General features: G+C 50.7%; 56 protein-coding genes and 1 pseudogene (1 of these 57 cut by a window edge). 40 read left to right on the top strand and 17 right to left on the bottom strand.

Annotated features, from left to right (window positions below):
* The 4 genes from rsxB to cysD all read right to left on the bottom strand — a co-directional run.
* Positions 1-378, bottom strand: partial view of an electron transport complex subunit RsxB gene (rsxB, locus tag BMY09_RS17365; protein WP_091360766.1) — the 5' portion only. 222 nt of this gene lie to the left of the window's left edge; only the first 378 of its 600 coding nucleotides appear in the window; its start codon is at positions 376-378; its stop codon lies off the left edge, out of view.
* Positions 379-387: 9 nt separating this feature from the next.
* Positions 388-969, bottom strand: a complete 582-nt coding sequence (rsxA, locus tag BMY09_RS17360) for an electron transport complex subunit RsxA (protein ID WP_091360765.1) — start codon at positions 967-969, stop codon at positions 388-390.
* A gap of 244 nt (positions 970-1,213) precedes the next feature.
* The gene (gene cysN, locus BMY09_RS17355; RefSeq protein ID WP_091360763.1) at positions 1,214-2,926 is read right to left on the bottom strand and encodes a sulfate adenylyltransferase subunit CysN; all 1,713 of its coding nucleotides are present in this window, start codon (positions 2,924-2,926) and stop codon (positions 1,214-1,216) included.
* 106 nt (positions 2,927-3,032) lie between these two features.
* Positions 3,033-3,950, bottom strand: a complete 918-nt coding sequence (gene cysD, locus BMY09_RS17350) for a sulfate adenylyltransferase subunit CysD (RefSeq protein ID WP_091360761.1) — start codon at positions 3,948-3,950, stop codon at positions 3,033-3,035.
* A 368-nt stretch (positions 3,951-4,318) separates the two neighbouring features.
* On the opposite strand from cysD, the gene BMY09_RS17345 reads away from it, so the two are divergent.
* The 7 genes from BMY09_RS17345 to BMY09_RS17315 all read left to right on the top strand — a co-directional run bounded on the left by BMY09_RS17345 (position 4,319) and on the right by BMY09_RS17315 (position 11,893).
* Positions 4,319-5,104: a sulfite exporter TauE/SafE family protein gene (locus BMY09_RS17345; RefSeq protein ID WP_091360861.1), complete on the top strand. Its 786-nt coding sequence runs from the start codon at positions 4,319-4,321 to the stop codon at positions 5,102-5,104.
* Positions 5,105-5,187: 83 nt separating this feature from the next.
* Complete coding sequence (locus BMY09_RS17340) at positions 5,188-6,849, top strand: nitrite/sulfite reductase (RefSeq protein ID WP_091360759.1); 1,662 nt, start codon at positions 5,188-5,190, stop codon at positions 6,847-6,849.
* A complete protein-coding gene (locus BMY09_RS17335; protein WP_091360757.1) occupies positions 6,833-7,312 on the top strand; it encodes a DUF934 domain-containing protein in 480 nt (159 codons plus the stop codon). The genes BMY09_RS17340 and BMY09_RS17335 overlap by 17 nt, the downstream gene beginning before the upstream one ends.
* 19 nt (positions 7,313-7,331) lie before the next feature.
* The gene (locus BMY09_RS17330) at positions 7,332-8,096 is read left to right on the top strand and encodes a phosphoadenylyl-sulfate reductase (RefSeq protein ID WP_091360755.1); all 765 of its coding nucleotides are present in this window, start codon (positions 7,332-7,334) and stop codon (positions 8,094-8,096) included.
* A gap of 142 nt (positions 8,097-8,238) precedes the next feature.
* Positions 8,239-9,663, top strand: coding sequence for a siroheme synthase CysG (gene cysG / locus BMY09_RS17325; RefSeq protein ID WP_091360753.1), 1,425 nt, complete (start codon positions 8,239-8,241; stop codon positions 9,661-9,663).
* Positions 9,664-9,838: 175 nt separating this feature from the next.
* A complete protein-coding gene (locus BMY09_RS17320) occupies positions 9,839-10,747 on the top strand; it encodes an HDOD domain-containing protein (protein WP_091360751.1) in 909 nt (302 codons plus the stop codon).
* A 213-nt stretch (positions 10,748-10,960) separates the two neighbouring features.
* Positions 10,961-11,893 (top strand): HDOD domain-containing protein, encoded by a 933-nt coding sequence (locus tag BMY09_RS17315; protein WP_091360749.1) that lies wholly within the window; start codon positions 10,961-10,963, stop codon positions 11,891-11,893.
* A 164-nt stretch (positions 11,894-12,057) separates the two neighbouring features.
* On the opposite strand, the gene BMY09_RS22080 is transcribed toward BMY09_RS17315, so the two are convergent.
* Positions 12,058-12,489, bottom strand: coding sequence for a hypothetical protein (locus BMY09_RS22080; protein WP_139203214.1), 432 nt, complete (start codon positions 12,487-12,489; stop codon positions 12,058-12,060).
* A gap of 348 nt (positions 12,490-12,837) precedes the next feature.
* Between BMY09_RS22080 and BMY09_RS17305 the strand changes: the two genes are divergently transcribed.
* Positions 12,838-13,686, top strand: a complete 849-nt coding sequence (locus BMY09_RS17305) for an alpha/beta fold hydrolase (RefSeq protein WP_091360745.1) — start codon at positions 12,838-12,840, stop codon at positions 13,684-13,686.
* Positions 13,686-13,961: a GIY-YIG nuclease family protein gene (locus BMY09_RS17300; RefSeq protein WP_091360743.1), complete on the top strand. Its 276-nt coding sequence runs from the start codon at positions 13,686-13,688 to the stop codon at positions 13,959-13,961. The genes BMY09_RS17305 and BMY09_RS17300 overlap by 1 nt, the downstream gene beginning before the upstream one ends.
* Positions 13,962-13,984: 23 nt before the next feature.
* Here BMY09_RS17300 and BMY09_RS17295 read toward each other — a convergent pair whose 3' ends face one another.
* A complete protein-coding gene (locus BMY09_RS17295) occupies positions 13,985-15,352 on the bottom strand; it encodes a Do family serine endopeptidase (protein ID WP_091360742.1) in 1,368 nt (455 codons plus the stop codon).
* Between the two features lie 69 nt (positions 15,353-15,421).
* Positions 15,422-15,901 carry an Hsp20 family protein gene (locus BMY09_RS17290; protein ID WP_091360740.1) on the bottom strand — a complete coding sequence of 160 codons (480 nt, stop codon included), beginning with the start codon at positions 15,899-15,901 and terminating at the stop codon, positions 15,422-15,424.
* A gap of 224 nt (positions 15,902-16,125) precedes the next feature.
* Between BMY09_RS17290 and pyrC the strand changes: the two genes are divergently transcribed.
* The 4 genes from pyrC (at position 16,126) to BMY09_RS17270 (ending at position 19,558) form a co-directional block, all read left to right on the top strand.
* Positions 16,126-17,160 (top strand): dihydroorotase, encoded by a 1,035-nt coding sequence (gene pyrC, locus BMY09_RS17285; RefSeq protein ID WP_091360738.1) that lies wholly within the window; start codon positions 16,126-16,128, stop codon positions 17,158-17,160.
* A 68-nt stretch (positions 17,161-17,228) separates the two neighbouring features.
* On the top strand, positions 17,229-18,242 hold the full coding sequence (ansA, locus tag BMY09_RS17280) for an asparaginase (RefSeq protein WP_091360736.1): 1,014 nt from the start codon (positions 17,229-17,231) through the stop codon (positions 18,240-18,242).
* A gap of 456 nt (positions 18,243-18,698) precedes the next feature.
* Positions 18,699-19,205: a hypothetical protein gene (locus tag BMY09_RS17275; RefSeq protein WP_091360735.1), complete on the top strand. Its 507-nt coding sequence runs from the start codon at positions 18,699-18,701 to the stop codon at positions 19,203-19,205.
* Positions 19,206-19,216: 11 nt separating this feature from the next.
* A complete protein-coding gene (locus BMY09_RS17270; protein ID WP_205213943.1) occupies positions 19,217-19,558 on the top strand; it encodes a hypothetical protein in 342 nt (113 codons plus the stop codon).
* A 14-nt stretch (positions 19,559-19,572) separates the two neighbouring features.
* Here the strand turns inward: BMY09_RS17270 and BMY09_RS17265 are convergent, their stop codons facing one another.
* Positions 19,573-20,898 carry a GGDEF domain-containing protein gene (locus tag BMY09_RS17265; protein WP_091360732.1) on the bottom strand — a complete coding sequence of 442 codons (1,326 nt, stop codon included), beginning with the start codon at positions 20,896-20,898 and terminating at the stop codon, positions 19,573-19,575.
* A 301-nt stretch (positions 20,899-21,199) separates the two neighbouring features.
* On the opposite strand from BMY09_RS17265, the gene BMY09_RS17260 reads away from it, so the two are divergent.
* From BMY09_RS17260 to BMY09_RS17250, 3 genes are read left to right on the top strand one after another with little or no spacing between them, the layout of a single operon-like run.
* Positions 21,200-21,823 carry a methylthioribulose 1-phosphate dehydratase gene (locus BMY09_RS17260; protein WP_091360730.1) on the top strand — a complete coding sequence of 208 codons (624 nt, stop codon included), beginning with the start codon at positions 21,200-21,202 and terminating at the stop codon, positions 21,821-21,823.
* Positions 21,824-21,859: 36 nt separating this feature from the next.
* Positions 21,860-22,546, top strand: coding sequence for an acireductone synthase (mtnC, locus tag BMY09_RS17255; RefSeq protein WP_091360729.1), 687 nt, complete (start codon positions 21,860-21,862; stop codon positions 22,544-22,546).
* 14 nt (positions 22,547-22,560) lie between these two features.
* Positions 22,561-23,103 carry a 1,2-dihydroxy-3-keto-5-methylthiopentene dioxygenase gene (locus BMY09_RS17250; protein ID WP_091360727.1) on the top strand — a complete coding sequence of 181 codons (543 nt, stop codon included), beginning with the start codon at positions 22,561-22,563 and terminating at the stop codon, positions 23,101-23,103.
* An 85-nt stretch (positions 23,104-23,188) separates the two neighbouring features.
* On the opposite strand, the gene mtnA is transcribed toward BMY09_RS17250, so the two are convergent.
* Positions 23,189-24,208: an S-methyl-5-thioribose-1-phosphate isomerase gene (gene mtnA / locus BMY09_RS17245; protein ID WP_091360726.1), complete on the bottom strand. Its 1,020-nt coding sequence runs from the start codon at positions 24,206-24,208 to the stop codon at positions 23,189-23,191.
* 187 nt (positions 24,209-24,395) lie between these two features.
* Between mtnA and mtnK the strand changes: the two genes are divergently transcribed.
* On the top strand, positions 24,396-25,601 hold the full coding sequence (gene mtnK / locus BMY09_RS17240; protein WP_091360724.1) for an S-methyl-5-thioribose kinase: 1,206 nt from the start codon (positions 24,396-24,398) through the stop codon (positions 25,599-25,601).
* A gap of 77 nt (positions 25,602-25,678) precedes the next feature.
* Here mtnK and BMY09_RS17235 read toward each other — a convergent pair whose 3' ends face one another.
* The gene (locus BMY09_RS17235; RefSeq protein WP_091360722.1) at positions 25,679-26,284 is read right to left on the bottom strand and encodes a Yip1 family protein; all 606 of its coding nucleotides are present in this window, start codon (positions 26,282-26,284) and stop codon (positions 25,679-25,681) included.
* A 167-nt stretch (positions 26,285-26,451) separates the two neighbouring features.
* Here BMY09_RS17235 and BMY09_RS17230 point away from each other — a divergent pair, with 167 nt between their 5' ends.
* Positions 26,452-27,144, top strand: a complete 693-nt coding sequence (locus BMY09_RS17230) for an aspartate/glutamate racemase family protein (RefSeq protein ID WP_091360721.1) — start codon at positions 26,452-26,454, stop codon at positions 27,142-27,144.
* Between the two features lie 14 nt (positions 27,145-27,158).
* On the opposite strand, the gene BMY09_RS17225 is transcribed toward BMY09_RS17230, so the two are convergent.
* Both BMY09_RS17225 and pbpG read right to left on the bottom strand, forming a co-directional pair.
* Complete coding sequence (locus BMY09_RS17225) at positions 27,159-28,154, bottom strand: diguanylate cyclase (protein ID WP_175483581.1); 996 nt, start codon at positions 28,152-28,154, stop codon at positions 27,159-27,161.
* Between the two features lie 91 nt (positions 28,155-28,245).
* On the bottom strand, positions 28,246-29,289 hold the full coding sequence (gene pbpG / locus BMY09_RS17220) for a D-alanyl-D-alanine endopeptidase (protein WP_245756620.1): 1,044 nt from the start codon (positions 29,287-29,289) through the stop codon (positions 28,246-28,248).
* A 253-nt stretch (positions 29,290-29,542) separates the two neighbouring features.
* Between pbpG and BMY09_RS17215 the strand changes: the two genes are divergently transcribed.
* From BMY09_RS17215 to BMY09_RS17190, 6 genes are all read left to right on the top strand, one after another.
* Positions 29,543-30,481, top strand: a complete 939-nt coding sequence (locus BMY09_RS17215) for a nucleoside recognition domain-containing protein (RefSeq protein WP_091360717.1) — start codon at positions 29,543-29,545, stop codon at positions 30,479-30,481.
* A gap of 96 nt (positions 30,482-30,577) precedes the next feature.
* The gene (locus BMY09_RS17210) at positions 30,578-31,726 is read left to right on the top strand and encodes a pyridoxal phosphate-dependent aminotransferase (protein WP_091360715.1); all 1,149 of its coding nucleotides are present in this window, start codon (positions 30,578-30,580) and stop codon (positions 31,724-31,726) included.
* Positions 31,714-32,496 carry an amidohydrolase gene (locus tag BMY09_RS17205; protein WP_091360713.1) on the top strand — a complete coding sequence of 261 codons (783 nt, stop codon included), beginning with the start codon at positions 31,714-31,716 and terminating at the stop codon, positions 32,494-32,496. The genes BMY09_RS17210 and BMY09_RS17205 overlap by 13 nt, the downstream gene beginning before the upstream one ends.
* Before the next feature lie 181 nt (positions 32,497-32,677).
* Positions 32,678-33,892, top strand: a complete 1,215-nt coding sequence (locus BMY09_RS17200; protein ID WP_091360711.1) for a multidrug effflux MFS transporter — start codon at positions 32,678-32,680, stop codon at positions 33,890-33,892.
* Between the two features lie 209 nt (positions 33,893-34,101).
* The gene (locus tag BMY09_RS17195; RefSeq protein ID WP_091360710.1) at positions 34,102-34,623 is read left to right on the top strand and encodes a hypothetical protein; all 522 of its coding nucleotides are present in this window, start codon (positions 34,102-34,104) and stop codon (positions 34,621-34,623) included.
* Between the two features lie 271 nt (positions 34,624-34,894).
* Entirely contained in the window at positions 34,895-35,359 is a 465-nt protein-coding gene (locus tag BMY09_RS17190; protein ID WP_091360708.1) for a MarR family winged helix-turn-helix transcriptional regulator, read from the top strand.
* 93 nt (positions 35,360-35,452) lie between these two features.
* Here the strand turns inward: BMY09_RS17190 and BMY09_RS17185 are convergent, their stop codons facing one another.
* The 4 genes from BMY09_RS17185 to BMY09_RS17170 all read right to left on the bottom strand — a co-directional run bounded on the left by BMY09_RS17185 (position 35,453) and on the right by BMY09_RS17170 (position 39,286).
* Positions 35,453-36,325, bottom strand: a complete 873-nt coding sequence (locus BMY09_RS17185; RefSeq protein ID WP_091360707.1) for an amidohydrolase family protein — start codon at positions 36,323-36,325, stop codon at positions 35,453-35,455.
* A gap of 92 nt (positions 36,326-36,417) precedes the next feature.
* Positions 36,418-37,737, bottom strand: a complete 1,320-nt coding sequence (locus tag BMY09_RS17180) for a TRAP transporter large permease (RefSeq protein WP_091360705.1) — start codon at positions 37,735-37,737, stop codon at positions 36,418-36,420.
* Positions 37,734-38,234, bottom strand: a complete 501-nt coding sequence (locus BMY09_RS17175; RefSeq protein WP_091360703.1) for a TRAP transporter small permease — start codon at positions 38,232-38,234, stop codon at positions 37,734-37,736. Before BMY09_RS17175 ends, BMY09_RS17180 begins: the two co-directional genes overlap by 4 nt.
* A gap of 11 nt (positions 38,235-38,245) precedes the next feature.
* Positions 38,246-39,286: a TRAP transporter substrate-binding protein gene (locus tag BMY09_RS17170; RefSeq protein WP_091360701.1), complete on the bottom strand. Its 1,041-nt coding sequence runs from the start codon at positions 39,284-39,286 to the stop codon at positions 38,246-38,248.
* 360 nt (positions 39,287-39,646) lie between these two features.
* On the opposite strand from BMY09_RS17170, the gene BMY09_RS17165 reads away from it, so the two are divergent.
* From BMY09_RS17165 to BMY09_RS17145, 5 genes are all read left to right on the top strand, one after another.
* Positions 39,647-40,408 (top strand): crotonase/enoyl-CoA hydratase family protein, encoded by a 762-nt coding sequence (locus BMY09_RS17165; RefSeq protein ID WP_091360700.1) that lies wholly within the window; start codon positions 39,647-39,649, stop codon positions 40,406-40,408.
* Positions 40,409-40,528: 120 nt separating this feature from the next.
* Positions 40,529-41,296, top strand: coding sequence for a 3-hydroxyacyl-CoA dehydrogenase (locus tag BMY09_RS17160; RefSeq protein WP_091360698.1), 768 nt, complete (start codon positions 40,529-40,531; stop codon positions 41,294-41,296).
* Positions 41,297-41,305: 9 nt separating this feature from the next.
* A complete protein-coding gene (locus BMY09_RS17155; RefSeq protein ID WP_091360697.1) occupies positions 41,306-43,081 on the top strand; it encodes an acyl-CoA dehydrogenase in 1,776 nt (591 codons plus the stop codon).
* Positions 43,082-43,135: 54 nt separating this feature from the next.
* Complete coding sequence (locus tag BMY09_RS17150; protein WP_091360695.1) at positions 43,136-44,992, top strand: feruloyl-CoA synthase; 1,857 nt, start codon at positions 43,136-43,138, stop codon at positions 44,990-44,992.
* Positions 44,993-45,302: 310 nt separating this feature from the next.
* Positions 45,303-46,058, top strand: coding sequence for an AraC family transcriptional regulator (locus BMY09_RS17145; protein WP_091360692.1), 756 nt, complete (start codon positions 45,303-45,305; stop codon positions 46,056-46,058).
* Positions 46,059-46,249: 191 nt separating this feature from the next.
* Here the strand turns inward: BMY09_RS17145 and BMY09_RS17140 are convergent, their stop codons facing one another.
* On the bottom strand, positions 46,250-47,296 hold the full coding sequence (locus BMY09_RS17140) for a hypothetical protein (RefSeq protein ID WP_091360690.1): 1,047 nt from the start codon (positions 47,294-47,296) through the stop codon (positions 46,250-46,252).
* A gap of 824 nt (positions 47,297-48,120) precedes the next feature.
* Between BMY09_RS17140 and BMY09_RS17135 the strand changes: the two genes are divergently transcribed.
* The 11 genes and pseudogenes from BMY09_RS17135 to BMY09_RS17085 form a co-directional block, all read left to right on the top strand.
* Complete coding sequence (locus BMY09_RS17135) at positions 48,121-48,939, top strand: alpha/beta fold hydrolase (RefSeq protein ID WP_091360689.1); 819 nt, start codon at positions 48,121-48,123, stop codon at positions 48,937-48,939.
* A 76-nt stretch (positions 48,940-49,015) separates the two neighbouring features.
* Complete coding sequence (locus BMY09_RS17130) at positions 49,016-49,258, top strand: hypothetical protein (RefSeq protein WP_217647464.1); 243 nt, start codon at positions 49,016-49,018, stop codon at positions 49,256-49,258.
* 5 nt (positions 49,259-49,263) lie between these two features.
* A complete protein-coding gene (locus BMY09_RS17125) occupies positions 49,264-50,106 on the top strand; it encodes a DODA-type extradiol aromatic ring-opening family dioxygenase (RefSeq protein ID WP_091360685.1) in 843 nt (280 codons plus the stop codon).
* 5 nt (positions 50,107-50,111) lie between these two features.
* Positions 50,112-50,450 carry a non-heme iron oxygenase ferredoxin subunit gene (locus BMY09_RS17120; RefSeq protein ID WP_091360683.1) on the top strand — a complete coding sequence of 113 codons (339 nt, stop codon included), beginning with the start codon at positions 50,112-50,114 and terminating at the stop codon, positions 50,448-50,450.
* Positions 50,451-50,461: 11 nt separating this feature from the next.
* Complete coding sequence (locus tag BMY09_RS17115) at positions 50,462-51,811, top strand: aromatic ring-hydroxylating oxygenase subunit alpha (protein ID WP_091360681.1); 1,350 nt, start codon at positions 50,462-50,464, stop codon at positions 51,809-51,811.
* On the top strand, positions 51,808-52,347 hold the full coding sequence (locus BMY09_RS17110) for a 3-phenylpropionate/cinnamic acid dioxygenase subunit beta (protein WP_091360679.1): 540 nt from the start codon (positions 51,808-51,810) through the stop codon (positions 52,345-52,347). Before BMY09_RS17115 ends, BMY09_RS17110 begins: the two co-directional genes overlap by 4 nt.
* Positions 52,348-52,354: 7 nt before the next feature.
* Positions 52,355-53,137 carry a 3-(cis-5,6-dihydroxycyclohexa-1,3-dien-1-yl)propanoate dehydrogenase gene (hcaB, locus tag BMY09_RS17105; protein WP_091360677.1) on the top strand — a complete coding sequence of 261 codons (783 nt, stop codon included), beginning with the start codon at positions 52,355-52,357 and terminating at the stop codon, positions 53,135-53,137.
* Complete coding sequence (locus BMY09_RS17100; RefSeq protein WP_091360676.1) at positions 53,134-54,090, top strand: NAD(P)H-dependent flavin oxidoreductase; 957 nt, start codon at positions 53,134-53,136, stop codon at positions 54,088-54,090. Before hcaB ends, BMY09_RS17100 begins: the two co-directional genes overlap by 4 nt.
* Positions 54,087-54,869: a 2-keto-4-pentenoate hydratase gene (locus tag BMY09_RS17095; protein ID WP_091360674.1), complete on the top strand. Its 783-nt coding sequence runs from the start codon at positions 54,087-54,089 to the stop codon at positions 54,867-54,869. Before BMY09_RS17100 ends, BMY09_RS17095 begins: the two co-directional genes overlap by 4 nt.
* Positions 54,870-54,905: 36 nt before the next feature.
* Positions 54,906-56,735, top strand: coding sequence for a feruloyl-CoA synthase (locus tag BMY09_RS17090; protein ID WP_091360672.1), 1,830 nt, complete (start codon positions 54,906-54,908; stop codon positions 56,733-56,735).
* 15 nt (positions 56,736-56,750) lie between these two features.
* Positions 56,751-57,058: pseudogene (locus BMY09_RS17085) on the top strand (acetaldehyde dehydrogenase (acetylating)); the annotation flags it as partial.

Genomic DNA, 57,058 nt, shown 5'->3' with positions numbered 1-57,058 from the left:
GCAGGCCTGAATACACTTGGTACAACCGATACACTCATCTTCGCGGATGTAGGCGACCTTTTTGATCTGTTCTTCGCCGTGTTCAGCGTCCAGTGGAATAGCCTCTACATCCAGCAGATCGGCCAGCGCTTCGATAGTGCCCTGACCACCGGGAGGGCATTTGTTAATGGCCTCATCATTATTGACGATCGCTTCAGCATAGGGGCGGCAACCCGGATGCCCGCACTGACCACACTGGGTCTGCGGCAGCAGAGAATCGACCTGGTCAACCAGAGGGTTGCCTTCGACTTTAAAGCGGATTGAGGAGTAGCCCAGCAGAATACCGAATACCAGGCCCAGTCCTAACAATACCAGCACGGCAATTAATACAGCGCTCACGGTAACTCCTTAAAACTGAACCAGGCCGGTAAAACCGAGGAAGGCGAGTGACATCAGGCCCGCAGTCACCATGCCGATGGCGGTACCCTGGAATGGACCCGGCACATCAGCCACAGTGATGCGCTCCCGCATAGCGGAAAACAGAATCAGTGCCAGGGAAAAACCCACCGCGGCACCAAACCCATAAGCGATCGACTCGATAAAGCCGTTCATCTTTTTGATATTTAACAGTGCCACACCCAGAACGGCACAGTTGGTGGTGATCAGGGGGAGAAAGATCCCCAGTAGTTTGTAGAGCAGCGGGCTGGTTTTTCGCACCACCATCTCGGTAAACTGCACTACCACCGCAATCACCAGAATAAAGGAGATGGTTTTGAGGTAGGTCAGATCCAGCGGCGCCAGCAGGTAGGTGTATACGAGATAACTGCAAATCGATGAAAGGGTTAGCACAAAGGTGGTGGCCAGTGACATCCCCATCGCTGTTTCCAGTTTATTGGACACGCCCATAAAGGGGCACAGTCCGAGAAACTGAACCAGTACGAAGTTATTTACCAGAACAGTGCTGATAATTATTAGCAGATAATCAGTCATAAGATTTGTTACATCATCACCGGTATCAGAATACCGGAACTGCCTTAAAATTAGAAAGTTCTAAAGTTTACCGATTTTGGAGGCTTTCCGGTATAGCTTTATGGTTGATGTGCCTCAATTTTTCTGCACCTGCGTCATAAAAACCGGACGGTCTGGCCGAAACCTCCAGCCCGTCCTGGTTGAATGACTGTCCGGGCCTGAACAGAAAAAGGCCCGGAACATCTGAAATCTGAATCAGCGCGGGTCAGATAGCGCCGTTTTCCCGCAACAGTTCCAGAATAGCATTAGCCTGTGCAGAGATGGCTTGTGCCGTTGCGTTCAGGCTGAGGTCCGCTGCCGCACCATCCAGATCGACAGTCAGAGTTCCTTCAGGCAGGGCCGATGTAACATCGGTCAGCACCAGCAGCCCGTTGTTGTTGAACAGACTGGCTATCCGACCCGCATCTTCAGCGGTTTCCCTGTTCAGTACGGCGACGGCACGTCCCTGATTGAACAGTTGACGCTCGGTGGTGTACAGCAGTGTGTTTCGCTGCTCCTGAGAACCACCCTGAATCACCAGGGTAATCGCTTTCTGGCCGAAGCGGCGCTCTCGGTCCTGTTTGCTGATGGCGCTGCTGGTGGTGACCAGATGATCGCTGACTGCACTGTTATCAACATCGTCAGCTGCAATCATGCCCGCGGCAACCGTGATATTGGTCAGACGGTCAATGATGATAAATGATCCGGTGGTGTGGTGAGCGCGGTAATTATCAGTCACTACCGGGCGTTCAAGGGTTATTTCACAACGGCCAATCTCATTCAGTTTCAGCGTAGCTGCTGGGTGCTGTTGCTGCGTATTAACATCAACACAGTGACGGATGCTGCTGATCCCCCCCGCAACAGTCTGGGTTGCCATCTTGATATCATATTGACGGCCAGGCATCAGCTCCTGCTCGGCCATCCACACAACCATGGCATCGAAGCGGTTGCTGACGCGGACATTATCGCTGCTGTGTACGATCATATCGCCACGGCTGATATCGATCTCATCTTCCAGTGTCAGGGTCACCGCCATCGGTGGAAAGGCTTCCTGCAATTCACCCTCAAAAGAGACAATCGATTTTACCCGGCTGCTCTTGCCCGATGGCAGCACAGTAATGGCATCGCCGGGGCGGACAACACCGGAACCCAGGGTGCCGCAGTAACCACGGAAATCCAGGTTAGGGCGGTTAACATACTGAACCGGAAAGCGCAGCTGATCGAAGTTCTGGTCATTGGCGATCTCAATCGTTTCCAGATACTGCATCAGAGGCGCTTCATTATACCAGGGCATATGTTCGCTCAGGTTAACAACGTTATCGCCTTTCAAAGCGGATAATGGTACGAAGTGGATATCTTTCAGATCCAGGTCCTGGGCGAACTTAAGGTAGTCCTGCTTAATCTCTTCATAGCGGGCTTCGCTGTAGTCCACCAGGTCCATCTTATTGATTGCGACGATGGTATGTTTGATGCCCAGCAGAGAGACGATGAAGCTGTGCCGCTTAGTCTGAACCTGCACACCATGGCGGGCATCGATCAGAATGATGGCCAGATCGCAGGTCGACGCACCGGTAGCCATGTTGCGGGTGTACTGCTCATGCCCAGGGGTGTCAGCGATGATAAACTTACGTTTGTCGGTCGAGAAGTAGCGGTAGGCCACATCGATAGTGATGCCCTGTTCGCGTTCGGCCTGTAAACCATCGACCAACAGTGCCAGATCCAGCTCTTCTCCGGCATTGCCGACTTTGGCATTATCTGAGTGCAGTGCTGCCAGTTGATCTTCATAGATCATTTTAGAATCGTGCAGCAGACGACCGATCAGGGTCGATTTACCATCATCTACGCTACCGCAGGTGAGAAAGCGCAGCAGCTCTTTGTTTTCATGTTGTGCCAGATAAGCTTCGATATCGCTGGCGATCAGATCGGACTGATGACTCATGATTGTATTCCGTATTCTTAAATTCTGTACAGTGCAGTCACTGATAGTCTGGAAAGACAGTAACCGCTACAACTGAATGAATGGGTTAGCGTCTGTGGCAACAGTGTCAGAAGTAACCTTCCATCTTCTTCTGCTCCATCGATCCCGCGCTGTCATTATCGATTACCCGGCCCTGACGCTCCGATGTGGTGGTCAGCAGCATCTCCTGAATGATCTCGGGCAGAGTCTGGGCTGATGATTCAACGGCTCCAGTCAGCGGGTAGCAGCCGAGGGTACGGAAACGCACCATCTTCATCTCAGGCACTTCACCCTCTTCCAGTGGCAGACGTTCGTCATCCACCATGATCTCAACGCCATCGCGGACCACTATTGGGCGTTCAGCGGCAAAGTAGAGCGGTACAATCGGGATGCTCTCCAAGTAGATATACTGCCAGATATCCAGCTCGGTCCAGTTGGAGAGAGGGAATACACGGATGCTTTCACCTTTATCGATGCGGGTGTTGAAGGTGTTCCACAGTTCTGGCCGCTGACTTTTCGGATCCCAGCGGTGGTTTTTGTCACGGAAGGAGAACACCCGCTCTTTGGCGCGGGACTTCTCCTCATCGCGGCGGGCACCACCAAAGGCAGCATCGAATTTGTATTTGTTCAGCGCCTGCTTCAGGCCCTGAGTTTTCATGATGTCAGTGTGCTTTTTCGAGCCATGGGTAAAGGGGCTGATGCCCATATCAACGCCTTCCTGGTTGACATGTACAATCAGATCCATACCGGCTTCTTCTGCCATCTTGTCACGAAAGCTGATCATCTCTTTGAATTTCCAGGTGGTGTCAACATGCATCAGCGGAAAAGGAGGCTTGCCCGGATAGAACGCTTTGCGGGCCAGATGCAACATTACGGCGGAATCTTTACCGACGGAGTAAAGCATGACCGGGTTTTCGAACTCCGATGCTACTTCGCGAATAATGTGAATGCTTTCTGCTTCCAGCTGACGCAGATGTGTCAGTCTGTGTTCCGGCAATTGGCTCATAGTGATTAACTCTTTCCACATAGCTGATAAATGTTATGACAGCGTGGCTTTGCCTCCGTCTTTCAGAGTCGGTTGGCATAAAACGCACGCTACCTAATTATTGGCGGCCATTATGGCAGATCTATCTTTAAAATCAAAAAGAATATGTTGGAATGTTTTAATAGCTTTTTGGAATATGTGAGATGGGTTTGGTCATATCTGTGCCGGGTGTCCGTTGAGAACTCTTCTTAGATCAAAAAAGAATTAACAAATTAATAATTATTATTTTGCGTTATAAGAGGTGGCCGCTATTATAGCTCATTCTGATTTTGCGGTGATCCGTCTGAAATATGATGGTTCTGTTTATTCGATGGCAGCTGAGAACGTTGATGGAAATAGCATACAGCTTTGCCGGCCTGGTGGTTGGTTTTATTGTCGGTCTGACCGGAATAGGGGGCGGTGCTCTGATGACACCTATTCTGATTGTGGGCTTTGGCATCCCTCCGGTCACGGCGGTGAGTACAGATCTGCTGTATGCGGCGATAACCAAGTTCGGTGGCAGCATCTCCTATGCCCGCAAGAAACTGGTTGAGTGGCGGGTGGTGTTTTTCCTGCTGGGTGGTAGTATCCCCGGTGCATTAATGACCCTGCACTATCTTGATGGGCTTGGTGGTCTGGAAAAAGTTGAGCACCTGATGAACATCACGCTGGGTGTGTCGTTGGTGCTGACCTCAGTGGCGGTGTTTTTTCGTGCCAGGATCCGTGCGTCGGTAGTGAAACTCGAAGGCACCCGGTTTGAAAAGCATGGGCGTCGCTACCGCCCCTATGTGACGCTGATGATGGGTGTCGTTCTCGGTGGCCTGGTGACACTTTCCTCCGTGGGGGCGGGTGCGCTGGGCACCGCGTTACTGATTTTGCTCTATCCGCGGATGAGTATGCAGACGCTGGTGGGAACCGATCTGGTGCATGCCGTGGTTCTGACCGGTATCGCCGGAGCGGGCCACTACACCATGGGGAATGTCGATCTCTGGTTGCTGCTCTGTCTGGTGATTGGTTCGCTGCCGGGGGTATTTCTGGGGAGTCACTTTGGCAGTAAATTGTCTCCCCGGGTGATCCAGCCAATTATGGGAACCCTGTTACTGGCGATCGGCATGCGTTTTGTACTGGCCGGTTGAGCCGTGGTTTGCAGACGTAATACTGAATTTCTGAATTTTAATTTTTAAAAGGGTGAGGGCCGGTTAGCCGGCGTTAATATACGATGTATCAATATAATGAACAGGATCAGAATCTGATCAATGCGCGGGTCGAGCAATATCGCGATCAGACCCGCCGTTTTCTGGCAGGTGAAATTCCCGATGAGGAGTTCCGTGGCCTGCGTCTGATGAATGGCCTTTACATTCAGCGTCAGGCTCCGATGCTGCGTATTGCCGTGCCGTATGGTCTGATGAACTCTGTTCAGGTGCGCAAGCTGGCTGATATCACCCGTAAATATGATAAAAACTACGCCCACTTTACCACCCGCACCAATGTTCAGCTGAACTGGCCGAAGCTGGAAGAGGTGCCTGATATTCTGGCAGAACTGGCGGAAGTGCAGATGCACGCGATTCAGACCAGTGGTAACTGTCTGCGAAATACCACTACGGACCATTTCGCCGGGGTTATTCCGGATGAGATAGAAGATCCACGGCCATGGTGTGAGATGATTCGGCAGTGGACCACCCTGCATCCTGAGTTTGCTTATCTGCCCCGTAAATTCAAAATTGCGGTGACCGGCGGTCCGGAAGATCGTGCAGCTTCCCGGGTGCATGATATCGGTTTGCATCTGGTGAAGAACGCTGCCGGAGAGACGGGTTTTGAAGTGCTGGTGGGTGGCGGCCTGGGTCGTACACCGGTCATCGGTAAAGTGATCCGTGAATTCCTGCCACAGCAGGATCTGCTGACCTATCTTGAAGCAATTTTGCGGGTCTATAACCTCAATGGTCGTCGTGATAACAAATACAAAGCGCGTGTCAAGATACTGGTTAATGCGCTGGGTATCGATGAGTTCAGAAAGCTGGTTGATGCAGAGTGGGAGATCATTCGTCGCACCGAGCTGGCTCTGACCGATGACTATATCGCTAAGATTAAGGGGTACTTTGAGCCCCATCCATATGCAGCTGATGCGGTAGATGGCCTCTCGGTGCTGGAAAATCAGCTGGAAGACAATGCTGATTTCCGTGCCTGGTATGAGCGTAACACCCGGGAGCATAAGGTTACTGGTTACCGTGCGGTTGTTATTTCGCTGAAGCCCCATCTTAAGCCACCAGGCGATATTACCGATGTGCAGCTGGATGCGGTGGCTGATCTTGCTGATACCTATAACTTTGGAGAGATCCGCAGTACACACGATCAGAACCTGGTGTTTGCTCATGTTGCTGCCGGTGATCTTTACACCCTGTGGCAGTCGCTACGTGATCTGAATCTGGCCCGTCCGAATATCGGTACCCTGACCGACATGATCGTGTGCCCGGGGTTTGATTTCTGCTCCCTGGCAAATGCCCATACACTGGGGGTCGCTGAGCAGATCAACGAAAAGTTTGATGATCTGGATTACCTCTACGATATCGGTGATATCAAACTGAACATGTCTGGCTGCATTAACGCCTGCGCCCACCACCATGTTGCCCATATCGGTATTCTGGGGGTTGATAAAGGTGGTGAAGATTTTTACCAGATCACTCTGGGCGGTTCATCCCGGGAAGATGCCACTCTGGGTAAGATCATTGGTAAAGCGGTGCCTCAGGCTGAAGTGGCCGATACGGTTGAGAAGATTCTGCAGGTGTATGTAGAAAACCGCTTTGAAGATGAACGTTTTATCGAGACCGTACGCCGCATCGGTCTTGATCCGTTTAAGGAGAGAGTTTATGCCACTGTTAATTAATCGTGCCGTTACCGAAGACAGTTGGTTGCTGGTTGACGAAGCTGATTTTTCCGCGCATCTCAATGAAGATATTGTTGTGCCCTATGAGCTGTTTGCTGAACATAGCGAAGCATTGTTGAGCGCTGAGGGTAAACTTGGTGTGCGTATCAACGGCGATCAGGATCTGAATCTGTTGCTTCAGAATCTTGATAAGCTCTCTCTGATAGCAATTGAGTTTCCGGCCTTTACTGATGGTCGGGGTTTTAGTTTTGCCCGAATCCTGCGTCGTTCAGGGTTTATCGGACAGTTGCGCGCTGAAGGTGATGTCACCCGTGACCGCCTGGAATATATGGAACGCTGTGGCTTTGATGCGTTTGCGATTCCTGCTGACCGTTACAGCGATGATATTACCAGCGCCTTTGGTGAGATCCCGGTCCACTATCAGGGCTGCGCTGATGATGAACGACCCATTTTTCGTCAGTAACTGATCAGGGACCATAGTGATGAGCGAACCAATAACCACTGAACTCGAAGCGAAGATAGCCCATACGATCTCTGTACTGCAGCAGGCCGCTGCGGAGTATGCAGAAGGAAAGGTTGTATTTGCCAACAGTCTGGGGGCGGAAGACGTAGTGATTACCGACCTGATCAGCAAACATACACCGCAGATCGGCATGTTTGTGCTGGATACTGGTCGTTTACCCGAAGAAACATTAAAGCTACTGACCGATGTTCAGGCTTTGTATCGCAATCTGACGGTTGAGGTGTACTACCCTGAGGCGGCGGATGTCGAGCAGTATGTGCGGAAAAATGGTGTCAATGCCTTCTATGAAAGTCAGGAGATGCGCAAGGGGTGCTGTTTTGTACGTAAGATTAAGCCCCTGAAACGGGCTTTGGCTGCACGGGATGCCTGGATTACCGGTCTGCGCCGGGAGCAGTCAGTTACCCGCGATGAGATTGGTTTTAAAGAGTTTGATGAGGGTAACGGCATCGATAAGTTCAATCCCCTGGCGGACTGGACTGAAAAAGAGGTGTGGGCCTATATCCACGCCCATAAAGTGCCCTACAATGAGCTGCATGATCAGCACTATCCCAGTATTGGTTGTGCCCCCTGTACCCGCGCCATTGCTGTCGGCGAGGATGTCAGGGCTGGGCGCTGGTGGTGGGAAAACCCGGAAACCCGGGAATGTGGTTTGCATCCGGCAACTCCCGCCGCAGACCAGGAGCAGGCCAAACCGGTCAATGTGATGGACTTCCTGCCAAAATAGATCTCTCACTGAGATAACCCAAGAGCCCGCTACCAGCGGGCTCTTTTCTGCTATCTTTTCAACAGAGCGTCTTTAAAATAGGGGCTATGTTGAACGCTGCTTTTTCACCGGTTAACCCAGCCGCTTTTCAGAGGATGACACATTGGATTACCTGCCATTATTTTTTAAGCTGAATGATCGGACGGCCCTGCTGGTCGGCGGCGGACAGGTTGCCCTGCGTAAAGCAACCTTGCTGACCCGTGCGGGTGCGCGGGTTATTGTGGTGGCGCATCAGGTGGAACCTGAACTTGTCGAGCTGATCGAGCTGCACAACGGGCAGGTGATTATTGGCGAATACCATCCCGCCCTGCTGGATGAGGCTTATCTGGTGATTGCTGCCACCGATGATGATCAGCTCAACGAAAGGGTTCATTTAGATGCGGTTGCGCGCCATATTCCTGTGAATGTTGTTGATAATCAGCCTCTGTGCACCTTCATTTTTCCGGCTATTGTTGACCGTTCCCCGATCGTGATCGGTATCTCCTCCGGGGGGGAGTCGCCGGTGCTGGCCCGGTTACTCCGGGCTAAACTGGAAACCTGGATTCCACAGGGCTACAGTCGGCTGGGGAGGCTGGTGGGACAGTTCCGGCAACAGGTTAAAGCGACGTTTAGCAGTGTAGAACGCCGCCGTATTTTCTGGGAGAAGGTGTTGCAGGGGCAGATTGCTGAGAAAGTATTTGCCGGGCGGGATCGTGAAGCCCGTGCACTGTTGGAAACTGCGCTGGAGACCGCCGATCCTGAGCATCAGGTGGGAGAGGTCTATCTGGTGGGGGGCGGTCCCGGTGATCCGGAACTACTGACTTTCAAGGCGCTCAGGCTGATGCAGCAAGCAGATGTCGTGCTCTATGATCAGTTGGTTTCACCTGCCATTGTTGATCTGTGTCGCCGCGATGCAGATCGTATCTTTGTTGGAAAACGCCGTGATAATCATACTCTGCCGCAGGCCGGTATTAATGAACTGCTGGTAAAACATGCGCTTCAGGGACGCAGGGTGTTGCGGCTTAAGGGCGGTGATCCATTCATCTTCGGCCGGGGAGGGGAGGAGCTGGAAACGTTGAAACAGCATAATATCCCCTTTCAGGTGGTGCCCGGTATTACCGCTGCCAGTGCCTGTTCAACCTATGCGGGTATTCCACTGACTCACCGCAATTACGCTCAGTCAGTTAAGCTGGTGACCGGACAGCTGAAAAACCGCACTTCAGATCTTAATTTCGATGAGCTGGTTCATCCAAATCAAACCATCGTTTTCTATATGGGGTTACATACCCTGAGCGCACTGTGTGAACAACTCATTTCCCACGGCAAATCTGCAGAGACACCCGCCGCGATAGTCTCAAATGGTACCCGGGCTGATCAGCAGGTGCTGACCGGTACATTAGAGAGCCTGCCTGAACTCCAGAACCAGGCTCAGCTACCGGCTCCCGCACTGATTATAGTCGGTGAAGTGGTGCAGTTGCATGAAAATCTGGCCTGGTTTGGCGAAGAGGTTCTGCATAATCATGGTTTGATTTTGCCGGATGCTCACTAATGGCGGGTTGGCCGATCCGATAGTGTGAAGTCCGGTCGGTGTCAGACTGTAATTTCTGACTGAGTGGCCGATAACCTGAGTGTATAATTAACAACAAATATAATAACTTATACTGTGAGCCTGTGGCGGGTGAGCGTATCAGTACCTGCTATTGACGAACCCGAAGGTGATAACGATGGATGAGGATCGTAAACGGATATTTACACTCGATTTTGTAAAAGACCGAATTGATAATCTGCCTCTGATACCCTTTGTGGTTGAGCAACTGAGTACGCTGAGTCATGATGCTATCGATTTCTATTCCAAGGTGGCAGAGCTTGCCGAACAGGATCCGCCACTGGCGGCAAAGGTGCTTTCTGCTGCGCACAGGGTTCCCTGTGGTCCTTTGAAGCCGGTTTATAATATTGAGAAAGCGCTCGAGCGGATGGGGGTTTTCAATACACTGGCGCTGATGCAGGAGTTGACGGCAGTACCGGTATTTGAACCGACCAGCCCTGGACATAAAATTGGTTGGCGGCACTCCCTTGAGACGGCCCGGTTCAGCCGCTTTCTGGCACAGAATACCCCGGGCTTCAATGTTAGTAGCGATCTGGCCTATATGGCAGGTTTACTCCATGATATAGGCCGCTTTGTGCTGCTGCAGATCGCCGTTAAAGCGGTTGAAGTGGTGGATACAAAGGGTTGGAACTCTCCGGAAGAGCTTTCCGATGTAGAGCAGCAAACTTATGGATTTACCCATGCCGAAGTGGGTTATCTGGCCGCGCAGCACTGGAACCTTCCCCGCACCCTCACCAGTATGTTACGGCTGCATCATGATTATGATCTGTGGCGCTATGATTCCGTCTCGGTGCCCTTTAAGCAACTGTTGACGATTGTTCAGTTTGCTGATTTTCTCAGTGTTTTTTTGATAAAAAATCCGGAATGGCCGGCCTGGTCCTCCACTCAGCTAAAAGGGGCTATCTGCGGATTCTGTATACATAAAAACTGGCCAGAGGTCGACTTCCCTGTCGATAAACTGGTGGCGCAGCTGCCGGCAATCTCTGAACAGTGTCAGGCGGTGCTGCTCAAAGCAGGCACCGCCTGAGAGTGTATCCTTATTAAGACTTTTTCCTATTTTTGCGGCGAAGTGAATGGTTTAAGCTAGTCTTTATATACTGTTAACTCATTTCGATTGTTACGCTTGTCAGTTGTCAATCACTCCTCAATCGCTTCTGGTGAGCATGGTTGAGTGAGTCATTGTTGTTACTCCTGGAGAACGAAACGCTTTACAGCCAGTCTCAGTAGAAGGGGGGAGCAAATGAACAAGAATAGCGCCCAGTATCAAAAGTTAATCAATCTTGATTTTGTTAATGATGAGATTGAATACCTGCCAATAGCCCCTTCGGTTATTGATGAACTGAAGCAGTTGAGTTGTGACTCAGTTGATTTTTATATCAAAGTTGCGGCGTTAGCAGAGCAATACCCGCCCCTGGCTGCCAGGGTGCTTTCATACGCGCACGCCATGCCACAGGGTCAGGATAAGCCGGTCTATAATCTTGAGCACGCACTGGAGCGGATTGGTGTTTTCAAAACCCTGGAGCTGATGAAAACGCTTGTTAAAATTCCGTTTCTTGAGGTCACCCGACCTGGAATTACGATGTGTTGGCGTCACTCAGTCGAAACCGCCCGGATGTGCCAGTTTCTGGCTGAACATACCACTGATTTTAACGTTAATCCTGAACTGGCTTACATCAGCGGCTTAATTCATGATTTAGGCCGGTTCATTATGTTACAGATAGCTGCGGATACGGTTGAATTAATTGATCAGACGGGGTGGGACTCACCTGATGAGCTGAATGACCTGGAAGATCAGCAATTTGGCTTCAACCATACTGAGCTGGGCTGTCTTGTCGCCCGGCAATGGCGCTTGCCGGATTCGCTTACCAAGACATTGTTATTGCACCATCAAAGTGACTTCTGGCAGTGTGATGAGCTTTCCTTACCTGTCAGGCAACTGCTGACGCTACTGCAGTTTGCCGATTTTCTCAGTGTCATGACGCTCAAAAATCCAGAGTGGCAAGCCTGGTCCCACACTCTGCTCAGGGGGAATATTTCAGAACATTGTATTAAGAGTGACTGGCCTGAAATCGATTTTCCCATCGACAAACTGGCGGCTGAGCTCCCCAGAATTACCGAACAGTGTGAAGCGGTGTTGTCCATGCCCGAGCTGACAGAATCCCTGACAGAGTAGTGATAGCCCCGATAGATAATATCCACCGCCAGTGTTAACGGGGTATAGAGGGTAACGGGTATCCACAGAACCCGGCGCTTTAAATTGCTGCTGCAGAATCCCGGGGGCATGGCCGGGCATTGATGACTTTCAGAGTCCGCCAGTAGATGAGATCAGGTATGTATTCAGTCGAACTGGCCTCTGCTATATCGTTGCAACGCTGAGGTGATATTCTTTATCCTTGAAGGGTTGCAAAAGTCAGGAACTTTACGGCTTTGCACGCTATGGAAGCCGATACCGTTCAGTTCGTGAGTGATCGCTTTCTCGCCAAACCGATGCATCAGTCGCTGGATCATATCCTGTTTGTTATAGCGGATATTACAGGTGACGGCCGCACCGAGGCGGGACCAGACGGTTTGCAACTGCTCATCGTAACCCAGAGCATCGCTGCCGGTGAATCCATGCTGATAATGATAGAGGTATACGATGGGATCAATATTCCACTGGGTCATCCCGCCGCTACCGGAATATTCCTCGTGTGCCGGTTTAACCGGGTTGGAGCATCCTGCCAGAAGCATGGCTGATACTACAATAGTACCGAAAGTTGTGTGGCTCATCAGGGGTCCGGAGTTCAGTTTTATTGGATAATTTATCAGGTTTTTTCACAGTGTATCGGCCAGCACCCCGGAGGGGAACTCAGTTTCTTTTACCTGATTGTGGTCGCGTCACTACTAATAACCTGTTTCAACCTGTTCAGATCGGCATACAGCCGGTTCAGGGTGATCAGAATCAGATAAATTGCTGACAGTGGTTCACTGTTTTTATGATAGCTGTTGTTATTACCTGTTCTGGGCAGTAAGCCCTCTTTTTAAGCAGAGTATTGCTTTTGTTATGGGTACAACTTCTTTATATTAGAACGCACTTTTTAGCGCCGGTAGCGGTTCATTTTAGCACAAGGAAACACCATGCCCAGTTTTACAGTCAATGACCGGGAATTGCATTATCTCGATCAGGGAAGCGGATTTCCTCTGCTTCTGGGGCACAGTTTTCTTTGGGATAGCCGAGTCTGGGCCCGTCAGTTGCAATCGCTGTCAGAACATTTCCGCTGTATAGTGCCGGATCTCTGGTCCCATGGTCAATCACAGGTGGTGAGTGAAAGCGGCCTCAGTATCGAAAGCCTCGCTGAAGACCACCATCAACTGATGCAGCATCTTAATATCGATCGTTATAGTGTGTTGGGGATGTCGACCGCCGGGCTCTGGGGAGCGAAGCTGGCGATGAAATACCCGGATGCAGTTGCCAGTCTGGTGCTGATTGGATCGAGTCTGAGCGATGAAACGGTTACTAAAAAGCAGCAGTATCTGCAGCTGATTGATACGGTTGAGACGCAGGTGGAGCTCACACCTGAACTGCTGGATAGCATTGTGCAGATCTATTTCAGTGAAGAGGCTCAGGTGCTTTACCCTGCGGTGGTGGAAACGTTTCGCTTTGATCTGATGTTTCTTGAACCTGAACAGATTCGTGGTTTAGTCAGTCTGGGACGGGTTCTGTTTCAGCGTCAGTCGATGCTTGAAGACGTTGCAGCGATAGGCTGTCCGACATTGATCATTACGGGTGAAAATGATTCCGCCTATCCGGTATCTGATGCTCAGGCTCAGCATGATCTTATACCGGGCAGTCAACTGGCCCTGATTGAAAATGCCGGTCATATGCCGACGCTGGAGCAGCCCGATCAGGTTAATCTGATCTTGCTGAATTTTCTCGCCTCAATGGACGGGGTTGATCTGGATATGAGTAAGCTGGATTATCTCTGATGTCAGCCCCATCCTCCTGTTGGTATGTGTATATTCTGCGTTGTGCCGATGGTTCACTTTATACCGGCGTGACAACCGACACCGACCGCCGGATTAAGGAGCATAACCTGAGTGACCGCTTGGGGGCCAGGTATACCCGGGCCCGTCGTCCGGTCAGTCTGGCCTACAGGGAACCCTGCGAAAACCGTTCAGTAGCGTGCAAAAGGGAAGCACAGATCAAAGCGCTGTCCCGTTCTGCCAAGCTTAAACTGCTCCAGTCTGCGGTTGGTCAGTAGGCCGCCTGCAGCATCGGGTTTACTTAACGGATCACCAGAAACAGCGATACATTATCCCTGATGATTTTCAGCAGGACTGATGAGCGGTCATGACTCAGCGCCCGACGCAGGGTTTCAATATCGTGCAGTGCGATCCGGTTAGCACTGACTAAAATATCGTCCGGACGAAGACCATTGTAGGCTGCGGGGGAGTTGGGCTTCACTGCGGATACCACGACACCGCCTTCGGGATTGTTTTCAAACTGGGCGCCTTCCAGCAGCGGATGGAGACTTTTTCCGCTGTAGGACAGGTCTTCCCGGGCGACCACTTTGACGCCGATCTTCAGTGTTTTGTTCTGCCGCAGAATGTCCAGCCTGAGCATATCCCCGATTGCGGACATCGATATCTGGCTGCGGAAATGGGCAGATGACCCGGTTTTGGTGCCGTTGATCCGGGTTATGATGTCCCCCGGTTCGACACCGGCAGCAGCGGCAGGTGAGTGCTCATCTACCTGAGTGATCAGGACCCCCTGTTGACCATTTTTGAGATTAAACGCTTCCGATAGTTGCGGTGTAATATCCTGAACGGCAAGACCAATATCGCCGCGCTTTACCTCGCCATAGGCGAGTAACTGTCGCATACTGGCGTTGACCATATTGGCCGGAATTGCGAAGCCGATGCCGACATTGCCTCCTGCGGGAGCGATAATGGCGGTATTGATCCCCACCAGCTCTCCCCTCAGGTTGACCAGCGCTCCGCCAGAGTTGCCCGGATTGATTGATGCGTCGGTCTGAATAAAGTTTTCATACCCTTCGATACCCAGGCCGCTGCGACCAATGGCACTGACAATGCCGGTTGTGACGGTCTGTCCCAGCCCGAAAGGGTTGCCGATAGCGACTACGAAATCGCCGACCCGTACCGCAGATGAATCGGCAATACTCACCTCTGAGAGGTGTTCTGCCTCAATTCTCAACATGGCGATATCCAGTTCCGGGTCGGTACCGATGACCTCAGCGGCAAAACTTCGGCCATCAATCAGACTCACCTGCACCTCATCCGCACCTTTGATTACATGGTAATTGGTGATCACAACGCCTTCACTGGCATTGACGATGACTCCGGAACCGGCACTTTGTTGCTGCCTTTCCGGCTGCTGATACTGTTTAAACTGAGCATCCGGGAAATTAAAAAAACGGCGGAAAAAGGGATCGTTCAGTAGTGGATTGTAACGGTTCACCTGGGTGGAGTAGGTGGCGATATTGACAACTGCCGGATTGATCTTTTCCAGCATCGGCGCAAGGGATGGCAGCGGACCCTGGTCAGGCAGGCTTACCGGCAGGCCGGCTGATGCAGTCTGGCTGCAGATCAGGCAGCTTAGTAACAGGATGATCGCAGTTAACTGATTTGCCATGGAGAATATCCGTTGGTTGTGATCATGAATGGCTCAGCTTTCCGGTAGAAAGCTGAGCCGGGTTATCTGTCAGTGTGCCTGGTCTATCGTTTCAGGCTGATGATTCAGCGATTGCGGCGGAGCATCACTGGTATCACTGATCGGTATCTCTTTTGGCTTCATCGCCTCGGGAATCTCCTTAACCAGAGAGATTTTCAACAGACCATTTTCCATTTCTGCGCCGCTCACCTCAATATGCTCGGCAAGGTCAAATTTTCGCTCGAAGGTGCGGTGTGCTATCCCCTGGTAGAGATATTTTCGGTTCTCGTCTTCGGGTTTTGATCCTTTAATGATCAACAGATCACGATCAACTGTGATATCAATATCTGATTTTTCAAAGCCCGCTACCGCCAGCGAGATAACGTATCTGTTCTCGTCAAGCGCCTCAATATTGTATGGCGGATAGCCGGATGACACGGTGTTGCTGCTCAGAGCGCTATCCAGAAGTGAGGCGAGCCGGTCAAAGCCGATGCTGTTGCGATAGAGAGGAGTAAGATCAATTGTGTTCATAAGATATCCTCCGTCAGAAGCGATATAAAATAAATCAACATAGTGTCCGGACGGCCCTCCATGAGAAGCGACCCTCCGGTATTGTTTAAAATTGGGATCAGCAGGAAAATTTTCAAGTCTTTTTAAGCGGATGACCGCGAAAACCTGCTGCTTGCTTTTCGCCCTGCGTCTGCACCGCTATAATACGCCGACTCAATACTCTCAGCGTTTAGGATTCCCGCTCTATGACAACCCTGACCATCCGTACCCCCGATGACTGGCACCTGCATTTCCGTGATGGCGATATGCTGGCGGAAACCGTTCCGGCCACAGCCCGCTGTTTTCAGCGCGCCATTGTGATGCCAAACCTGGTGCCGCCGGTGGTGAATGCACAGATGGCGCAGGCCTACAGGACCCGCATCGAAGCAGCCCGTCCATCAGGTTCAACATTTGAACCGCTGATGACCCTGTATCTGACTAACGCGACCTCCGGTGAGGATATTATTCAGGCGAAAGCAGCGGGAGTAGTTGCTGCCAAGCTCTATCCGGCGGGCGCGACGACCAACTCGGCAGCAGCGGTGACCGATCTGGAGGCTATGTATCCGGTGTTTGAGGTGATGGCTGAGCAGGGGATGCCCCTGTTGGTGCATGGTGAGGTCACCGATCACCATATTGATATTTTTGATCGGGAAAAAGAGTTTATTGATCAGAAGATGAGTAAAATCGTGGCGCGTTTCCCGCAGTTGAAAGTGGTTTTTGAGCATATTACCACTGCTGATGCGGCGCACTTTGTGCTAGACGCGTCTGACAATGTCGCAGCCACCATTACCCCGCAACATCTGTTGTTAAACCGTAATGACCTGCTGGTGGGAGGGGTGCGTCCCCATAATTTCTGCCTGCCGGTACTGAAACGCAATACCCATCAGGCGGTTCTGCGGCAAATGGTGCAGTCAGGTTCACCCAAATTCTTCCTCGGAACGGATTCTGCACCCCACGCCAAAGAGGCGAAAGAGAACGCCTGTGGCTGTGCCGGGTGTTACAGTGCCTGGAGTGCTATTGAACTCTATGCTCATGTGTTTGAAGAGCTGGGAGTACTGGAGAAGCTGGAAGGGTTTGCCAGTAACTTTGGTGCCGATTTCTACGGCTTGCCGCGCAATGAGGGTACCATCACCCTGATACGTGAAGAGTGGACTCTGCCGGAAGAGATTACCCTGCCGGATGGTCGCCCAATCGTGCCATTCTTTGCCGGCCAGAAGGTCCGTTGGAAGTTGCAGGCATAAGCAAGCAGTCGAGGCCCGGAGCTATCCGGGCTTTTTTATATCATCCCGGCAGTGTCATAATTAACGCTATGAAACGAAACATATTGATTATCTATGCGGGCGGCACTATCGGAATGCAGGCCTCTGAAAAGGGTTATGTACCGGTGGCCGGCTTTGAACAGCGCTTGCGGGCACAGCTGCGCCGCACCACCGGCGCATCTGAGTTACCGGCGTTTGAGGTGCTGGAGTTGGAACAGCTGATCGACAGCGCCAACCTGCAACCGCACCACTGGACCGAGCTTGGCGGTATCATTACCGCGCACTGGCAGCAGTACGATGGTTTTTTATTGCTGCACGGCACAGATACCATGGCATATACCGCATCGATGTTGTCGTTTATGTTGCAGGGCATGGACAAGCCGGTGATCGTCACCGGGTCGCAGATTCCCCTGGCACAGTTGCGTAACGATGCGCTGGATAATCTGCTGTCATCGCTGATGTTTGCCGCAGGCGATGCTATTCCAGAGGTTTGTATCTGCTTTAATGGACGCCTGCTGCGAGGCAATCGCGCCAGCAAGCTGAAAAGCAGCGCGTTAGATGCCTTTGACTCGCCAAACTTCGGCTGGCTGGGACAGGCGGGCATCGATATCGAACTGCATACCGAGCTGCTGCTACAGAGCGGCACGGCTGATTTTAAAATTCCCGACTTTAATCCGGACGCGGTGGTGATATTGCCGGTCTATCCGGGTATCTCCGCACGTATAGCCCGGGATCTGCTGAGCAACCCGGCGGTTAAAGGTGTCGTTCTGCACACTTACGGAGCGGGTAATCCACCAGATGCCAACGGCGAGTTGATGGCCGAGTTAGACAATGCCGTCCGGCGAGGCGTCACCATCGTCAATATTACTCAGTGCCTGCAGGGCCAGGTCAGTCAGGGCGCTTATGCGACCGGGGCAACACTGAACCGGATCGGTGTCATTCCCGGCAGGGATCTGACCCTGGAAGCTGCTTTTACCAAACTGCACTTTCTGCTGGCCACTCAGCCTGCAGATCGGGTTAAAGGGTTGATGATTCAGAGCCTCTGTGGCGAGATGGCGCAGTAGGTTCACAGTTTTCCCAGGCCCTTTAATACTCACTCAGTACACTGATTTTATGCTGATGGGGTAGTGATACCGCTCTGGTTTATCCATATCGGTAGTGGTCTGGCTCTCTTCCGGAGTATATCGCTCCAGCAAAACATCTGTTTAGTTTTTCGTCACATCTGATGGCATTGCCCCTGTGCTTGGCTACACTCAAAGGGGTTGCCATGGGCTATCTCCATCCGCTTTCTGCTCCTTATCCATGGCGTGCCGCTCTTTTGTGACATGTGAGAAGCCGCTGAATTAAGGCTGGCGTCAGGACAGGTGAGATCCGACAGAGTACTCCCATGAATATCAGTACCTGGATCTGTCCGGTTGATTAACGAGCGGCCCGGGTTCGTGCATACCTGTGTCCTCACAACCCATGAATGGATATGCCCGGCATTGTGGCGTATCTGAGTATTACAGGAGGTATTGAAGATGATGAGAGTGAATGCTGATAACCGGCTGATGCTGGGTTGCGTACTGCTGATCCTGTTGCTGACAGGGTGTGCTGCACAGTTAGCCCCAAAATATGACTCTGCTCTGTTTAAAGGTGTTACCCAGACCAATGTCAACATTATGGAGCTGTTTGCCGCGGTTGCCGAGGGCACAAACAGCGCAGATTGCGATAAGCGTGCAAAGACGTTTAACCGCATCATTGGTTCCGTCGATGCTCTGGCTATTCAGGCCAGTGCACGCCCTGTGCCGGACAGCTCGGTTGCTGAAAAAGTCAACGCGTTTCTTGAGTCTAAAGGCGTTGCTGCCATGAGTGGTGGGAAAGCCCCCAGCTCATACTCTCTTGAGCATGTCTCCAGGGTGTTGACGAAGATGAAGCAGGTTGATTGCGCTTCGGGGCTGAAGCCCGGGGCAGTGGCAGCATTCAAAAATGATGTGGTGGTGTCAATGGATCAGGTCATTACCTATGAATCCTTTCTTGAAAGATAGGGGAGATGATAATGTCTATAAATACTGATCAACTGGTTGAAGATATGAAGAGTGCCGCCTCACAGGTGATTAATCAGGATGTGACGGTGTTGCGCGGGTTTTCTGAACGACAGCTAAAAGCACTGGCCAAACAGGCTCAGTTAATTGCCGCTGGCGTTATTTCCGGAGATATTGATGCCGACCTGCAGGATTTCTTTCTCGATTCCCTCGAGGATATGGCACTCAATTTTGCTAAAACCCTGCGCGGGTTACTGATGGTGACCATCGAGAAAGTCTGGAATGCGGTTGTCGGTGTTTTATGGAATGCGATCGGTTCAGCAACCGGCCTGGACCTGTCGACACCCCCGGGTTGAGGCGATATCGCTGATTAGTCTGTGGTGAGATCGTTGGCCGGGCTGTTTCCAATCGCGTAACTGGCTTTACCGCTGTTTTTGACACGGTACATGGCCTTATCGGCAACTTTGATAAGTTGTTCCAGAGTCTTGCCATGTTCGGGAAAGAGGGCGATACCAATACTGGCACTGACGCGCACCTGAGTGGGGATGGCTGCAGAGTCTTTCAGGCTGATCTTCCCTTCCAGGCGATGGATAATCTTTTCTGCTACCGTCGTGACACTGTTTTCATCGTGTATATCATCCACCAGAATGATAAATTCATCGCCGCCGATACGGGCGATCTGATCGGCATCCCGTAATACTCCGGATAATCGCTGGGCTATCTCCCGCAACACCTGGTCGCCGGTATCGTGGCCCCAGCTATCATTGATGGCTTTAAAACCATCGAGATCGATAAACATCACTGCCAGCTGTTGTCTGCTTCGTTCCGCTCTGGCCAGATAGTTGGGCGCATGCTGCATCAGAAAATTAAGCGAGGGCAGGCCGCTCACCGCATCGTAATGGGCCATTTTTCGAAGCTCTTCCTGGGCTTCATGGGCTTCATTGAGCGCTTCATACAGTGGTGTCACATCATATTCCGCCATCAGAATCAAAAAATCGCCGCTCAGGGGGTGACGGGTAATACGAATATCGAGAGTGTGCTGACGTAAGCCTGCACTGGTATGCATCAGATGGGTCCAGCGTCCCCCTTTTTCACTGATCGCTTGCTGCAGCAGGGATTCACCCTCTGCAGGGGTGGCGAAACGGGCACTGAAGGCTGACCGCTGGTCAGATATCTGTTTAGGATCGATGTGGTTATAGGCTTCCGTGGCGGCTGGGTTTTCGATCACGATCTCCCCCTCAAAGGTGAAACTGGTGACCATCACGGTGGTATAGCGCATCGCCTCAACCAGCAGCAGGTTTTCCGGTGTTTCTCCCAGATTAACCTCTTCGTTGATATAGGCAATAATCGCCCGGTGACGCTCAGGACCGACCAGCACGGCGCGGTGTTTCATATAAAGTGTTTTGGGTTTGCCGTCAGGATAGGTGGTCCAGGGGTCAATCGTCAGGCCATTTTTGGCTGCCAGCTCAAAGGTCTGAACGGTCCGGTCCCGGGCGCCCTGGGTGTCACCGGACAGATCCTTGTTGATCAGTTCATCCAGTTGACTGAGTCCCCAGAATTTCAGGGCGGGCTGGTTGCCCCACCACCATCCGTGCTTATCCAGATCAAAGATCCAGACGACATCGGGTATCAGCTCATAAAGCTCCAGTTCGTCATGGCTTTTTATATGGATAAGGTGCTTGTAATCGTCTTTCATCAGTTGTTTCGGTCTGCCTCTCTGAAACGCTTGGGTTAGCAAATGCCTGAGTAATAAAACTGGAGGGAACGCCCGATAAGTGTTGAGCCTAAACAGGCGAACGTTAAGCGCTTTACCAAGTCTGATTATGGCACTGTTCAGTTGATTGCGTAGGGTGGGCTGATGATTTTTATACCCGAAATAGTAACTGTTGTTACCATGGTTCAGCGCTAATCAGGGAATAAGAGAGGTTGAGAACGGACTTCGTCAGCGGCGTAAAATCGAGTACACTAGGCTGCAATTTTACAGCGGATATTGATTCATGCGAACAGCAATTCCTTCAGCTATTGTTTCATCAGCACTCATCGAGGCAGGCCGCTGGATCGACGCTCAGGGCTGGTGTCCTGCGACCGGTGGTAATTTCTCTGCGAGGCTATCTGATGATCAGGCGCTGGTGACCGCGTCAGGACGGCATAAAGGGCGGTTGACGGATGAAGATCTGCTCACGGTGGATCTCGATGGTCAGCCGCTTGAAAGCAAACTTAAGCCCTCGGCAGAAACGCTGCTGCATACCCGGTTGTATCAGCTCAATTCCGCCATCGGCGCGGTGCTGCATACCCACTCGGTCGCCTCTACGGTGCTGTCACGATTAGAGAGAGACGACTGGCTTACTCTTTGTGGTTATGAGATGCAAAAATCACTGTCCGGAAATCAGAGCCATGAAGCGACGATACAGCTGGCGGTGTTTGATAATACCCAGGATATGCAGGCGCTGGCAGAGCAGTTAGCCCTGCGCTGGCAGCAAGCGCCACTGAACTGGGGATTTCTGGTACGGGGTCATGGCCTTTATGCCTGGGGACACGATGTGAATGAGGCCCGACGTCACCTGGAGGGACTGGAGTTCCTGTTTGCCTGTGAGCTGGAGATGCGCCGCCTGCGTCCCTAAAAAAGTGCTGAATCAAGAGTGTATAAAGGGTAACTCATGACGATTAAAGCGATTCTGACCGATATTGAAGGCACCACAACTGATATCAATTTTGTTCATAAGGTGCTGTTTCCCTATGCCTATGATCATCTGGCAGGTTATCTTCGTGGCCATGAACAGGATGAGATTGTACAGTCAGTCCTGGAGGATGCCCGGGCGGAACTGGGCCAGCCAGAGGCAGATCTGGAAACACTGATCCGCGCATTTCTTGGCTGGATAGAGCAGGATAAAAAAGTAACTGCGTTGAAAACCCTGCAGGGACTGATCTGGGTCGCCGGCTATGAACAGCAGGATTTTACCGGCCACCTGTATGATGATGCTTATGAGTATCTGCAAAAGTGGCAGCAGCAGGGGCTGAAGCTGTATGTCTTTTCATCGGGTTCGGTTAAAGCGCAGAAGCTGTTATTCGGTTACAGTGATTTTGGTGATCTGACGCCGTTGTTCGGTGGTTACTATGATACAACCACCGGTCATAAGCGCGAAGCGACCGCCTATCGGGCAATCGCCGCCGATATCGGTTTGCCTGCGGCTGAGATTCTTTTTCTGTCTGATATCAAAGAAGAGCTGGATGCGGCGCGCGAAGCGGGAATGGCAACAACGCTGTTAGCCCGGGATCAGCTTCCGGCACAGAGCGATCATACGGTGGTTCAGACTTTTCAGCAGATAACGCTGACGAATATTTAACTGAGGACTAAGCAGTGAGTGAATTAACAATATACTCTGATGATAATGCCCAACCAGTATACTCCAGCACGGATGGTGCAGAGATCGGTACTAAACTGGCTGACATCGGTGTCCGTTTTGAGCGCTGGGAAGCGGGGCAGGCGATCGATGCCAACAGTAGTGCTGCGGATATCCTCGCGGCTTACGATGCTGAAATTCAGCGTCTGAAAGATGAACAGGGTTATATCACTGTTGATACCATCAGTCTGGCCAGCGACAACCCGGCTAAGGATGAACTGCGGCAGAAGTTTCTCAGCGAACATACCCACAGCGAAGATGAAGTGCGTTTCTTTGTCCGTGGGGAGGGGATGTTCTACCTCCATGTTGCCGAAAAAGTGTATAAGGTTCTCTGCTGCAAAGATGACCTGATCTCCGTACCCGCCAATACCACCCACTGGTTTGATATGGGGCCGCAACCGGACTTTACCGCGATCCGCCTGTTCAATAACCCTGAAGGTTGGGTAGCCAACTATACCGGTAGTACCATTGCTGATCAGTTTCCTAAGTTTGAGGCCTGAGGCGTCAGTTGGACTATCAGCCTCTCTGAATTTCACATCTCGGTGCTTTATCCTGAGACGAAGTGCCTGATTTCAGGCTCTTCTCTCACAGCGTCTTCAATACCCCAGCGGCGATCTGTTCCTGGCTGTAAACCCCGGTATCTAGAATCCAGCCGGTGACCAGCGCTGCGGGGGTAACATCGAAGGCTGGGTTATAGACCGGGGTATTATCCGGGGCCCAGTTCACCTCGCCAAAACTGCCACTGACACCCTGTACTTCAGCCGGGCTGCGTTGTTCTATGGGAATCGCTTTACCATCGGGGCATTCGGGATCAACGGTGGTGTAGGGGGCAACCACATAGAACGGTACCTTATGGTGGTGGGCGATCACTGCCAGTGAGTAGGTGCCTACTTTGTTGGCAAAATCACCGTTAGCAGCGATCCGGTCAGATCCGACCAGCACCACATCGACTTTACCCTGGGCCATCAGCGTGGCTGCCATATTATCGCAAATCAGGGTGTGGGGAACGCCCAGGCGGGCCATCTCCCAGGCGGTCAGGCGCCCCCCCTGCAGCAGGGGACGGGTTTCATCCACCCAGACATGCAGCTGCTTGCCTTGTTGTTTCACCTCACCGATAACGCCGATAGCGGTGCCCACGCCAGCCGTGGCCAGGCTTCCGGTGTTACAATGGGTGAGAATATTGGCGCCGTCGAAAATCAGCTCTGCCCCAAAGCCTGCCATGCGGTTGCACAGATCAACGTCCTCTTCGAAGAGCTGCTCGGCACACCGGCTTAAGCCAGCCGGGCCTTCGTTTTCAAGTGTCGCCAGCATCCGGTCGATGCAGTTCATCAGGTTAACCGCAGTCGGTCGTGCTGCCCGCAGCCGCTCAGCCTGAGTATGCAGCTCATCTGCAGTCAGCCCCTGTTCTGACAAGTACGCCAGTAGCAGACTGGCACCAATGCCAATCAGTGGAGCACCACGAATCTGCAACTTTTTAATCATCGCAATCATGGCATCGCTGCTATCACAGGGAAGCCACTGCTCTTGGTGAGGTAACTGGTGCTGATCCAGCACGTAAAGAGCTCCGTGTTGATATTTGATACTGGTTGCGAGCAGGTCTTTCATGGAAGCTCCATCAGGAAGGTTTTCAGGCCGCCTAAGTTATCAGGAACCGAGGGCTCAGAAAAGGGGTAGGCAGAGCAGAGCAGATTTGCCACAATGCAGTCAATCCCAGCAGAGATGTGCTTTTGATACGTTCTCCCAGGACGCTCTTTTCTCGCTTTCTTTAATCGCTTTGGAATTGATAATAACAATGAGCTTCAGAAAATTTTCCTCAGATACCGATGTGATCGCTTTTGCCCGTCAACACAGCGATCTGTTTACCTCCGAAGAGTCTTTACAGGTGGAAGAGATCGGTGATGGCAATATTAATTTTGTCTACCGGGTGACCGGTGCAGCCAACAGTCTGATTATCAAACAGGCGCTGCCCTATATCCGTATTATTGGTGAGGGCTGGCCTCTGTCTCAGGACCGGGTACGGATCGAGGCGGAAGCGTTGCAGCTGGAGGCGAACCACTGTCCTGACTTAGTGCCGCAGGTATATCACTATGATGCTGAGCAGTGTGCCATTGTGATGGAGGATATCAGCGCTTTTGAAAATCTGCGTATAGCCATGGTAGAGCGAAAACAGTTGCCCTTGCTGGCGGAGCATCTGGGACGTTTTCTGGCGGATACCCTGTTTTATACCTCAGATCTTTATCTGGATACCTATGAGAAAAAATCTCTGGTACAGCGGTTTATTAACCCGGATCTGTGCAAAATTTCGGAAGAGTTATTCTTCTGGGATCCGTATTGTGATCATGAGCGTAACAGCATCAATGCCTCTCTCCGAACTGATGCGGAAAAACTGTGGCAGGATAGTGCATTAAAACTGGAAGTGGCCCGTCTGAAGATCAAGTTTCTTAATCAGGCTGAAGCGCTGTTGCACGGTGATCTGCACGCCGGATCGGTCTTCGCTAATGAACATGGCACGAAAATTATTGACCCTGAGTTTGCCTATGTTGGTCCGGCAGGCTTCGATATTGGTACTGTTATCGGTAACTATCTGTTGAATGTTGCCGGGCAGGCAAATCAGCGGGGGGAGTACGCAGAACGCAGCGACTACCAGCAGTGGTTGCTGGCAGGGATCAACACTCTGTGGCATACCTTCGAACAGCGCTTCCGGCAGCATATGTCAGTGGAAACCCGTGATCCCAGCCTGCAACTGGGAGAATATGCAGACTGGTATATCAGCGAGCTGTTGGCTGACTCTCTGGGATATGCCGGAACCGAGATGATTCGCAGAACCATCGGTCTGGCACATGTTATGGATATTGAGTCGATTGAGGATACTGAACGTCGTGCCGACTCTGAACGTCTGGCGTTGACCCTGGGGCAGATACTGATTAAAGAGCGTACGACATTGAGCAGTATTGCTGAGGTTATCGATAGAGTACGCGGTGAGCTTTACTGCCGTTAAGCGCCGCCTGATAACGTTAAGAGCCTGCTCTGATGTCAGTCAGTGCAGGCTTTTCAGGTTCTGGCCGGTGTGAACAATCATTGCACGTAGACCAGCGGCGTTGTTGTGCTCCAGAGAAATACGGTGGCCGACCTTAAACCCACCAGTAATACCAACCCCACCGTCAGAATAGAGATGCAGAACAGAAAGCCCCGTTCTTCAGGAATCTTCATAATGATCGGGACACCGGTAAACAGTAACCAGGTGCTATAGACCAGAGCCACCAATCCCACCGCAACGCAAAACCACAACATGGGATAGAGTCCGGCAAATCCAGCCAGTAACAGGGGGGTGGCCGTATAGAGCGTCAGATTCATACAGCGCTCCAGTGATGCATGACCGCCGTAGGTTTTTTCCATCCAGTGCATGGTAAAGCCCATTAAGCAGAGGGCGAAGCAGGTTGCCAGATAGAATGCGATGGCTGAGTTAAGTGCGCTGATCAGGCTCAGCTTTATCGCATCTCCCCCAGGGGTCAGACTCCAGCCGAGCTGAGTAGTACCGATAAACAGTGAAACGGCGGGTATCAATGCCAGCAATGCCAGAATCACAAGCACCTCTCCAGTGCCCCTGAGTTTTTCATCCCGTAAATGCTGCATTGCCAGGTGGGGATGATAGAAGATTTCAGACATCGATTTTATGGTCATGAGAATCACCTGCTATGTTGTGGGTGGTGCCAGATTATTACGTGTCTGAATAAAGGGTAGATCAATATCGTCAATCTGTACTGCTGTACCTGAGTAAAAACTGTATCTGGTGCCCTGCTCTGATAATTTTATATTCTCTGTAAACGACATGAGTATGGAGAGTAAGCATGAAAACAATCGGTCTGTTAGGCGGAATGAGCTGGGAGTCCACCACCAGTTATTACAAGGCAATCAACTGTGGTATCAAGGAGCAGTTAGGTGGATTACACTCCGCTAAAATGGCATTGTTCAGCGTTGATTTTGCGGAGGTTGAAACGCTGCAGCAGCAGGGTGACTGGCATCAGGCCGGGGTGATACTCGAACAGGCGGCGCGGGCGGTAGAGGCCGCCGGAGCAGATTTCTTTATGATTGGCACCAATACCATGCATAAAGTCGCGCAACAGGTGGAGGCGGCGGTGTCGATTCCATTGCTGCACATCGCCGATACCACGGCAGAGCAGTTAAAAGCAGACGGTATAGAAACGGTTGGTCTTTTGGGTACCCGCTTCACCATGGAGCAGGATTTTTATAAAGGCCGCCTGACCGCGCAACATGGTATCCGGGTGTTAGTGCCCGATGCGGCTGATCAGGCAAGTGTGCATCGCATCATTTATGATGAGCTGTGTCAGGGCCAGATCAATGACGACTCGCGTCAGGTGTACTTGAAGATAATCGCCTCGCTGGCGGAGCAGGGGGCACAGGCGGTGATTCTCGGATGTACGGAAATCGCGTTGCTGATACGCCAGTCAGACACCTCAGTACCAGTGTACGATACCACGGCTATTCACGCTGCCGCAGCGGTAGACTTAGCCCTGTCCTGAGGTGGTTAATTAGCCTAATCGGTTCCGGGCGCCACCCGTTTACAGTGCTGGCGAATCAGTTCAGTGATCTCCTTATTGAGATGTTCATAGGATGTCTGCCCGACCACTGCCTGGCTATCGACGGTCACTGTACAGTTTCTGCCACTCTCCTTGGCTGCATACATGGCGATATCAGCGCGTTTGACAGAACCTTTGATATCGCAATGGCGGCACAGTTGAGTGACACCGAAAGAGGCGGTGACAGAGTGCAGGTGACTGTGATGGCTGATACTGCTGTTTGCCAGTTGCTTGCGGATACGATCTACTACAAGCCCCGCCTGCTCCAAGCGCATATCCGGAAAGATAAACAGAAACTCTTCACCGCCATAGCGTGATACGGTGTCATGACGGCGTATAGCATCGTTGAATATTTTCGCTGTGTGACTTAGCAGCAGGTCTCCCACATCATGCCCCCAGAGATCATTCACCTGTTTAAACTGGTCGATATCGGCCATGGCAACACAGCAGTAGTAGTCATCGGCCCGTTGCATCCGGCTATATTCATTGGCCAGTACCGAGTCTACAGATCGACGGTTCATCAGCCGGGTAGTGGGATCAAACTGCTGCTTATTCAGGACTGAAAATTCAAACAGCATCATCACCATATCGAAGAACTCTTTTTGCAACTGCATGAATTTCTCAAACGCTGCAATATCAACCTCTGCGTGGTGGTTCAGCTGATAAATCAGGGTGCGGGCAGCATCGTGTAATTGCCTGTGATACTGCTCAATTCTCAGAAAAGAGCCTTGTTGAAACAGCTCATCCTGAAAGATTTTTGTCAGCCAGCGACCAAAGTGGCAGTGAAGGTGGGCATCCACCGCAATAAACTGGTTTTCCTCTAACGGTTGCCGGGCCACCAGCGCAGTGGTAATTCTCTGCATCCAGTGGCGGTGCGCTTCCAGCGATTGCTTGATATCGGCAGCGAGCTGTTCGAAATCATCATGGTGCAAACTTTCAAGTAGGTTATTCATCACGTTATCAGTCCCTGATCTGCTTGTATTGGCATGCTGGCGGCCAGTGTTAACGGGGAGCTGATCATCTGCTTTTTTCATTAGGGTGAGCCTAATGCAGTGCCAGTTGTTCAGGTATAAGCTGCTGCAGTACCTGATGCTGATAGTGTTTTGCAGAACTACTGATTTTTCCGCTTTTGCCCGTTGTGAGCCAGCGTTTAATCCGACCGGCATCTCCAACCGGTGTGCGTTTACCGTACGAGTTTAGCATGACCATTACGGTTTCTCTGCCATTAACCCGGGTCATCATGACCAGACAGCGGCCGGCTTCATTCAGATAGCCGGTTTTGGTAACGTCAATATCCCAGCTTTTGCGGTGAACCAGTACATTGGTATTGCCATAGCGCAGAGAATATCGCGGTTCACTAAAGCGGGCCGTGTAGCTTCTGGTTTTGCTATATTCGGATATCTTTGGGTAGCTGGCGGCAGCCCGCACCATAATGGCAAGGTCCGAAGCGGTTGAGACATTCGCTTCTGACAGTCCGGTTGAATCGACAAAGTGGCTATGGGTCATACCCAGTTGTCGGGCTTTACGATTCATCGCGTTAACAAACGCTTTGATACCGCCGGGATAGCTGTGTCCAAGCGCCGAGGCGGCCAGATTTTCAGAGGACATCAGGGCGATGCGTATAACATCTTTGCGGGGCAGCTCAGAGCCAATGCGGATTCGGCTATAGTAGTTATGGTTGGCCCGTTTTTGTGTTTCAGTGAACGTTATCTTCTCTGACAGGGAGAGCCCTGCGTCCAGCGTCACCATCGCCGTCATCAGTTTGGTGATGGAGGCGATCGGCAGCACCAGTTCAGCATGTTTTTTATACAGAGGGGCGCCGGTTTTGTTATCAACAACAGCGGCACTGACTGAGGCCAGCTCTATTTTTTCCGGATCGAGGTTAAGTAGACGTTGAGTCGTACTGGAAACCGCTCTGGCCTGGACTGCTACAGCCGACTGGGCCGAAACCGGTAGCGGCTGGAACGACAGAAAAACAGTGCAAATCAGTAAACACAATCGCTGTATCAGACGATTAGCCAACCACTGCGCTATTTTGGCTTCAGCGTTACGATTGTGGGACAGAGGTGTTGCTGAGATCGTTTTCAAAACAGAGCCGTAATTTTAGATTGCTATTTCAACAGTTGATTGGCCTGAGGTCCCTGTCAACATAGCCGTATAGTTGCAGACTCTATCATAGCTGGATCGCATTATCGTTGGTTTCGTTACTCATTTTATGTTTTTATGGCGGCAGATCGGGTCAGGCCAGTAAGAAGAAATATGCGCAGAAACATGATGAGTTAGAATACAGTTCCGACAGAGTAAAATGAACAGCGCTATTTCTGGAGCGAGCAAAATTTAAATGGAACAGATTATTACACTGATTCTCGATTCTGGCCGAACGGCTATGGATATGGTGTTGTATGTGTTGCTGCCGGTGATGGTGGTGATGTTGGCACTGATGAAACTGCTGGAAAGTAAAGGCGTACTCGGCTGGATCTCAAACAGACTGTCGCCGCTGGTGAAACCGTTTGGGGTACCAGGGCTGGGGATCTTTGCGATGCTGCAGATTCTGTTTGTCAGCTTCAATGCGCCGGTTGCGACTCTGGCTATTATGGATCGGGACGGTACCGCGCGGCGGGCAATTGCGGCCACTCTGGCAATCGTGCTGACCCTGTCTCAGGCCAATGTGGTCTTTCCAATGGCCGTGGTGGGGCTGGATGTGCCGGTGATTATGATAACCTCGCTGATTGGCGGGCTTATTGCGGCAGCTGCAACCTATTATCTATTCGCCCGTGATCCGAGCCTTGATGATGATTACAGCCACACTGAGCATCTGGCGCCTGAGTTGCATGAAAAAAAGAATGTGATTCAGATTTTGTCTGATGGCGGTCAGGAGGGGGTGAGGATTGTGCTCGCCTCTATACCGTTACTGATTCTGGCGCTCTGTTTCGTTAATCTATTGAAAATTACCGGCTCGATTGAGTTGCTGACGGCGCTGCTTGCTCCGGTACTGGCGCTGGTTGATCTGCCCGAATCTACCGTGTTGCCGATCGTGACTAAGTTTATTGCTGGCGGCACCGCAATGATGGGGGTGACCATTGATCTGATCAATCAGGGGGCGATGACCGCAACCGATCTGAACAGGATAGCCGGGTTTATTATCCATCCGTTTGATGTGGCCGGAGTCGCGATTCTGATGGCCGCCGGTAAGCGGGTCGCATCGATTGCCAGGGCTGCTGTGCTTGGGGCTATCGTTGGTATTCTGGTGCGGGGTGTGCTGCACCTGTTGATTTTCTGAGCAGACAGTGGGTTCAGCTTGACCCCCGGCCAGAGCAGACTTAGAGTTGACCCTATTGCTGTAATTCACAGCGCGCCTTAAAGGAACAACACACTGATGCAATACCCACCGACCAAACTACCCAAAGTTGGTACCACCATCTTTACTGAGATGTCGCAGCTGGCCGCAGAGCATGGAGCGATTAACTTGTCGCAGGGTTTCCCCGACTTTGATGGCCCGCTGGCGTTGTTGGATAGGGTAACCTATTACCTCGAGAATGGTCTCAATCAGTATGCCCCTATGGCGGGAGTGATGGCGTTACGCAATGCGATTGCGTTGAAAGTTGAGAAACTCTATGGCTGCACCGTTAACCCGGAAACGGAGGTGACGGTCACCTCCGGAGCCACAGAAGCGCTGTTTGCTGCGATCGGCGCTGTGGTGTGCCCGGGGGATGAAGTAATCGTCTTTGATCCGGCTTATGACAGCTATGAACCCGCCATTGAACTGAATGGTGGCACGGCTGTGCATCTGCCGTTGCGTGCCCCGGATTTTGCCATTGACTGGTCGCAGGTTAAGCAGGCGATTAATGACAAAACCCGCATGATTATTCTTAACAGCCCCCATAATCCAACTGGTTCTGTGTTGTCATCTTCAGACCTGGATCAGCTGCAGGCACTGGTAAAAGGTAGTGATATCCTGTTGCTCAGTGATGAGGTCTACGAACATATCTGCTTCAACGGCCCGCATCAGAGTCTGCTGCGCAGACCGGCACTGGCGGAGCGAGCCTTTGTGGTTTCATCTTTTGGTAAAACTTATCACACGACCGGTTGGAAGGTGGGCTACTGTGTTGCGCCGGCGGCGCTGACCACTGAGTTTCGCAAATTGCATCAATACCTGACATTTTGTACTGTGCATCCGATTCAACTGGCGCTGGCCGATTTTATTAATGATTACCCTGAACACTATCTTGAATTACCCGGGTTCTACCAGCAGAAGCGGGATCTGTTCTGCCAACTGATGACACCCGGTCGATTCCGTTTTACCCCGGCAAACGGCACCTATTTTCAGTTGATGGACTATTCTGATATTCAACCGGAGATGGATGATCTGACCTTTGCCCGCTGGCTCACCACCGAGGTGGGGGTTGCCGCGATTCCGGTATCGGTTTTTTACCAGTCACCGCCGGAGCAACGGTTAGTACGTTTCTGCTTTGCTAAAAGTGATGACACGCTGAGAGAGGCAGCGGAAAAACTATGCAGGATCTGACAATAACGCTGATTCAGCCCGATATGCAGTGGCAGAATCCCGCTGAAAATCGTGCTATGTATGAACAACTGATGGACCAGCACGCTGAGGGTACCGACCTGGTGTTGCTTCCGGAGATGTTTTCCACCGGATTTACTATGGACAGCCGGACCGCTGCTGAACCGATGGGCGGGGAGACCTGCCAGTGGTTGCAGCAGCAAGCCCTACAGCGGGGAATTGCGATAACTGGCAGTCTGGCCATCGAAGCGGGTAACGGTTATGTCAACAGGATGATCTTTACCTTTCCGGATGGTAGCCAGACATTCTACGACAAACGACACCTGTTCCGTATGGCGGGTGAACATGAGCGTTATCAGCCTGGCGAAAAGCGGGTGATCGTTGACTATAAAGGCTGGAGAATTTTGCTGCAGGTCTGCTATGACCTGCGTTTTCCGGTGTTTTCCCGCAACTGTAATGATTATGACCTGGCCCTCTATGTGGCCAACTGGCCATCCCCCCGCCGGCAACCCTGGCGGAAGCTGCTGCAGGCCCGTGCGATCGAAAATCTCTGTTATGTGGCCGGAGTTAACCGGGTAGGAGCGGATGCCAATGGCCACGATTACAGCGGCGATAGTCTGCTGGTGGATTTCCGGGGGGAGCTGTTGATTGATCGGGAGCCCGGAACGCCTTTCTGCGAAAGCTTCTGTTTATCCGCTGCGGAACTATCTGATTTTAAACAGAAGTTTCCGGCCTGGATGGATGCGGATAGTTTTACTATTCAGGATGGTTAGAAGCCAGTCCCCGGATCGCGCTTGATGCCGGTGCAGTGATTGTGGCCGGAGGCGTCCGCTGGAAAAGTCACCGATAATCCACTATTTCTGGCAACAGTGTAGCGCTCTGTTGTGTATTATATAGCCCTCAAGATACAGCTCCGCGGCCGTAGGCGCCGATATTTAGTTAAGGATATCTCAATTGCACCACCAGAAGGATAAGGCGATCCCATTTGCCGAGTTTGTAACCCTGATTGCGCTGCTGATCTCTCTGGCGGCACTCTCAATAGACGCGATGCTGCCGGCATTGGGGATTATTGGTAATGATCTGAATGTTGCCGATCCCAATGATAACCAACTGGTTATCGTGACTTTTTTTGTCGGTATGGCTGTCGGGCAGTTTCTCTATGGGCCGTTATCGGACTCATTTGGCCGCAAATCAGTGATTTTATTTGGCCTGGTGATCTTTGCTGCCGGAACGCTGTTATCGGTCACCGCGGATAGTTTTCAGCAGATGTTGCTGGGTCGGGTGCTGCAGGGCTTTGGTCTGGCCGGACCCCGGGTTGTGTCGGTCGCGCTGGTCAGGGATCTGTACGCCGGTAGGGCAATGGCGCGGGTGATGTCGTTTGTTATGACGGTGTTTATTCTGGTGCCGATGATGGCGCCAGCCCTGGGACAACTGGTTTTGTATTATGCCGATTGGCGAATGATCTTTATCGGTTTGTTGTCCGCCGCTATCGTGTTGAGTGTGTGGCTAATGATACGGATGCCGGAAACGCTGGCAGAGGTAAATCGTCGCTCATTTGCTGCAGGGATTTTATGGCGTGGCTTTAAAGAGGTGGTCAGCCATCGCGTCGCGATGGGGTTTACCCTGGTAACAGGACTGGTGTTTGGTGCCTTTATTGGTTATCTCAATCTGTCGCAGCCGGTATTGCAGGATCAGTATGCACTGGGAACACAGTTTCCTCTCTACTTTGGTTGCCTGGCGGGCGCCATCGGTCTGGCTTCGCTGATGAATGCCCGCCTCGTAGGACGCTATGGTATGTGGCGGCTGATTATTCTCTCGCTGATCAGTATTACTCTGCTATCACTGATCTACCTGCCTGTGGTGATATTTTACACCGGGCATCCGCCTTTGCAGACCCTGGTGATCTACCTTTTTCTGGTGTTCTTCGCTGTCGGACTCCTGTTCGGCAACCTCAATTCGATGGCGATGGAACCTCTGGGGCATCTGGCGGGTATCGGCGCAGGCCTGGTGAGTGCTTTATCGACCCTGCTGAGTATTGTGTTCAGTCTGATCATTGGTCAGCTCTACAACCAGACTATCTACCCATTGGTCGGTGGTTTTCTGGTGTTGATCAGTATTGCGCTGCTGATCTGTTATTGCCTGCATCGATATGCCGACGTGGGCCACTAGCCCGGAATATCTGGAGTCCTTGTTGATGTACCCTTCGCTGGCAGTGGGATGATGTGAACTATAAATAGATCGGTTTCATTTTAATCCAAAGCCCGTTACTCTGATGGGCTTTTTTGTATCAGCCACAGATCTACCGATCACGGTTGGGGATCAGCAAGTTGAACTATACTTGATACATTCATAGCGGCCGACAGGCCGGGAGGTATGAAATGAGACGTTTAACTTTTCTGACGCCGGATCTGGCTCATGCTGAACTTGTGGTTGAGGAGTTACGGCAACTGGGGATCGGTGATGAAGCGATGCATCTGGTTGCCAGCGATCACTCAATATTGCAAAAAGCCCATCTGCACGAAGCCACCGACATGGAAACGTCGGAAGTGGAAAATGATTTTAACTGGGGCATCGTTGCTGGCGGCGTAATAGGGCTGGTAGCCGGTATATTTGCCTACGGCTCCACTATTTTTGGGTTTGAATTTGGCAGTATTGCCCTGTTAGTCATTACGATCTTCTGTTCTTTCTGTGGCGGGCTGGTTGGTAAAGCGATTGGGGAGAGCACACCAAACTCCGATCTTGAAAAATACCGCCATGCGATCGAGGCAGGGCAGATTCTGATGATCGTCGATGTTGCCGTGGAGTTGCTGCCGGATGTCTATAAGAAGGTTCGTATGCATTGCCCCAAAGCACTGATAGAGAGCAGCCATGTTTTTCACGATCATCCGCTTGCGGCGTAAAGGATCTGATCAACAAACGCTATGGATAGCTGGGGTGACCCAGGCGGATGAGGTGTCGTTGAAACAGCAGGAGGCCTGATTCAGGTTTTGGATTGCTGATCTCATCTTTCGCACACAGAGATCAAGCCATAAAAATGAACCGGGTGCCTGCATGCTGCACAGAGAGATCAGGGGTGTGTAAAATATTGTCGATAGCGTGGATGAGTGTCATTAAAGATGATAATCCTTTATAATTGCTGTAATTAAAATTGTTAAGAATGTAAATAATTTAATGGCTAATCTAAATTCATCGGAAGATATCGATTACGGAATCCTTGATACTCTTGTTGGTTATAAACTGCGAAGAGCTCAGGTGAATATTTTTAATGACTTTTCTGAGCACTGTTCCCGGTTTGGCATTACGCCGGGTTTATTTGGCGTTCTGTCTATCGTCGAGCGAAATCCGGGGTTAACCCAGACCGCTATAGCGAATGCGCTGGGCAATGACCGTTCGGCTATGGTCAGTGTGGTTGATCGTCTTGAAAGCATGAATATTGTCGAGCGTAAGCCTTCAGCATCTGATCGCCGTTCACATGCGCTGTTTCTGACGCCCCATGGGGAGATTTTCTATAAGGAACTGGTGGCTGAAGTACTGAAACATGAAGCCAGCTTTACCAGTCTGTTGAATGAGGGTGAGAAGCCTTTAATTATCGACATGCTGGATCGTATAGCAAACCATAAACCTGCTAAACAATAGCAACAGTCAGTTTCACGTTTAATAGCCACAAAAAAGCCCGCTTGCGATCTCTGTATCAAGATGCAGGCGGGCTGTGTTTTCCTTATTGGCTGATTACAGTCCCAACAGTCTGACGGCGTTCTCCTTCAGAATCTTCGGCTTTACCTCATCCTTGATGCCGATAGTATCAAAGTCTTTCAGCCAGCGGTCCGGTGTGATAACCGGCCAGTCAGAGCCAAACAGCATCTTATCCTTGAGAATAGAATTGGCGTATTGAATCAGGATTTTGGGGAAGTACTTAGGTGACCAGCCTGACATATCGATATACACATTGGGCTTATGGGTCGCGACAGAAAGCGCTTCCTCTTGCCACGGAAACGATGGATGTGCCATCACGATGGGCATATCCGGGAAGTCCGCTGCTACATCGTCCAGATACATCGGATTAGAATATTTCAGACGCATATTCATACCGCCACGGCTACCCGCCCCGACGCCAGTCTGGCCGGTATGGAACAGTGAGATTGCACCCTCTTCGGCAATCGCTTCATAGAGCACATAAGCGGACCTGTCGTTGGGATAAAATCCCTGCATGGTTGGGTGAAATTTGAAACCCCGCACGCCGAAATCACGTACCAGGCGGCGTGCTTCGCGGGCGCCTAAGCGACCCTTAGCCGGATCTATCGAAGCGAAAGGGATGATAATATCGCTGTTGTCAGCGGCCAGCTGGGCCACCTCTTCATTTTCGTAGCGACGAAATCCGGTTTCTCTTTCCGCATCCACAGGAAATAGTACACAGGCAATCTTCCGGTCACGGTAGTAGGCTGCGGTTTCCTCTATGGTCGGCAGCATGTTGTGGCCTGCCGGATTCTTAAAGTATTTGGCAAAGTCCTGCTGAAACTCATAGTAACCATCGTCACGGGCACAGGTGCAAGGCTCTTCAGCATGTGTGTGGAAATCAATAGCAATGATCTCATCGATATTCATAGTGTCACCCTGTTTCTTTTAAAAATGTGATCCGGTGCAGTCAGTTCAGTTGCTGTGGGCTGAGTGCGCCGGATTGTATAAATATCGTCCGCCTAACTTAACAGGTGTACCAGCGCCAGAGTAATCGGCGGGAACAGAACCAGCAGAAAAACCCGGGAGAAGTCGGACAATATAAAGGGTACAACACCTCTGAAGCTCTCTTTCAGTGAGAGAGATTTATCAAAGGAGTTGATGATAAATACGTTCATGCCCACCGGCGGTGTGATCAGTCCCACCTCAACGACCACCAGTGCCAGAATACCAAACCAGATGCCAGTATCCTCAACCGACATACCGAAGTCCATTGCCACAATAATGGGGAAGTAGATCGGAATGGTCAGCAGAATCATCGCCAGGCTGTCCATAAAGCAACCCAGTATGAAGTAGCTGAGCAGCATCAGAGCAAGAATCAGATAGGGAGACATCTCCGCATTCAATAATAGCTCTGCACCGAGATTTGGCAGGTTTGTCAGGGCGATAAAGACACTGAACAGATCGGCACCGAGAATGATCATAAAGATCATAGCACTGGAAACGGCTGTCCTGATGATACTGTCCTTAAACTGTGCAAAGGTTAACTTGCCGTGGGTCAGTGCCAGTATTCCGGTGAGAATAACGCCGACCGCTGCCGCCTCCGTTGGGGTAAAGAAACCCAGGTAGATCCCCCCCAGCACAATCAGAAATATCGTGGTGATATGCCAGACATCCCGGGTGGATCGGAACTTTTGCCCCCAGGTGGTTTTTTCTCCCTTGGGACCTGCTTTAGGGAAGATGCGGACATAGATAGCGATGGCCAGAATATAGCCCCCGGCCGCGAGCAGTCCGGGAACAAAAGCCGCGATAAACATCTTGGATATATTCTGCTCAGTCAGCACAGCAAAGATGATTAACACCATCGATGGCGGAATCAGTATTCCCAGTGTGCCGCCCGCCGCCAGGCAGCCTGCAGCCAGTCCGCCAGCATAGTTATTCTTCTTCATCTCTGGCAGGGCCACCTGACCCATGGTCGAAGCGGTTGCCAGTGAGGAACCACAGATGGCGCCGAAGGCAGCGCAACCCGATACCGCCGCCATCGCCAGGCCGCCCTTAAACTGGCCAACCCAGGTATTACAGGTGCGGAACAGTTCGGTGGTGATACCCGCCCGGGTGGCCAGTTCACCCATCAGTAGAAACAGGGGGACCACTGACAGGTCGTAGGTCGAAAACTTCGAGTAGGGAACCGTACTCAGATAGTTAAGTGTGGTGGGGAAGCCTGCCAGAATGGTGTATCCCAGCGCACCACAGCCCAGCATGGCAATGGCAATGGGTATTCTGATCGACATCAGCACCAGCAACAGGGCCAGCATAGAGAGGGCCAGTTCAATATTACTCATGATCTCAGGTACTCCCTGAAGCCCAGCAGGGTATCAATAAAACAGCAGAGGGTAAGCAAAGCCAGACAAAAGACGGCGGGGATGTAGGCGATCCAGACCTGGAGCTCAAGAATCATCGATTGTTCCAGATACTCATAATAGTCAAGGCCACCCAGATACATCTGCCAGGTCAGCGTGGCAGCAATAATTGTAAACATCAGATTACCCATCGCATCGAGGAAGTAGATCTTCCGTTTGGCCAGGTTGAGGGTGAAAAAATCGACAATTACATGTCCTTTTTTCAGCTGGCACTCTGTCAGAAACAGGAAGATCGAGATCGCCAGTCCCATCTCCACCAGCTCATAGTCCCCTTCAACGGTAATGCCGAACAGAGTTCTTCCAATAATACTGATGACTGTCATCAGTGCGAGCAGAATCATAATGACACCCCCCGCCAGCGCCAGCTGACGGGAGATGAACTCGATTCCCCTTCTGGTTTGAGAAAGAAGCGTATACATAGCGAAGCCTATTACTTGTCAGCCGCGGCGTACTTAGCGATAAGTGCGTGGGCTTCATCCAGAAGTTTCTGAGCGTCGTAACCGTCGGATTGCATATCCTTCAGCCAGTCTTCGGTGACAAACGACAGCTTCGATTTCCAGCTCTCAACTTCAGCTGGGGGCAGTTGGTAGATCTCGTTGCCCTGCTCAACTGCGGCTTGTCGGCCGACCGCTTCATACTGATCAAACAACGCACCGATATGACCGGCCAGCTCGATACCGGAATTGTTATCGATGACTTTCTGCAAATCAGCAGGAAGTGAATCGTAAGCTTTTTTATTCATGCTGAAGATAAAGGTGTTGGCATACAGACCTGGAACTTCAGTGTGATGTTTAACCAGTTGATGGATTTTCAACGGTTTAACCACTTCGTAAGGCAGTACGGCTACGTCCAGTACACCTTTCGACAGGGCGCTGGGCATCTGAGGTACTGGCATGAATACCGGGTTAGCCCCCAGCTTAGCAAACGCGTTCGCCATGGTTTTGTTGGGCGCGCGCAGTTTCATACCCTCAAGATCAGCAGCGGTATGGATCGGCTTCTCACGGGAGTGCAGCGAACCGGGTGCATGAACATGCATGGCTAACAGGTGAACATCTTTTAACTCATCAGCCATCTCTTTTTCCGCATATTCCTGCATTGCCATGCTCATTGGTTTAGCGTCAGTGGCAATGAACGGCAGTTCAAAAACGGTTGATTTTGGAAAACGTCCCGGCGTGTAGCCGGTAACCGTCCAGGAGATATCGACGATCCCTTTACGCACCTGATCAAACAGGGCGGGTGGTTTCCCGCCCAGCTGCATCGCTGGATAGAGGTCGATCTTGATGCGTCCATCTGATTCAGCCATCACCTTATCTGCCCAGGGCTGGAGGAACTTGGAGTGCGCCATGGAAGGAGGTGGCAGGAAATGGTGTAGCTTGAAGGTATATTCAGCTTCGGCAGAGATCGCGTTACCGCAGCTTAGTAAAAGCGCACATGCGGCGAATGATTGCTTCAGAGAGGATTTAATGCCCATGTTCAGATCCTTTGGATTCTTTATTGTTGTAGGATGCCAGAGTACTGGTATTTGTATTTATGCATAAACTGTTTAGTTTGGCAACAATAGTGGCCATAAGATAAATGCCCGACTTATAGGAATTTGCGGTAGTGTCACCTGCATCTGGCGTAGAAGAGGGTCTTTATCTGCTAGGTAATCATATAAATTATTGTATTTAAATCTTTTTAATTGGTTTCTTTGTTGGGGGTTCTTAAAAAATCAGTAATTTGTTACCAATATTGTTGATTAATACAACAATATTTCGTATAAACATAAATATGAATTTTTGACGCTGGGAAGAAAACCGGCAGTTATCGCTTTGTGCAACAGAGGTGTCGAATGGCCGAGTATCGTTATATCCAATTTTCTGTAGAAGCCGATATTGGCCATCTGCAACTCAACCGTCCTGAAAAAAAGAATGCGATCAATGATGCGCTGCTGCTTGAGATAGAGGATGTGTTTATCAATATGCCTGAAGAGGTGTCCGTGGTGCTCTTCTCGGGTAACGGTCCGGAGTTTTGTTCCGGTCTTGATCTGTCCGAGCATGTCGCCCGCGATCCTTACGGTGTCGTATTGCACTCGCGCATGTGGCACCGGGTGTTTGGGCGTATTGCTAACTCTCCTATTCCCGTTGTTGCCGCACTGCATGGCGCGGTGATTGGTGGTGGTATGGAGCTGGCCTCCTGTGCTCATGTCCGTGTCGCGGATGAGACGACATACTTCCGTCTGCCGGAAGGGCGTCATGGCATTTTTGTGGGCGGGGGGGCGTCGGTCCGTGTGGGCAGCATTCTGGGCTCAAGCCGGATGATGGATATGATGCTCACCGGCCGAACCTATAATGCAGTTGACGGTGAACGTCTGGGGCTGGCCCATTACTGTGTCGAGCCGGGCACTGCGCTGGAAAAAGCCACTGAGCTGGCTAAATCAATAGCACAAAACTCACGTCTGTCTAACTATGCCATGGTAACTGGCTTGTCCCGTATTGAGAGTATGTCGATGGATGATGGTTTGTTTACCGAGTCGCTGCTGGCGGGAATGACGCAAACCAGTCCTGAGGTTCAGGAACGCATCCAGGGATTTTTGAATCGGAAAAAGAAGTAGACAGATTGTTTGCCGGCTCAAAGCAAGGTGCATTTTTGTCTTTGCACAGATGGTTTCTTTGTAAAAGGTAGTGCCGGAAATCTGCAGTGACTGAAGAAAAGAATAATTGAGGACACTCATATGGATATTAATCAAAAGGTTTTTATCGTTACCGGTGCCAGTTCTGGTTTGGGAGAAGCGGTTGCCCGTCGCCTGGTAGATCAGGGTGCGTCGGTTGTGCTGGCGGATATCAACGCAGAGCGTGGCGCTGCTGTTGCTGATTCTCTGGCAGATAAAGCGGTTTTCTGTAAAACGGATATCACTGATGAGCAATCGGCTCAAAACTGTATCGATACTGCGGTAAATACGTTTGGCTGCCTGAATGGCTTAGTTAATTGCGCCGGTATTCCGGGGGCAGAGCGCGTATTGGGTAAAAATGGTGTGCACCGTCTGGAGACGTTTAATCGTGCATTGCAGGTTAATCTGCTGGGGACCTTTAATATGGTTCGCCTGGCTGCCAGCGTGATGAGTGAACAGGATGCTCAGGAAACCGGAGAGCGGGGTGTGATTATCAATACCGCCTCGGTCGCGGCATTTGATGGTCAGATCGGTCAGGCTGCCTATGCCGCATCCAAAGGTGGAATGTGTGCCATGACTCTGCCGCTGGCCCGTGAGCTGGCGCGTTTTGGTATCCGCGTAATGACTATCGCTCCGGGCATTTTCAAAACCCCAATGATGGATGTTTTGCCGGAAGATGTTCAGGCCTCTCTGGGGGCCGCAGTGCCGTTCCCATCGCGCCTGGGTGAGCCGTCTGAATACGCTCAACTGGTGCAACAGATTATTGAAAACTGCATGCTCAATGGCGAAGTTATCCGTCTGGATGGCGCTATCCGGATGGCGGCGAAGTAGGTAACGATTATGGCTAACTATGTCGCGCCGCTTAAAGATATGACCTTTCTGTTAAACCATGTTGCGGATAGTCGCGGGTTTAATCAGATAGAGCATTTTGCGGATTTTGATCCGGCGCTGGTGTCGGCCGTTTTTGATGAAGCGGCAAAATTTGCCGGTCAGGTGCTCTCTCCGCTGAACCAGTCCGGTGATATTGAAGGCTGTCATTTCAATGATGGCAAGGTAACGACTCCAGCAGGCTGGAACGATGCCTATCAGCAGTTTTGTAGCAATGGCTGGCTGGGGCTGGCTCTGCCTGAAGCATATGGTGGACAGTCGTTACCCCGCTTTATTGCCGCAGCGGTGCATGAGATGTGGCTGAGTTCAAATCTGAGTTTCGTCATGTTTCAGGCGTTGACTCAGGGGGCTGCGGAAATTCTGCTTAGCGCCAACGATGACAGTCTTAAGCAGCGCTACCTTGAGAAGCTGGTCACCGGTGAGTGGGCAACCTGTATGTCGCTGACTGAGCCGGGTGCCGGGTCGGATCTGGGTAACATCCGTACACGTGCGGTGCGGCAGGCGGATGGACGCTACCGGATCACCGGACAGAAGATCTATATTACCTATGGCGAGCATGATCTCACCGAGAATATTGTTCATCTGGTACTGGCAAAAACGCCGGATTCACCTCCGGGCGGTAAAGGTGTTTCACTCTTTATCGTACCTAAATACATAGTCGATCAATCGGGGCAGTGCGGCGAGCTGAATGATGTTCGCTGTGTGTCGATAGAACATAAAACCGGATTGCATGGCAGCCCCACCTGTAGCATCAGTTACGGCGATGATGGTGGTGCTATCGGTGAGCTGGTTGGTGCTGAGAACCGTGGCCTGGAGTATATGTTCATTCTGATGAACGAAGCTCGTCTGAGTACGGGTCAACAGGGCGTTGCTATTGGTGAAATGGGGTATCAGCGTGCCCTTGAGTACAGTCAGGAACGCACTCAGGGGCGTGATCTGCTCAGCGGCGATACCGATGTTCAGATCGCTCGTCATCCGGATGTAAAGCGGATGCTGATGGGATTGCGGGCACAGGTTACTGCACTGCGCGCGCTGAGCTATCAGATCGCTTCCCGTCTGGATCTGGCTGAGGCAGATCCTGAAAAACGGGCAGCACACCTGCGTTTTGTTGCGCTGATGACTCCGATTTTTAAAGCCTTCTCAACCGAGAGTGGCAATCTGATGGCCGGGACTACGATTCAGATATTTGGCGGCATGGGGTTTGTCGAGGAGACCGGCGTTGCACAACTGATGCGTGATATCCGGGTGACCACCATCTACGAAGGGACCACAGGGATTCAGGCAAATGATCTGGTGTTTCGTAAAGTTCAGAGCGATCAGGGTGAAGCGCTTACAGAACTGATCGCAGATATTGAAAGTGACTTTGCCTGTTATGCCGCACTGGAGATTGCAGGCAGCGAGACTGAGATGCTGGTGCAACTGATCGCAGTGTTGAAAGAGAGCTCGCAGTTCATTTTACAGCAGGGAAAAGAGGGGCGTGAAACCCTGCTCTGCGGGGCGGTGAACTTCCTCGAGCTGATGGGCATCGCCTGTTGCAGCTGGATGATGATGCGCACTGCCGTGGCTGCTTATGAACAGAAGCAACAGAGCACAGATACGCTCTATCTGGATAATCTGATCGCGTTAAGCCGGTTCTATTTTGCTCACTTTACGCCAAAGGTGCTGGCGCTACACAGAACATTAATCAGTGCTGAAATGGGAATTCAGGACTACCGGTTTGAAGAATAAGTCGGCCCTGCAGGCTGACGGAAACAGAATAAAAAATTGAAAGTGAGAATAATAATGAACGCACAAACTCTTCCCGTAAATGTCGTTACCTATGATGTTAGCATCGAAACAAGAGATGACGGTTCTATGCTGGTCCGGTCAGATTCTGAGTTGCCTCCCTATGCAACAAAAATGACCGACAAACTGGAATACTGGGCCGCCACCGCGCCTGATCGGGTGATGGTGGCACAACGGACAGAGGACAAGCATCACTGGGAAACGGTGACTTATGCCGAAGCGCTGGAGAAGGTAAAACACCTCTCTCAGTATCTGCTGAATCAGAACCTTTGTGCTGAACGTCCTGTGGTTATCCTCTCAGGTAACAGTATCTCCCACCTGCTGGTCGGTCTGGCTGCGATGTATGTGGGAATTCCCTATTCACCGATATCCACCGCTTATTCACTGATCTCTACCGATTTTGGTAAGCTGCGCTACATCGTTGAAAAACTGACTCCAGGGCTGGTGTTTGTTGAAAATCTGGGGCCGTTCCGTGATGCGATTGATGCGGTGATGCCATCCGATTGCCGTGTGCTGGCGTATGAAGCGGACCACGGTGTTGACGATTTTAGTTTTGATCTGAGCCTGTTTTCAGATGCTGTTAACACTCCGGTCACCGATGAAGTCGTTAGCGCGAATGCTGCAGTCAATGGCGATACGATCGCTAAGCTGCTCTTCACTTCCGGTTCCACAGGGATGCCTAAAGGAGTCATCAATACTCAGCGAATGATCTGCGCCAATCAGGAAATGATCGCGACCTATCTGAATTTCGTTCACCAGCAACCGCCGGTATTGTGCGACTGGCTGCCGTGGAACCATACCTTCGGTGGTAATAAGAATACCGGGATGGTGATCTATAATGGTGGTTCACTCTATATCGACGGCGGTAAGCCGGTACCCAAGGGCATCGCTGAAACCGTTGCCAATCTGCGAGAGATTGCGCCAACCATCTACTTCAACGTGCCAAAAGGTTATGAGCTGCTGGTGAAAGAGCTGAAGCAGCATCCGGATATGGCTAAGGTGTTCTTCTCCAATCTGCAGGTGTTGTTTTATGCTGGTGCGGGCCTTGCCCAGCATGTCTGGGATGAGCTGATGGAATTATCGGTTCAGTACACAGGCCATAAAGTGCCAATTCTGACCGGGCTGGGGGCGACTGAAACCGCACCCTCTGCGATGTTCACTTCCATTGAAGAGTCGGCTTCCGGTGTTGTTGGCGTTCCGGTTCCCGGCGTTCAGCTTAAACTGGTTCCTAATCAGGGTAAGCTGGAAGTTCGGGTGAAAGGGGTCAGCGTTATGCCAGGATACTGGCGTGATGAGGTACAAACCGCGAAAGCCTTTGATGAGGAAGGGTTTTACTGCCTGGGTGATGCACTGAAGTTTATCGATGAAGAAAAACCATCTCGTGGATTTTACTTCGATGGACGTGTTTCTGAAGATTTTAAACTGGATACCGGCACCTGGGTAAGCGTGGGCACCCTTAAAGCACATATGATTCATGAGTTTGCGCCCTATATTCAGGATGTGGTGATTGTTGGCCGGGATCGTGGTTTTATCAGTGCGCTGGTATTTCCGGATTTCGAACACTGTCGCCATCTGATCGATAGTGAAGAGGGGACGCTAAGTCTGGAACAGATCGTTAATCATGCAGCGGTTCGTCAGGTGTTCAATGATCATCTTGCCAGCATGGCTGAAAAAAGTACCGGAAGCTCTACCCGCATTCAGAGTCTGGTGCTGCAAAGCGAGCCGGCAGATATTGACGCCCATGAGATGACCGATAAGGGATCGCTTAACTCAAATGCGGTGATCAGTAATCGTGCGGATATTGTTAACGATATATACAGCGCAACGCCATCAGCGCAGGTGATTACGCTTTAACGCTGTTAATTCAATAAACATATAACCAGATATCTATTCTCGTGAATATGGTTTGGTAGATGCCATATCCAGAAACATGTTTTGAGTTGCTTTTTTGACTCTCCTCAGTGCCCCTTTCTAAGGGGCTTTTTTTTGAGGCTTTTTAAAAGGGGATGTTAAAGGGATAAGAACTCTTATTTTTAGATAGGTTGATGCAGTTTTCTTATAACCTGATTTTTTTATTATCGTGTTAATATATTAAGGATCATTAATTTATTATAAATAAAGTGATTAGACAAAAAATAAAAATAAATGCCTGCATGAGGAAATTATGAAGCATAATTTCGATCTAAGGATGAAGGGTGGTGATAGGGATGTTATTGTTAAAAAATCTACTGAGATTGTTCATTCATTGGCTGGATGCGGTGATGAGATCACGGTTTACCTGCTTCCTGAGGGGCTGGAACGGACCATCCGGATCAGTGTTCATCAGCGTATCTTTGTAAACTACTTTATATTTGATAGTTGTGAAAATCACCCGGAGCCCTCGCTCTATGCTGAGAGTTCAGCAGAGAATATGATCTGCCTGGAATCAGCTCCACTCAAAGCTTTGATTCTTCATCTGTTAGAGCTTAAAGAGACCGTTACACCTGAGTTGCAACGCCACTATATCGATATCATTTTCCACTATATCCAGATGGAAATTGGATTTGACCGGCGGGTTGAAGAGGCGAGTCGTAATAAGCAACTGATAATGGGCAAACTGCGGGAGTTTATTGATCAGAATATAAAGCGCAACCTGTCTGTAAAGAGTCTGACGGGTGTGTGTCATATGAGTGAGCGGTCGCTCTATTACCTGTTTCGGGAGAGTGAGTCTACGACGCCGCTTAGCTATATTCAGCAGCGCAAAATAGCATTGGCGCATCGCGAGATTACAGCGGGGAGTTCAGCCCGGAGTATCACCCAGATCGCTATGGATTATGGTTTTACCAATATGGGTCGTTTTTCACAGCTTTATCGCAAACAGGTGGGAGAACTACCATCGGTGACCCGTTCCAGATCGGTTGAACAGCCGTTAAGGGCCTGACCGCTTAGGGTTTTTTAGGTTTTAAATATCAGATATCAGGTATGGCTGTAACGTCTGACAGAGATAGGTTTATCTCTGTCTGTCACGTGGATCTGCTAACGCTTAATAACGGTAATGAAAGGAGGATAGAGATACCGGTGAAGGGGGCCAGTATCTCTATCCAGATGTATCGGTTCTAAGAGTTGATGAGCTTAGAACTTGTACATTGCCATGACTTCAACCTGCTGCCCAGCTGGACGCAGAGGGTGGTTGGCCATGTCCTGATCACGCCACTCAATACCAAAATCCAGACCCGGCAGATAGGTATAGATCAGGGTTGCGGTGGTCTCGTAAGCTGATGTATTGGCTGTGTCATCGACCTCTACTTTGCCGTAACGCAGCGTGCCGTTGAGGTTTTCGGTCAGGTTCTGAGTCACACCCAGGTTGAAACCGGTTTGAGAGATCAGATCTCCTGAACCATCGATATCACAGGTTGCTGTATTTCCTGGGTTCCACATACCACCAACACAAACACCCGTATACGGGCCGGTACCTTTACCCGTAAATGCACCGGCAAACAGAGCGCCTTTGCCAACGGCCAGCTTACCCAACAGTGAGATAGTTGCACCAATTTTAGAATCGTCAACAGAGGTTGTCTGAACTTCACGGGCTGTTATGGCAACATTGTAAGCACTGCCGGATTTAAAACGATTGGAATAAGATGCAACCAGGTCAGGCATGGAGGCGTTATCATACAGCGGATCCTGCGCAGTAAAGCGGAAACCGTTGGTGGTGTAGTGAATCACGGTAGAAGGGCGAACAGTACCTCCGTTACCGCCAATGGTGCCGAATCCAGGTCCAAAGAAGTTGATCATCCGCGCGTCAAAGGGGGCAGTGGCAAAGAACTGGCCATTCCAGGTCTGGCCAATGGTCAGGTTATCAATGCTGATGTAGGCGTGACGCAGACGTAATGCAGCAGCTGAGTTGTAGCTTTGGTTTTCCCAGAAATCGGACTCAATAAAGCCGGAAACTTTATGGCCTTCGATCTCTCTGCTGGCCTTCAGGTTAAAACGTGACTGGCGGGTTGTAGTTTCCAGAGTATTGTCGCCACTATCGGGCATACCCCAGATCGCTTCTGCCTTAAGGTATCCGCCAACGCTGAAAGTCGTGCCTTTAAACTCGCCCAGCTCAACAGCGCTAACGAAAGAGGATGCGGTTGCGGCAAGAATTGCAATACTTAGTTTATTAAGTTTTTTCATCTAAGTGAAGCCTCATTATTATTATATAGGTGAGGTCTTATGATCTCATATCGATAGAAATCTAATACTTGAATACTGCAAATCTATGTACAGATACTGCAAAAATTGCAGCAGGGAGATCGCTCAGCGTTTATGACTGTGTTATTAAGAACGTCCTACTAATAATGTGTTAATAGATAGGATGCGAGTCGTATTTGTTTTAGACATATTAGCTATATTAAGTTTGACTGCCTGCATTTATCTATTAAATGACAGCTGGGTGCTTATGTCGGACCAATTACACTACTCGGTCAATTCTCAGACAACTTCGCATCAATAAGTTCAGATTAGTTTTATCTCTTATTTCTCGCTTTGTTAGTGAATATAAGCCGATGAATCCTTCCTATCATGCTTCATTACAGGTTTGAACTGGCCGCCGCAAAGAGCGCTGTGGGGGATAGAACGGCCGGATTTTATCTATGAAAGCATGAGGTCCGGGGAGTGCGGCTGGCAGGCTTTTTTTGAGCGTCTGTCAGCCGCTACTGGTTGTTGGGTGTCGGTTCATCAATCAGGTTAGCGATAGAATTATGTCTTCTTAAAAAGATACATATATGTATTTATGTTTGTTTTATAAGCAGTTTTTACCCGCCTTTCTACGGTCTATTTACAATGCTTTTATTGATTAATATGAGATAAATTAATTTAAAAACAATAGCTTATAGATTTGTTGTTAGAGGATGGTGCGTTTTATCAGAAAAGATACAGTTGTGTATTTTTTTATTGACAAGCCGGATTCTGTTGTTAGTATTGTGCATACAGTTATGTATGTTTAGAGGTGCGGCATTGTGAAAGAGAGCGAACGTAAGTTTATCCAGGCAGCGGATCATAAGACGGGTTACTACCGGGCAGGATCGGGCAATCCATTGGTTCTGTTACATGGTTCCGGGCCGGGCGTATCTGGCTGGACTAACTGGGGAGGGCTGATTGATGAGCTGTCTGTTGATTACGATGTCATCGTTCCTGATATTGCCGGTTTTGGTTTTACCGAGTTTAAAGAGGGAACCCAGTACGATATTAAGTTCTGGACCAACCATCTGGTTAAATTCCTCGATGCCATTGGTGTCGATAAGATTTCGCTGGTAGGTAACTCTTTTGGTGGTGCTGTGGGTATCGGCCTGGCGCTGTTTAATCCTGAACGCCTGGATAAGCTGGTTCTTTTAGGAACCCCAGCGGGAACCTTTGAACAGACTAAAGGGTTAGCTGGCGCCTGGTTGTATGAGCCATCTATCGAGAATATGCGCTCTCTGATGGAGCTGTTTCCTTATAACAAATCCCTGATTACAGACGAGCTTGTCCAGAGCCGCTATGAAGCCAGTGCCCGGCCTGGTGCGCAGGGGGCGTTGCGTAAGCTTCTGCCAAAACCGGCAGAGGAGGGCGTCACTATGGTGAAAGCGTTCCCGGTTAAAGCTATTCAGCATATCACTGCACCGACACTGGTTCTGCATGGCAGAGAAGATCATGTTGTCCCTCTGCAGTGTGGCTATACCCTGGTGGAGAACATTCCTGGTGCCGATCTGTTTGTCTTTGGGCAATGCGGCCACTGGGTTCAGACCGAGCAGCGGGAAAAATTCCTCGCCTGCATCCGTAACTTTGTCAGCAAATAAAAATGAAGAAGCAACAGCGGGGCTCAGAATAACAATGAAAAGAGATGTGCTGGAACGCGTTCTCTGGAGTCTGTCAGTGGACAGATTTTCAAAAGAGAAATTTAAAGAAAATCCCGAAAAGTACCTCAGCCGTTTTCCTCTGGATGCTGATGATGTCGAGATGATTCTCAGTTTTGATGTGAAGAAACTGCAGCAGATCGGTGTCAGCTCGCTGCTGACCATGGGGTACTGGATTGAGATGTCGCCCGATAAAAGCATGGTGACTTATAACAAAAAGCTCGGGTCTGAGAGCAGCTACTCGGCATCGATAAAGGGGTAATAAAGATGGCAAAAATTGTAGGCGGTTTTTTAGTACCGCACGACCCTATCATGTTTGTTGCACCCAACGCCCCTGACAAAATTGTCGCGGATAAGGCCTGGGAAGCATATGAAACCTGCGCTCAGAATCTTGCTGCGATGGATGTTACCACGGTGATTATTGTGGGCAACGATCACTACATGCTGTTTGGTACAACCTGTCTGCCAAAATATTGTATTGGTACTGGCCATGTTGAAGGTCCGATAGACCGTCTGCCAGGACTTAATAAGGCACTGGTCAATAACAATGAAGCGCTGGCCAGCTTTATTGCCAGCGATGGTGCAGAGCAGGGATTCGACTGGGCCGTGGCCCGTTCATTTACGACCGATCATGCGTTCTCTATTCCTTATCAGTTGATTGTTCAGCGCGCTGAAGCGATCAGTGGTCGTGAAATCAAAGCGATTCCAGTCTATCTGGGCAGTGCGGTTGACCCCTTTATCTCGATGAAACGTTGCCGCGAACTGGGCGAGCAGATTGCTGCGTCTGTTAGCCGTTTTGACAGTGATGAAAATGTTGCGGTGATAGGCAGTGGCGGTATCAGTCACTGGGTCGGCGTTAAAGAGTCGGGCAAGGTAAACCCTGAGTTTGATCAGCGGATTATCGACCTCTGTTGCAACCAGGATCTGGATCAGATGATCGCACTCTCTGATGAGCAGATTCTGGAGCAGGGGGGGAATGGCGCGATGGAGTTGCGTAACTTCGTGTGTGCCATGGCAGCCGTTGGCGCTGGCACAGTATCACTGATTGAGTACCAGCCGGTGCCTGAATGGGTAACCGGGCTTGGATTTATGGAACTGAGAGCGAGTTGAGTCCCATGGAAAAAGTCTATCTGTGTAAAGCCACTGACCTGGAAGCAAACCAGGTTAAGAAAATTGAAAATAATACGTTTGGCGATATCGCTGTGTATAACCTGGGTGGCCAGTTCTATGCGACCGCTGATCTGTGCACCCATGCAACCGCTTCCCTGGCGGAGGGCGATATTGAGGATGACATGATTGTCTGTCCTGTGCACTGGGGAATGTTCCATATTCCAAGCGGCGAGGCGCAGGGGTTTCCCTGTGAAACTGATTTGCAAACATATCCTGTCGAAGTTGTGGGTGATGAGGTTTTTGCAGTCATTGAAGTCGATGAAAACATTATTGCTAAAGCGTAAAGGTACCTGATATGAGCAACTTGATAAAAACGATAGATACGACAGATTGTTTGGAAGGCATAGAGTCTGTATGTGATATTGAAGGTGGCCGTATTTCCGGTGAAATTTTCTACGATCAGAAGATCTATGAACAGGAACTGGAAAAAGTCTTTGCCCGCTGCTGGCTGTTTGTCGGACATGAGTCTCAGATTAAAAAAACCGGTGACTATATCACCACCACGATGGGTGAGGATGAGGTTATCGTTATTCGTCAGAAAAGTGGCGGCGTTAAGGTGCTGTTGAATGCCTGTCCACACCGGGGTAACAAAGTCTGCTTCTCTGAGTCAGGGTCCACCCGTGGCTTTATCTGTAACTATCATGGCTGGTCTTTCAATGTTGAGGGTAATCTGATTGGTCAGCATGAATCAGGTATCTATGAAGACAGTAATTTTGACAAGTCGAAGTGGGGTCTGAAAGAGGTTGCTAAGGTTGATTCATACAAAGGGCTGATTTTTGCAACCTTTGATCCGGACAGCCCAACCCTTGAAGAGTATCTGGGGCCAATGACCTGGTACCTCGATTCACTGTTTGATAATCAGGAGGGGGGCACTGAGTTTGTCGGTGGTTGTATCCGCTCTACCTATGAGTGTAACTGGAAAATCGCGGCGGAAAATTTTGTCGGCGATATCCTCCACGCGGGCTGGACACATGATTCTGCAGCGCGGGCTATGCTGGGTGGTTCGGTTGCTAAAGTGAGTGATTTTGACGAATCCTACTCCGTTAACTGGAACGGCCACGGTTATGAATTTGCGCTGGATACCGTCGGCAATGTCGCCGTACTGGGGGACTCTCAGTTAAATAAGTATCTGCATACCATTAAGCCATCAGTGGCTGAGCGACTGGGTGAATTCCGTTCCAATATGATCGGTTCGGTTTCCTCCTGCACCATCTTCCCTAACTTCTCATTCCTCGCGGGACAGAACACTGTACGTATATGGCAGCCCCGTGGGCCTAACAAAATCGAGCTCTTTACCTGGGTGGTGGTGAATAAAAGTGCACCTCAGGACATTAAAGACAGATGGCGTAAAGGTGCAATGATGACCTTCTCGCCTACCGGTGTATTTGAGATGGATGACGGTGAAAACTGGGAATACTGCACTAAGACGGCGAAAGGCAAAGTGACCGCCAAACAGGATCTCTTTATCGGTCTGGGGATGGATACCTATCTGGAAGATACAGACCTTCCGGCCAATGTCTATAAAGGCCAGCTGAATGAAGCTAATTCAAGGGCGTTTTATCAGCGTTGGCAGGATCTGCTGCAAGCAAAGAGTTGGGCCGAAGTCCCGAATCGTAATAAAGGTAAAGCGGAGGTGGAGAAATGAACAGCAAAGATCAACAGCTGACTCCGGTTTCAATGGAGATGCATTACAAAGTCACCGGTTTCCTGAATATGGAATACCGTTTACTGGATGAAGAACGCTTTAGCGAATGGTTAACACTGATGGCCGATGATATTCATTACTGGATGCCGGGAATTGAAAACCGTCGCCGAGAAAACCTGTTGAGCGAAGGTTTTTATGACCCCAATCATATGGCGTTTTTTGATGACAACATTACCGATCTGAGTCGCCGTGTGGCCCGCTTTGCCCAACCGTCTGCCTGGGCTGAAAATCCGGCTACCCGCAATGTTCATACCCTGTCAAATGTAGAAGTGTTTGAGGGCGAGTCTGAATCAGAGCTGCTGGTCTATTCAGTATTCCAGAGTGTGCGTAGTCGTGGACAGGATGAGGAATACGTCATCTTTGGACGTCGCCGTGACCTGCTGGTGAAAAGCGGAGACAGTTTCAAGATCCGTAAGCGTCTGATTCTGATGCCGAATGCGACGCTGAGTTGCAAGAATATCAATACTTTCCTGTGAGGGATTTATGACGATTCTGAAAGACAAAGTCGCGTTTATCTCTGGTGGTGCTGAGGGCATCGGCCGGGCCGTGGTTGAGCGGTTCATAAAGGAGGGCGCTAAAGTAGCGGTGCTGGACCTGAATCAGGAAAAGCTTGCTCAGCTGCAGGCGCGCTATCCGGATGAGCTCTGTTCTGTCTGCGGTGATGTCACCAACTACAGCGATAACCACAAAGTGGTGGAGTTGGCGGTTGAACGTTTTGGCAAACTCGATATCTTTGTTGGCAATGCGGCGTTGTTTGATTTTTTTGCGCCGCTTTCCCGTATTGCACCAGAGAAGCTTGAGGCCAGTTTCAACAAGCTGTTTCAGGTCAATGTGCTGGGGTATATGAACGGGGTGAAAGCGGCGATGGATCAGCTTAAGCAGAACCATGGCAGCATCGTCCTGACGGTTTCTAATTCTGGCTTTTACCCCGGTGGCGGTGGTGTGTTGTATGTGACATCCAAGCACGCGGTAGTCGGCCTGATTAAACAACTTGCCTATGAACTTGCGCCGGAGATCCGTGTAAACGGTGTCTCTCCCGGGGCAACCGATACTGAGATGAAGTCGGTTGAGGGTATCTCCAGTAAGGCCCGGCCGCTGAATCATATCCCTGATTTTAATGAAAATGCGGCGAATGCCGTGCCGTTAAAAAAGATTGCAAGCCCTGAGGACCATACTGCCCTTTATGTCCTTCTGGCTGCAAATGAACAGTCCCCGATGACCACAGGAACTGTTATCCACAGTGATGGAGGTTGGATAGCCCGATGAGTATACAACAAGAAAAAGCGCTGTTTAGTCGCCTGAAACTACCGATGATTGTGGCGCCGATGTTTCTGGTTTCTTCGCCAGAACTGGTGATTGCCAGCTCAAAGAGTGGTGTGATTGGCAGCTTACCTGCAGCCAATGCCCGGACGGTTGAAACCCTCAATGAGTGGATGGCTCAGGTCCATGGTGAGCTGAATAGCCAGTCACTGCCCTGGTTGTTCAATATGATTGTGCACTCCTCCTACGATCGTTTTGATGCTGAGATTGAGCTGGTGCGCAAATATCAGCCCGCCATTGTGTCAACGGCGCTGGGGTCGCCGAAGCGGGTGATGGAGGTGGTCAAATCCTACGGCGGTAAAGTCTATGCCGATGTTATTACGCCGGGTATGGCAAAGAAATCAGCCGATGCCGGAGTGGATGGCCTGATTCTGGTCACTCAGGGGGCGGGGGGACACACCGGGCGTTACAACCCACTCGCCTTTATCGCTGAAGTACGTCAGTTCTGGGATGGTCCGCTGGGGATTGCCGGCTGTATCTCTCACGGCTCTGATGTGGCGGCCATGCTGGTGGCGGGCGCTGACTTTGTTGCCAGTGGTACCCGTTATATCGCCGCAACTGAAAGTTTTGCCAGTGATGAATACAAGCAGATGCTGGTGGATACCGATATTGAAGGGGTTGTGGAAACCAAAGCGGTGAGCGGTGTGCTGGCAAACTGGATGCAGGCCAGCCTGGATAAAGCGGGCATTGATCCTGACGCCAGCAACGATGCCAAAATCGATTTCTCCGGCAATATTTCGACAGCCAATAAAGCCTGGAAGGATGTCTGGTCGGCGGGACAGGGCGTTGGCAGTACCACTGCGATTGAAAGCGCCACCGGGATTACCGAGCGTTTTTACAATGAGTTTACCGATGCGCTGAAACGGTCTCAGGCGATTGCAGCCGGGTATCTGGCATGAGCAGTAGTCACTACAGAGAGATTGCGGAATCGATCCTTCAGGGGCGAAAAACTGCAACGGCTATCGCGCCAGTATCCGCTGATTTTCCGCAGCTAAGCATCGATGATGCTTATCAGATTCAGTCGATAGTTAATCAGCGTAGACTCGATGAAGGTGGCAGAGTCGTAGGTTATAAGATCGGTCTCACCTCTGAAGCGGTGCAACAACAGCTGGGCGTTGATCAACCCGATTACGGTGTGCTGTTCGCTGATATGGAAGTGTTGAGTGGTGAATCGGTTGATTGTAGTGGGCTGATTGCGCCCAAAGCCGAGGGTGAAATTGGCTTCTGCTTTAAAGAGGATCTGGATAAAGAAAATCTGACCTTTATGGAGCTGTTATCCGCGATCGACTACTTCTTCCCAGTCATCGAAATCGTTGATTCGGTGGTTGCGGACTGGAAGATCGGCATCGTCGATACCATTGCTGACAATGCCTCTTCTGCCCTGTATATGCCGGGCAAACGGATCTTTTCACCGCAGGGTGTGGACTTTGAAGCACTGGCCGTGGCGATTCATTCCAATAATGAATGTGTTGCCAGCGGGCGGGGATCTGCATGCCTGGGGAGTCCGCTGCTATCGGCTTATTGGCTGGCAAAAAAGCTGATAGAACTCAGCACACCAATACGTAAAGGTCAGATTGTTCTGTCGGGCGCTCTGGCGCCGATGGTCAGTCTGATACCTGGTCAGCAGTACTCTTTCCGTTTTGAAGGGCTGGATGAGATTAGTCTGAACGCAGAATAGCTAAATAACTATAAAAAATATGAAAGAAGGTTTGTTATGGGTGCCGATATTTTTTCGCAGATGCCGAAAACATCTGTTGATATGCTGTTGAGTGATGATGGTTCATTTATCATTCAGTCAAAAACACCGTTAGACAGTTATGAGCGCTGCGCAGGCGACTGGTTGGAAACCTGGGCAGAGAAACGGCCCGATCAGGTTGTCCTGGCAGAACGGCAGGGCGAAGGCTGGCGTACACTGACCTACCGTCAGTGTCGCGATCAGGTTCATAATATTGCACAGGGGATGATTAATCTGGGACTGGTTGGCAAAGGGCCGCTGGTTATCCTGTCTGGAAATTCAGTTGATCATGCGCTGATGATGATGGCTGCGATGCATATCGGTATCCCTGTGACATCGATATCCGTTGCCTACTCGCTGGTGGCGAAAACCTATGAGCAGCTTCACGGCACGATTAAGCGACTCAGACCCTGTGCGGTGTATGCCGACAACGAGGCGGCGTTTGCACCGGCTATCCAGGGGTGTGAGCAGATCAGTCTTTTCATTACCTCGCAAAAGTCAGACGTGGACTCTGATGCCATTACGTTTCAGTCACTGATTGAGACTCTGGCAACGGAAGCGGTGTCAGCGCTGTTTCAGACACTGGATGGTGATACCCACGCCAAGTATATGCTGACATCGGGTTCGACCGGAAAGCCAAAAATTGCGGTCGTCACCCAGCGAATGATCTGTTCCAACCAGCAGATGATTGCTCAGTATTACCCGTTTATTGAGCAGGAAACTCCCCGGATTCTGGACTGGCTTCCCTGGAGTCATACCTTTGGTTCAAACCACAACTTCAACCTGGTGCTGCGCAACGGTGGTTCGCTGTATATCGATAATGGCAAACCGGTGCCAAATCTGATTGGCGAAACGCTTAAAAATATCAAAGAGATTAAGCCGAATCTCTACTTCAATGTGCCTAAAGGCTATGAAGTATTGGTGGAGCATCTGCAGCAGGATGAAGAGCTGAAAAAGACATTCTTTTCCAATATCAACATGCTGTTTTATGCGGCGGCAGCGTTGGCGCCGTCGGTTTGGGATGATCTTAAGCGGATGGCGGAAGAGGTGGGGCACGATGTGTTCTTCACTACGGAGTGGGGCGCGACTGAAACGGCTCCTGCGATTACTAATGTGCATTGGCGACTGGATAAGCCGGGCAACATTGGTGTGCCTTTCCCCGGTGTACAGATTCGTTTTGTACCGAATGGCTCCAAGCTGGAGATGCGCATTAAAGGTCCGATTGTGTTTGAACAGTACCTCAATGACCCTGAAGCCACCACTGCCGCCTTTGATGAGCTGGGTTTCTACTGCATCGGTGATGCCGGCAAATTGAAAAACAGAGAAAACCCATCCGAAGGTATTCTGTTTGATGGACGTGTGTCCGAAGACTTCAAACTCAGTACGGGCACCTGGGTGTGTGTTGCGTCTATCCGCTCGCGGATGTATCAGAACTTCGGCGATCTGGTTTCAGATGGTGTTGTGGTCGGGCATAACCAGGATTATATCAGTCTGATGGTGATTCCCGGACCGAAAATGCGTCAGCTGGCGGGTGATACCGAAGGACGGATGAGTGGTCATGAGCTGTTTGCCGTCGCGGACGTCAGAGCGGCGTTGCAAACATCGCTTGAACAGATGTCATCCTCCGCTAAAGGCTCTTCTCAGAAAGTGTGCAAGTTACTGGTGTTGGATGAGTTGCCTCATCTGGAGCTGGGTGAAATAACCGATAAGGGCAGTCTGAACCAGCGAAAAATGCTGGAGAACCGAAGTGACTCGGTTGATGAAATCTATAAAAAAAGTTCGTCTGAATTAGTTCTTAGCATTATTTAGTGGGTGGTGTGAGCGATGAGTAAGAAACTGAAAGCAGTGATTATCGGACCGGGCAATATCGGTACCGATTTGCTGATGAAGATGCAGCGTTCCGAGTGGATCGAACCGGTGTGGATGGTGGGTATCGACCCGGAATCCGATGGCCTGAAACGCGCCCGTGAGATGGGTATTAAAACCATCGCTGAAGGCGTTGATGGAGTGCTGCCGTACGTCATCGAAGATGATATCCGCGTCGCTTTTGATGCTACCTCGGCCTATGTTCATGCCGAGAACAGCCGCAAGCTGAACGAACTGGGCGTCATCATGATCGACCTGACACCGGC

Source organism: Amphritea atlantica (assembly GCF_900111095.1).
GTDB classification, from domain to species: domain Bacteria; phylum Pseudomonadota; class Gammaproteobacteria; order Pseudomonadales; family Balneatricaceae; genus Amphritea; species Amphritea atlantica.
Note: the sequence above shows the minus strand (reverse complement) of the source record. Positions and strands in the feature narration are given on the sequence as shown.

Bases quoted from the DNA above. Each gene is read 5' to 3' on its own strand.
- BMY09_RS17110 (WP_091360679.1), top strand. From the start codon at position 51,808: ATGAACAGCAAAGATCAACAGCTGACTCCGGTTTCAATGGAGATGCAT.
- BMY09_RS17290 (WP_091360740.1), bottom strand. From the start codon at position 15,901: ATGAACACAATTGATCTTACTCCTCTCTATCGCAACAGCATCGGCTTT.
- hcaB (WP_091360677.1), top strand. From the start codon at position 52,355: ATGACGATTCTGAAAGACAAAGTCGCGTTTATCTCTGGTGGTGCTGAG.
- BMY09_RS17095 (WP_091360674.1), top strand. From the start codon at position 54,087: ATGAGCAGTAGTCACTACAGAGAGATTGCGGAATCGATCCTTCAGGGG.
- BMY09_RS17150 (WP_091360695.1), top strand. From the start codon at position 43,136: ATGAACGCACAAACTCTTCCCGTAAATGTCGTTACCTATGATGTTAGC.
- mtnK (WP_091360724.1), top strand. From the start codon at position 24,396: ATGAGCTTCAGAAAATTTTCCTCAGATACCGATGTGATCGCTTTTGCC.
- BMY09_RS17100 (WP_091360676.1), top strand. From the start codon at position 53,134: ATGAGTATACAACAAGAAAAAGCGCTGTTTAGTCGCCTGAAACTACCG.
- BMY09_RS22080 (WP_139203214.1), bottom strand. From the start codon at position 12,489: ATGAGCCACACAACTTTCGGTACTATTGTAGTATCAGCCATGCTTCTG.
- mtnC (WP_091360729.1), top strand. From the start codon at position 21,860: ATGACGATTAAAGCGATTCTGACCGATATTGAAGGCACCACAACTGAT.
- BMY09_RS17345 (WP_091360861.1), top strand. From the start codon at position 4,319: ATGGAAATAGCATACAGCTTTGCCGGCCTGGTGGTTGGTTTTATTGTC.
- cysD (WP_091360761.1), bottom strand. From the start codon at position 3,950: ATGAGCCAATTGCCGGAACACAGACTGACACATCTGCGTCAGCTGGAA.
- BMY09_RS17215 (WP_091360717.1), top strand. From the start codon at position 29,543: ATGGAACAGATTATTACACTGATTCTCGATTCTGGCCGAACGGCTATG.
- pyrC (WP_091360738.1), top strand. From the start codon at position 16,126: ATGACAACCCTGACCATCCGTACCCCCGATGACTGGCACCTGCATTTC.
- BMY09_RS17300 (WP_091360743.1), top strand. From the start codon at position 13,686: ATGTCAGCCCCATCCTCCTGTTGGTATGTGTATATTCTGCGTTGTGCC.
- BMY09_RS17185 (WP_091360707.1), bottom strand. From the start codon at position 36,325: ATGAATATCGATGAGATCATTGCTATTGATTTCCACACACATGCTGAA.
- BMY09_RS17140 (WP_091360690.1), bottom strand. From the start codon at position 47,296: ATGAAAAAACTTAATAAACTAAGTATTGCAATTCTTGCCGCAACCGCA.
- BMY09_RS17315 (WP_091360749.1), top strand. From the start codon at position 10,961: ATGAACAAGAATAGCGCCCAGTATCAAAAGTTAATCAATCTTGATTTT.
- ansA (WP_091360736.1), top strand. From the start codon at position 17,229: ATGAAACGAAACATATTGATTATCTATGCGGGCGGCACTATCGGAATG.
- BMY09_RS17295 (WP_091360742.1), bottom strand. From the start codon at position 15,352: ATGGCAAATCAGTTAACTGCGATCATCCTGTTACTAAGCTGCCTGATC.
- BMY09_RS17205 (WP_091360713.1), top strand. From the start codon at position 31,714: ATGCAGGATCTGACAATAACGCTGATTCAGCCCGATATGCAGTGGCAG.
- BMY09_RS17275 (WP_091360735.1), top strand. From the start codon at position 18,699: ATGATGAGAGTGAATGCTGATAACCGGCTGATGCTGGGTTGCGTACTG.
- BMY09_RS17090 (WP_091360672.1), top strand. From the start codon at position 54,906: ATGGGTGCCGATATTTTTTCGCAGATGCCGAAAACATCTGTTGATATG.
- BMY09_RS17190 (WP_091360708.1), top strand. From the start codon at position 34,895: ATGGCTAATCTAAATTCATCGGAAGATATCGATTACGGAATCCTTGAT.
- BMY09_RS17145 (WP_091360692.1), top strand. From the start codon at position 45,303: ATGAAGCATAATTTCGATCTAAGGATGAAGGGTGGTGATAGGGATGTT.
- BMY09_RS17230 (WP_091360721.1), top strand. From the start codon at position 26,452: ATGAAAACAATCGGTCTGTTAGGCGGAATGAGCTGGGAGTCCACCACC.
- BMY09_RS17155 (WP_091360697.1), top strand. From the start codon at position 41,306: ATGGCTAACTATGTCGCGCCGCTTAAAGATATGACCTTTCTGTTAAAC.
- BMY09_RS17210 (WP_091360715.1), top strand. From the start codon at position 30,578: ATGCAATACCCACCGACCAAACTACCCAAAGTTGGTACCACCATCTTT.
- BMY09_RS17330 (WP_091360755.1), top strand. From the start codon at position 7,332: ATGAGCGAACCAATAACCACTGAACTCGAAGCGAAGATAGCCCATACG.
- BMY09_RS17320 (WP_091360751.1), top strand. From the start codon at position 9,839: ATGGATGAGGATCGTAAACGGATATTTACACTCGATTTTGTAAAAGAC.
- BMY09_RS17115 (WP_091360681.1), top strand. From the start codon at position 50,462: ATGAGCAACTTGATAAAAACGATAGATACGACAGATTGTTTGGAAGGC.
- BMY09_RS17195 (WP_091360710.1), top strand. From the start codon at position 34,102: ATGAGACGTTTAACTTTTCTGACGCCGGATCTGGCTCATGCTGAACTT.
- BMY09_RS17180 (WP_091360705.1), bottom strand. From the start codon at position 37,737: ATGAGTAATATTGAACTGGCCCTCTCTATGCTGGCCCTGTTGCTGGTG.
- BMY09_RS17125 (WP_091360685.1), top strand. From the start codon at position 49,264: ATGGCAAAAATTGTAGGCGGTTTTTTAGTACCGCACGACCCTATCATG.
- BMY09_RS17160 (WP_091360698.1), top strand. From the start codon at position 40,529: ATGGATATTAATCAAAAGGTTTTTATCGTTACCGGTGCCAGTTCTGGT.
- cysN (WP_091360763.1), bottom strand. From the start codon at position 2,926: ATGAGTCATCAGTCCGATCTGATCGCCAGCGATATCGAAGCTTATCTG.
- mtnA (WP_091360726.1), bottom strand. From the start codon at position 24,208: ATGAAAGACCTGCTCGCAACCAGTATCAAATATCAACACGGAGCTCTT.
- BMY09_RS17305 (WP_091360745.1), top strand. From the start codon at position 12,838: ATGCCCAGTTTTACAGTCAATGACCGGGAATTGCATTATCTCGATCAG.
- BMY09_RS17335 (WP_091360757.1), top strand. From the start codon at position 6,833: ATGCCACTGTTAATTAATCGTGCCGTTACCGAAGACAGTTGGTTGCTG.
- BMY09_RS17165 (WP_091360700.1), top strand. From the start codon at position 39,647: ATGGCCGAGTATCGTTATATCCAATTTTCTGTAGAAGCCGATATTGGC.
- BMY09_RS17340 (WP_091360759.1), top strand. From the start codon at position 5,188: ATGTATCAATATAATGAACAGGATCAGAATCTGATCAATGCGCGGGTC.
- BMY09_RS17175 (WP_091360703.1), bottom strand. From the start codon at position 38,234: ATGTATACGCTTCTTTCTCAAACCAGAAGGGGAATCGAGTTCATCTCC.
- rsxA (WP_091360765.1), bottom strand. From the start codon at position 969: ATGACTGATTATCTGCTAATAATTATCAGCACTGTTCTGGTAAATAAC.
- BMY09_RS17235 (WP_091360722.1), bottom strand. From the start codon at position 26,284: ATGACCATAAAATCGATGTCTGAAATCTTCTATCATCCCCACCTGGCA.
- BMY09_RS17120 (WP_091360683.1), top strand. From the start codon at position 50,112: ATGGAAAAAGTCTATCTGTGTAAAGCCACTGACCTGGAAGCAAACCAG.
- BMY09_RS17225 (WP_175483581.1), bottom strand. From the start codon at position 28,154: ATGAATAACCTACTTGAAAGTTTGCACCATGATGATTTCGAACAGCTC.
- BMY09_RS17265 (WP_091360732.1), bottom strand. From the start codon at position 20,898: ATGAAAGACGATTACAAGCACCTTATCCATATAAAAAGCCATGACGAA.
- BMY09_RS17170 (WP_091360701.1), bottom strand. From the start codon at position 39,286: ATGGGCATTAAATCCTCTCTGAAGCAATCATTCGCCGCATGTGCGCTT.
- BMY09_RS17260 (WP_091360730.1), top strand. From the start codon at position 21,200: ATGCGAACAGCAATTCCTTCAGCTATTGTTTCATCAGCACTCATCGAG.
- BMY09_RS17270 (WP_205213943.1), top strand. From the start codon at position 19,217: ATGTCTATAAATACTGATCAACTGGTTGAAGATATGAAGAGTGCCGCC.